Annotated in this window: 47 protein-coding genes (1 of these 47 cut by a window edge); 23 read left to right on the top strand and 24 right to left on the bottom strand. The window is 33.7% G+C overall.

Features of this window, described 5'->3' with window-relative positions:
* Positions 1 to 59 precede the first annotated feature (59 nt).
* From BD847_RS06855 to uvrC, 10 genes are all read right to left on the bottom strand, one after another.
* The gene (locus BD847_RS06855; protein ID WP_115887559.1) at positions 60 to 395 is read right to left on the bottom strand and encodes a hypothetical protein; all 336 of its coding nucleotides are present in this window, start codon (positions 393 to 395) and stop codon (positions 60 to 62) included.
* Between the two features lie 43 nt (positions 396 to 438).
* Entirely contained in the window at positions 439 to 1,059 is a 621-nt protein-coding gene (locus BD847_RS06850) for a hypothetical protein (RefSeq protein WP_115887558.1), read from the bottom strand.
* A gap of 8 nt (positions 1,060 to 1,067) precedes the next feature.
* On the bottom strand, positions 1,068 to 1,676 hold the full coding sequence (locus tag BD847_RS06845; RefSeq protein ID WP_115887557.1) for a hypothetical protein: 609 nt from the start codon (positions 1,674 to 1,676) through the stop codon (positions 1,068 to 1,070).
* Between the two features lie 83 nt (positions 1,677 to 1,759).
* Complete coding sequence (locus BD847_RS06840) at positions 1,760 to 2,980, bottom strand: M23 family metallopeptidase (RefSeq protein ID WP_115887556.1); 1,221 nt, start codon at positions 2,978 to 2,980, stop codon at positions 1,760 to 1,762.
* A gap of 31 nt (positions 2,981 to 3,011) precedes the next feature.
* Positions 3,012 to 3,944, bottom strand: a complete 933-nt coding sequence (locus BD847_RS06835) for a tryptophan 2,3-dioxygenase family protein (RefSeq protein ID WP_115887555.1) — start codon at positions 3,942 to 3,944, stop codon at positions 3,012 to 3,014.
* Positions 3,944 to 4,714, bottom strand: coding sequence for a DUF3108 domain-containing protein (locus BD847_RS06830; RefSeq protein WP_115887554.1), 771 nt, complete (start codon positions 4,712 to 4,714; stop codon positions 3,944 to 3,946). The genes BD847_RS06835 and BD847_RS06830 overlap by 1 nt, the downstream gene beginning before the upstream one ends.
* Positions 4,715 to 5,008: 294 nt before the next feature.
* Positions 5,009 to 6,169, bottom strand: coding sequence for a 4-hydroxyphenylpyruvate dioxygenase (gene hppD, locus BD847_RS06825; RefSeq protein WP_115887553.1), 1,161 nt, complete (start codon positions 6,167 to 6,169; stop codon positions 5,009 to 5,011).
* Between the two features lie 224 nt (positions 6,170 to 6,393).
* Positions 6,394 to 7,551: a homogentisate 1,2-dioxygenase gene (locus BD847_RS06820; protein WP_115887552.1), complete on the bottom strand. Its 1,158-nt coding sequence runs from the start codon at positions 7,549 to 7,551 to the stop codon at positions 6,394 to 6,396.
* A gap of 314 nt (positions 7,552 to 7,865) precedes the next feature.
* Positions 7,866 to 10,145 carry a patatin-like phospholipase family protein gene (locus BD847_RS06815; RefSeq protein ID WP_115887551.1) on the bottom strand — a complete coding sequence of 760 codons (2,280 nt, stop codon included), beginning with the start codon at positions 10,143 to 10,145 and terminating at the stop codon, positions 7,866 to 7,868.
* Between the two features lie 8 nt (positions 10,146 to 10,153).
* Complete coding sequence (gene uvrC / locus BD847_RS06810; protein WP_115887550.1) at positions 10,154 to 11,947, bottom strand: excinuclease ABC subunit UvrC; 1,794 nt, start codon at positions 11,945 to 11,947, stop codon at positions 10,154 to 10,156.
* A gap of 138 nt (positions 11,948 to 12,085) precedes the next feature.
* On the opposite strand from uvrC, the gene BD847_RS06805 reads away from it, so the two are divergent.
* Both BD847_RS06805 and BD847_RS06800 read left to right on the top strand, forming a co-directional pair.
* Complete coding sequence (locus BD847_RS06805) at positions 12,086 to 13,066, top strand: succinylglutamate desuccinylase/aspartoacylase family protein (protein ID WP_115887549.1); 981 nt, start codon at positions 12,086 to 12,088, stop codon at positions 13,064 to 13,066.
* Positions 13,053 to 13,622 (top strand): 5-formyltetrahydrofolate cyclo-ligase, encoded by a 570-nt coding sequence (locus tag BD847_RS06800; RefSeq protein WP_115887548.1) that lies wholly within the window; start codon positions 13,053 to 13,055, stop codon positions 13,620 to 13,622. Before BD847_RS06805 ends, BD847_RS06800 begins: the two co-directional genes overlap by 14 nt.
* Before the next feature lie 244 nt (positions 13,623 to 13,866).
* Here the strand turns inward: BD847_RS06800 and BD847_RS06795 are convergent, their stop codons facing one another.
* The 8 genes from BD847_RS06795 to BD847_RS06760 all read right to left on the bottom strand — a co-directional run bounded on the left by BD847_RS06795 (position 13,867) and on the right by BD847_RS06760 (position 23,302).
* Complete coding sequence (locus tag BD847_RS06795; protein ID WP_115887547.1) at positions 13,867 to 14,610, bottom strand: tetratricopeptide repeat protein; 744 nt, start codon at positions 14,608 to 14,610, stop codon at positions 13,867 to 13,869.
* Positions 14,611 to 14,665: 55 nt separating this feature from the next.
* Positions 14,666 to 16,417: a BatD family protein gene (locus BD847_RS06790; protein WP_115887546.1), complete on the bottom strand. Its 1,752-nt coding sequence runs from the start codon at positions 16,415 to 16,417 to the stop codon at positions 14,666 to 14,668.
* A gap of 123 nt (positions 16,418 to 16,540) precedes the next feature.
* Positions 16,541 to 17,308, bottom strand: coding sequence for a tetratricopeptide repeat protein (locus BD847_RS06785; protein ID WP_115888323.1), 768 nt, complete (start codon positions 17,306 to 17,308; stop codon positions 16,541 to 16,543).
* A gap of 141 nt (positions 17,309 to 17,449) precedes the next feature.
* Entirely contained in the window at positions 17,450 to 18,484 is a 1,035-nt protein-coding gene (locus BD847_RS06780) for a vWA domain-containing protein (RefSeq protein WP_115887545.1), read from the bottom strand.
* A gap of 144 nt (positions 18,485 to 18,628) precedes the next feature.
* Entirely contained in the window at positions 18,629 to 19,630 is a 1,002-nt protein-coding gene (locus BD847_RS06775) for a vWA domain-containing protein (RefSeq protein WP_115887544.1), read from the bottom strand.
* Positions 19,630 to 21,264 carry a hypothetical protein gene (locus tag BD847_RS06770; RefSeq protein WP_115887543.1) on the bottom strand — a complete coding sequence of 545 codons (1,635 nt, stop codon included), beginning with the start codon at positions 21,262 to 21,264 and terminating at the stop codon, positions 19,630 to 19,632. Before BD847_RS06770 ends, BD847_RS06775 begins: the two co-directional genes overlap by 1 nt.
* A gap of 91 nt (positions 21,265 to 21,355) precedes the next feature.
* Positions 21,356 to 22,219, bottom strand: a complete 864-nt coding sequence (locus tag BD847_RS06765; protein ID WP_115887542.1) for a DUF58 domain-containing protein — start codon at positions 22,217 to 22,219, stop codon at positions 21,356 to 21,358.
* Between the two features lie 78 nt (positions 22,220 to 22,297).
* Positions 22,298 to 23,302: an AAA family ATPase gene (locus BD847_RS06760; protein ID WP_115887541.1), complete on the bottom strand. Its 1,005-nt coding sequence runs from the start codon at positions 23,300 to 23,302 to the stop codon at positions 22,298 to 22,300.
* Between the two features lie 212 nt (positions 23,303 to 23,514).
* On the opposite strand from BD847_RS06760, the gene BD847_RS06755 reads away from it, so the two are divergent.
* From BD847_RS06755 to BD847_RS06740, 4 genes are all read left to right on the top strand, one after another.
* A complete protein-coding gene (locus tag BD847_RS06755; protein WP_115887540.1) occupies positions 23,515 to 24,390 on the top strand; it encodes an aldo/keto reductase in 876 nt (291 codons plus the stop codon).
* Between the two features lie 15 nt (positions 24,391 to 24,405).
* Complete coding sequence (locus tag BD847_RS06750) at positions 24,406 to 24,906, top strand: GNAT family N-acetyltransferase (protein ID WP_115887539.1); 501 nt, start codon at positions 24,406 to 24,408, stop codon at positions 24,904 to 24,906.
* An 89-nt stretch (positions 24,907 to 24,995) separates the two neighbouring features.
* Positions 24,996 to 25,751: an SDR family NAD(P)-dependent oxidoreductase gene (locus tag BD847_RS06745; RefSeq protein WP_115887538.1), complete on the top strand. Its 756-nt coding sequence runs from the start codon at positions 24,996 to 24,998 to the stop codon at positions 25,749 to 25,751.
* Positions 25,752 to 25,874: 123 nt separating this feature from the next.
* Positions 25,875 to 27,032, top strand: a complete 1,158-nt coding sequence (locus BD847_RS06740) for an ATP-binding protein (protein ID WP_115887537.1) — start codon at positions 25,875 to 25,877, stop codon at positions 27,030 to 27,032.
* 82 nt (positions 27,033 to 27,114) lie between these two features.
* Here BD847_RS06740 and BD847_RS06735 read toward each other — a convergent pair whose 3' ends face one another.
* Positions 27,115 to 27,858 carry a DUF3298 and DUF4163 domain-containing protein gene (locus BD847_RS06735; RefSeq protein ID WP_115887536.1) on the bottom strand — a complete coding sequence of 248 codons (744 nt, stop codon included), beginning with the start codon at positions 27,856 to 27,858 and terminating at the stop codon, positions 27,115 to 27,117.
* Positions 27,859 to 27,963: 105 nt separating this feature from the next.
* Between BD847_RS06735 and BD847_RS06730 the strand changes: the two genes are divergently transcribed.
* Positions 27,964 to 29,106, top strand: coding sequence for a cystathionine gamma-synthase (locus tag BD847_RS06730; protein ID WP_115887535.1), 1,143 nt, complete (start codon positions 27,964 to 27,966; stop codon positions 29,104 to 29,106).
* Between the two features lie 80 nt (positions 29,107 to 29,186).
* On the opposite strand, the gene BD847_RS06725 is transcribed toward BD847_RS06730, so the two are convergent.
* Positions 29,187 to 29,978 (bottom strand): THC0290_0291 family protein, encoded by a 792-nt coding sequence (locus BD847_RS06725; protein WP_115887534.1) that lies wholly within the window; start codon positions 29,976 to 29,978, stop codon positions 29,187 to 29,189.
* 325 nt (positions 29,979 to 30,303) lie between these two features.
* Between BD847_RS06725 and gdhA the strand changes: the two genes are divergently transcribed.
* From gdhA to BD847_RS06665, 11 genes are all read left to right on the top strand, one after another.
* Positions 30,304 to 31,647 carry an NADP-specific glutamate dehydrogenase gene (gene gdhA / locus BD847_RS06720; protein ID WP_115887533.1) on the top strand — a complete coding sequence of 448 codons (1,344 nt, stop codon included), beginning with the start codon at positions 30,304 to 30,306 and terminating at the stop codon, positions 31,645 to 31,647.
* A 132-nt stretch (positions 31,648 to 31,779) separates the two neighbouring features.
* Entirely contained in the window at positions 31,780 to 34,062 is a 2,283-nt protein-coding gene (porZ, locus tag BD847_RS06715) for a type IX secretion system anionic LPS delivery protein PorZ (protein ID WP_115887532.1), read from the top strand.
* A gap of 98 nt (positions 34,063 to 34,160) precedes the next feature.
* A complete protein-coding gene (gene recO / locus BD847_RS06710) occupies positions 34,161 to 34,874 on the top strand; it encodes a DNA repair protein RecO (protein WP_115887531.1) in 714 nt (237 codons plus the stop codon).
* A 130-nt stretch (positions 34,875 to 35,004) separates the two neighbouring features.
* Complete coding sequence (gene ileS, locus BD847_RS06705; RefSeq protein ID WP_115887530.1) at positions 35,005 to 38,406, top strand: isoleucine--tRNA ligase; 3,402 nt, start codon at positions 35,005 to 35,007, stop codon at positions 38,404 to 38,406.
* A gap of 6 nt (positions 38,407 to 38,412) precedes the next feature.
* Positions 38,413 to 38,793, top strand: a complete 381-nt coding sequence (locus BD847_RS06700) for a TraR/DksA family transcriptional regulator (protein ID WP_012022792.1) — start codon at positions 38,413 to 38,415, stop codon at positions 38,791 to 38,793.
* 221 nt (positions 38,794 to 39,014) lie between these two features.
* Positions 39,015 to 39,611, top strand: coding sequence for a lipoprotein signal peptidase (locus tag BD847_RS06695; RefSeq protein WP_115887529.1), 597 nt, complete (start codon positions 39,015 to 39,017; stop codon positions 39,609 to 39,611).
* A 143-nt stretch (positions 39,612 to 39,754) separates the two neighbouring features.
* Positions 39,755 to 42,913, top strand: coding sequence for a UvrD-helicase domain-containing protein (locus BD847_RS06690; RefSeq protein ID WP_115887528.1), 3,159 nt, complete (start codon positions 39,755 to 39,757; stop codon positions 42,911 to 42,913).
* Positions 42,914 to 42,994: 81 nt separating this feature from the next.
* Positions 42,995 to 44,188 (top strand): glycine C-acetyltransferase, encoded by a 1,194-nt coding sequence (kbl, locus tag BD847_RS06685; protein ID WP_115887527.1) that lies wholly within the window; start codon positions 42,995 to 42,997, stop codon positions 44,186 to 44,188.
* A 113-nt stretch (positions 44,189 to 44,301) separates the two neighbouring features.
* Positions 44,302 to 45,768, top strand: a complete 1,467-nt coding sequence (locus BD847_RS06680; RefSeq protein WP_115887526.1) for an OmpA family protein — start codon at positions 44,302 to 44,304, stop codon at positions 45,766 to 45,768.
* Between the two features lie 63 nt (positions 45,769 to 45,831).
* On the top strand, positions 45,832 to 48,597 hold the full coding sequence (locus tag BD847_RS06675) for a PD-(D/E)XK nuclease family protein (protein WP_115888322.1): 2,766 nt from the start codon (positions 45,832 to 45,834) through the stop codon (positions 48,595 to 48,597).
* 292 nt (positions 48,598 to 48,889) lie between these two features.
* The gene (locus BD847_RS06665; protein ID WP_115887524.1) at positions 48,890 to 49,537 is read left to right on the top strand and encodes an ATP-binding cassette domain-containing protein; all 648 of its coding nucleotides are present in this window, start codon (positions 48,890 to 48,892) and stop codon (positions 49,535 to 49,537) included.
* Between the two features lie 651 nt (positions 49,538 to 50,188).
* Here BD847_RS06665 and BD847_RS06660 read toward each other — a convergent pair.
* On the bottom strand, positions 50,189 to 50,962 hold the full coding sequence (locus BD847_RS06660) for an alpha/beta fold hydrolase (RefSeq protein ID WP_115887523.1): 774 nt from the start codon (positions 50,960 to 50,962) through the stop codon (positions 50,189 to 50,191).
* Positions 50,963 to 51,126: 164 nt separating this feature from the next.
* A complete protein-coding gene (locus BD847_RS06655; RefSeq protein WP_115887522.1) occupies positions 51,127 to 51,930 on the bottom strand; it encodes a TIGR00266 family protein in 804 nt (267 codons plus the stop codon).
* Positions 51,931 to 52,109: 179 nt separating this feature from the next.
* On the opposite strand from BD847_RS06655, the gene BD847_RS06650 reads away from it, so the two are divergent.
* The gene (locus tag BD847_RS06650; RefSeq protein ID WP_115887521.1) at positions 52,110 to 52,466 is read left to right on the top strand and encodes a hypothetical protein; all 357 of its coding nucleotides are present in this window, start codon (positions 52,110 to 52,112) and stop codon (positions 52,464 to 52,466) included.
* Between the two features lie 89 nt (positions 52,467 to 52,555).
* Positions 52,556 to 53,074, top strand: a complete 519-nt coding sequence (locus tag BD847_RS06645) for a ferritin (protein WP_115887520.1) — start codon at positions 52,556 to 52,558, stop codon at positions 53,072 to 53,074.
* Positions 53,075 to 53,371: 297 nt separating this feature from the next.
* Here BD847_RS06645 and BD847_RS06640 read toward each other — a convergent pair whose 3' ends face one another.
* Both BD847_RS06640 and BD847_RS06635 read right to left on the bottom strand, forming a co-directional pair.
* Positions 53,372 to 54,271, bottom strand: a complete 900-nt coding sequence (locus tag BD847_RS06640; RefSeq protein WP_244201567.1) for an alpha/beta fold hydrolase — start codon at positions 54,269 to 54,271, stop codon at positions 53,372 to 53,374.
* Positions 54,272 to 54,278: 7 nt separating this feature from the next.
* The gene (locus BD847_RS06635) at positions 54,279 to 55,571 is read right to left on the bottom strand and encodes an aminopeptidase P family protein (protein WP_115887518.1); all 1,293 of its coding nucleotides are present in this window, start codon (positions 55,569 to 55,571) and stop codon (positions 54,279 to 54,281) included.
* A 796-nt stretch (positions 55,572 to 56,367) separates the two neighbouring features.
* Here BD847_RS06635 and BD847_RS06630 point away from each other — a divergent pair.
* The 3 genes from BD847_RS06630 to BD847_RS06620 all read left to right on the top strand — a co-directional run.
* Positions 56,368 to 56,667, top strand: coding sequence for a hypothetical protein (locus BD847_RS06630; protein WP_115887517.1), 300 nt, complete (start codon positions 56,368 to 56,370; stop codon positions 56,665 to 56,667).
* Positions 56,668 to 56,703: 36 nt separating this feature from the next.
* Positions 56,704 to 57,141, top strand: coding sequence for a GNAT family N-acetyltransferase (locus BD847_RS06625; RefSeq protein WP_115887516.1), 438 nt, complete (start codon positions 56,704 to 56,706; stop codon positions 57,139 to 57,141).
* Positions 57,142 to 57,309: 168 nt separating this feature from the next.
* Positions 57,310 to 57,671, top strand: partial view of a GNAT family N-acetyltransferase gene (locus BD847_RS06620; RefSeq protein WP_115887515.1) — the 5' portion only. The gene runs 88 nt beyond the window's last position; 362 of the gene's 450 nt are visible here — the first part of the coding sequence; its start codon is at positions 57,310 to 57,312; its stop codon lies off the right edge, out of view.

Raw genomic sequence — 57,671 nt, 5'->3', positions numbered from 1 at the left:
TTAAAAGGGTAGTGGTTCACGATTATATAACAATTAGTTACGAAAACGTTTTATGTGTGTTACTCGTTTTGTGTTCGTGTTGTTATTAAAATTGCACCATCATTTTCTTTATCATTATATATGATACGACTGCTATTTTGGTTTAAAAAATCTAAACTTTGAATGTCTGATTTTTTTAGAGGTAATAAAATTGTGTCTTGATCTTTATTGTATTTAAATGGAATTCCGTTGATCACGATTAGTGGTGCTTTGTTAATTGCATTTTTTTCAAAGGCATTGTTTATAAAATCTAAAACAAAATATTTGTTTTCATTTTTATCATTTAAAACAAAAGCTTTTGGGTGGGAACATCCAAATAATAGTATTGATGAGAATAGTAATAATGTCTGTTTCATTAATTGATATGAATGTAGAAAATTTTATTAGTTAGGAAGGTTTTTACCAAATCTTCCACCAAGGTTTTTTATTTACTTCGATAGTTTTCTTTTCGGTATTAATTTCAATTCTTTTTAAAGGTTCCGCTTTAATCTTAGAATCATCAAAAAAGAATTCACCGTTATCACTCATTCCAATTGGAGATTTGGTTCTTTCTTTCCAGTCTTCGGTTTGTAGTTCAGGAATTAAAGCAATATTAACTTTACCATTAAATTTTTTTCTTGCCTTTTCAATAATTTCTTCTTCCAGATTTGAAGATGAATTTTTAAAAAGAGTCAAAGAATTATCGGGAATGTTCAATAGAAAAATCTGAGTTTTATCTCCAATTTTATAAATATCCAAAACTTTAAAATAAGTAATTGTATCCAAAAGAAAGTGACCAATTTTTGCCGAGTCAGGATTAAATTTTGATAAATCTTTAGGATGCGCACTTGCAATTAAATATCTCAAATTTCCTGAAAATCCTCCGCCAAGAGAAGTCATATCTGTAAAGCCTTTTTCCTGAATGATCTGTCCGATTTTATAATTCGAAATCAAATTTTCCGGAACATTGGTGTCTCTGTAAAATAATTTTAAACCAGAAAAAGTTTCGTGATAAATTGTTTTAAGACGTGAATTTTTCATGACCTATTTTACTTGAATTGTAGTGTAACTAGAAAGTAGTGCGGAATTTTAAAATGTGTTCCGAGGTTTTCAGGTTTGATGTCAGATTGAACAACTTCGCAATAAGAACTTGATCCGTCATCATGTTTAGTTGGAGTTATGATGGCAAATACTGCGGTTTCCTGATTTGCCACTAAATTTAATTCTTTTTTGTTTCCAAAGAAATCTTTTAGCGCATATTGATCAGAGTCATCTTTTAAATTGAAGTATGATTTTTTGCTTCCAAAACCAGAACCCCGAATATAAGTTTTTAACTTTCCGTCAGTCATTTTAAATAAAAATTTTAGAGATTCTTTCTCTGATTTTATTTTGAAATAATCATTTCCTTCTCCGTCAAAAAGCACAGATTTGCTAATTAATTTTCCGTTTTTGAATTCCTGCAGATTGATTGAATATTGTTTTCCAATAAGATCTTTCCCTTCAAAATTTAGCTGTTCAATATAAATGTTTTCAAAATCAATTAAATTCTGAATGTCTTTATTTTCGCTTCCGTAATTACTGGTTACTTTGATGTTGTTTTGAGCAAAAGTAAAATTTGCAACTAAAGTGAGCAGAAATAAAAAGGTTTTAAATTTCATAAGTTAGTTTATTTATAGGTTTCAAATGTTTTCATTTTTAATGACTTAAGAAAGCTTTCGATAACGAATATAAATAATTATTCTTACAAATTGCCAATACTATCCAATTCTCTTTTTAAAGGTTCTATTTGTTTAAAGAAACGCGTTTTGTCATTTCCGGTCAGAGATTCTCCGGTTGGTAAATTTAGTCGAAGCGCATCTACCTGAACTCCATTTTTCCAGAAACGATAACAAACGTGAGGTCCGGAAGCTAAACCTGTGCTACCAACCAAGCCAATAGTTTGTCCTTGCGTAACACGTTGTCCGCGGCGAACCAAAATTCTGGACATGTGTAAATATTGAGTAGAGTAGGTTCCGTTATGTTTTACTTTTACAAAGTTTCCGTTTCCTGCGGTATATCCTGTGGCTTCAACAACTCCAGAGGCAGTTGTAGAAATTGGCGTTCCGGTTGGAGCTGCATAATCAGTTCCTTTATGCGCTTTCCAGGTATGTTGAACCGGATGAAATCTGTTCATTGTAAATCTCGAGGTGATTCGGCTGAATTTGATTGGTGTTTTTAAGAAAAAGTTTTTCAATGTTTTTCCTTCATCATCATAATATTCAACCTTTCCGGAAAGTGTGTCTTTTTCAAAAGGAAAAGCATAAACGATTTTACCTTTGTATTCAAAAAAAGCGGCTTCAAGCTCTTCAACTCCGTCGTATGTTTTACCATTGATAAAACGTTCGGTAAATATTAAACCATAACGATCGCCTTTTTTAAGTTTGAAGAAGTCAATTGACCAAGAAAATACTTTTGTTATTCGGCTAGCCAATGCTGTTTCTACATCTTCTCCTCCTAATGTTTCAGATAATGAAGTTTTTAGGACGCCACCAATAATTTTTCTTTTTAAAGTAACTGGTTTAATTTTTTTATACGCTTTTGCAATACTGTCTCTTAGATCAATAACATAATAAGTCAAAGCATCAGGTTGATAGATAAAAACCTGAAGTTTGTTAGTTTTGTTTTTTGAACGTAGTAATGTAAAAGGTTTGCCGTAACGAATACTTCTTACGTTGAAAGAGTCTTTAACCTGTTCCACAACATCGTGAACTTTGATGTCGCCAATATTTTGACTTTGAAGTATTGATCCAAAAGAATCTCCTTTTGAAATGGTATCATTTACAACATTAAAGTCTGCGTAATTAAAACCGAATTCTACTTTTTTGGTTTTGGGTTTGGTAATTTTGTTTTCTACTATTTCCTCTTTTTTATTGCATGAGAAAATAGAAAACAAGACTATTAAAATTACGACTGCTTTTTTCAAACTTTTTAAATTTTTGGGAGATTAAAGTGGTTTATTCATTTCCCCAATTGGACAATTCTTCTTCGGTCCACAATTTAGGAAAAAAGATGCGTCTTTGGTATTTTGGGTGCATATATTTTTGCCAGTCGCTTCCTCCGGTCGCTTCACCATTGCCTTTACCGCTTTCCAAAATATATTTTCTGGCAGTGTTAAGATGTTGCATTACCCAAGTAATATTTACTGTTTGGTCATAATGACGCATGGCAGCGATTAGTTCTGTATTTTGTTGATCTTCAACTGGAAGCTGTGTGAATTTTTGCCAAATATTTTTCGTTTTAAACGATGACATTTGTCTTAAAAATTGCTCTTTGTATTTTTTTTCGAACTCATTCAATAAGTATGATTTTTCGCCAGTATGATAATCTTTTCCGGCAGCTTGCCAATAAAGATGTTCGAAACTGGTTTCTAAATCGGTATTTTCGTCAAAATTTGCTTTGTATCTTCTGTCTGTTAGGTTAATTACATCAGTCGATGCAAATTCAATCATTCTATATTGTGCACTTTGAAAACCGCTGGCCGGAGTAAGAGTGTTTCTAAATTTCATATACTGATCGACTTCCATTCCGTTTTCCATGATGCTAAACGAATTGGTCAACATGTCAAAATAACGAGTAATTCTTGAAAGTCTTTCGCTGAAAAAATCTACCTGAATATTTTGTGCGTCAGCGATTTGATCAATTTCCCACAAAATCATTTTAAAAATTAATTCATTAACCTGATGATACATGATGAAAACCATTTCGTCAGGAAGCGTAGTACGTTGTATTTGTAAGCCTAAGAGGGCGTCGGTTTGAATATAATCCCAATATGTAATTGGTTTTGACCAAAGTAAACCTTCTAACTGAACTTCAGTTTTTTGATTTATAGCTTGGAATTTTTGATCAATTTCTTTTAAAATTGATTCTGAATGATCAGTAAGGTTCATTATTTTTTAACTTTAAATGGATTTTTTAATCCTTTATATTCATCAAGATCTGCTTTTAGTGATCCAACAGCAAGATCTGCTTTAATTCTAATAGGAACTTTGTTGTCGTCGTCTGTTATCCAGAGTGTTAAACTTTCTTTTTCTTTAAACACTCGACCGGTTTGTACAAGAGGTTTAAAAACCATTGTAGAAACGGTTCCAAATTTAGTCGTAATATCTTGACGGCCTACATATTTTAACTTAAATTTTGTGATTTCGTCATCAAAAAACATGTCAATTGTAATTGCTTCACCCGATTTTAATTTGTCAATATTCGGATGGTTTCTAAGGAAATAAAATGAAGACACGATATCTTGCACATTGTCAGTAATTACAATCGTTTTTTCAGTCTTTCGTTTGTAATCTTTTACCAGAACTTTGTTCTCTGACTGATTAAAAATACCTTCTTGATTTTTAGTATAACCGCCTTCATCAATTTTTCGAATATAACGGTACGGATTTCCATTTTCTTTGTCAAAATAACTTTCGTATAAATCTTCTACTTTAAAGAAAAATTTCGACATACCGGTTGTGTAACCTTTACCCACTGCATGATATACTTTTTTGTTGTTTACAGTGGCATCTTTAACTTCAAGTGTGGCATATCCGGCATTTACGATTCCATAATGAATTCTAAATTTGAAGAACTCTCCCGTGCCGAAAGCGTCTTCTTTTTGTGTGTCAAAACTAAATGCTGTGAGGATAAATATGAGGAGGATAAACTTTTTCATAGTACTGTTTTACAAATATTTAGAAGGATAATTGCAAATTCTATTCCAAATGTACCAAAACAAAAAAACTCAGTCAAGTAATGACTGAGTTTTTATGCTATTAACTAACCAAAAAACTATAAATTATGAAATTTATATCAATTCAGAAGGAAACCACCCCTTCTTGATTTGCGAGTGCAAAGATAGATAGAAAGTTCAAAAAATAAATAGCGAAAGTCAAGTTTAACATAACATTTGCATAAAAATCATCGTTTTACAGAGAATTTTTCTACATAATGCAAAAATATTGCGATTTTACAATGTTCCTCTCAATTCTTGCTCTCTTTCGATTGATTCAAAAAGGGCTTTAAAGTTACCTGCGCCGAATCCTTTTGCACCCATTCTTTGAATAATTTCGAAGAAAAGTGTAGGTCGGTCCTGAACTGGCTTCGTAAATATTTGTAAAAGGTAACCATCTTCATCGGCATCGACCATAATAGCAAGCTTTTCAATTTCATTAATGTCTTCTTTCATCATATCCATATGAACGCCTAGTCTTTCTGGGATTGCTTCATAATAGGTATGAGGAGGAGCTGACAAAAATTCGACACCACGAGCTCTTAATTGTGATACTGTTTTAATAATGTCATCTGTCGCGATGGCAATATGTTGAATTCCAGGTCCGCCGTAGAAATCTAAATATTCTTCAATTTGAGATTTTTTCTTTCCTTCAGCTGGTTCATTGATTGGGAATTTGATTCTTCCGTTTCCGTTTGACATTACTTTACTCATCAATGCAGAATATTCTGTTGTGATTTGTTTGTCATCAAAAGATAAGAAATTCACAAATCCCATTACGTCTTCGTAAAATTTTACCCAAGTATTCATTTCGTTCCAACCCACATTTCCAACCATGTGATCGATATATTTTAATCCCGTTGGTTCTGGATTGTAATCCGATTTCCATTCTTTATAACCTGGCAAGAAAATTCCGTTGTAATTTTTTCTTTCTACGAAAATATGAACCGTTTCTCCGTAAGTGTAAATTCCAGAACGGATCACTTGACCAAATTCATCTTCTTCAACAGTTGGTTCCATGAAAGAACGTGCACCACGTTTCATTGTTTCTTCGTAAGATTTTGTAGCGTCTTCAACCCAAAGTGCTGCAACTTTTACTCCGTCTCCATGTTTTTTCAAATGTTCATTGATTGGAGAATCTGCTGTTAAAGGCGTTGTTAAAACAATTCTGATTTTATCTTGTTTTAAAACATACGATGCTTTGTCTTTTACTCCAGTTTCTAATCCGGCATAAGCCAAAGACTGATATCCGAAAGCAGTTTTATAATAATGTGCAGATTGTTTTGCATTCCCCACATAAAATTCTACATAATCTGTTCCTAATAATGGAAGGAAATCCTGAGCTCCTTCAAATATTTTCTCTAATCCGTATTCTACTGATTTAACTTCTTTACTCATGATGTTTATTTGTTTAATCGGTTAATCGTTTAATTGATTTTTCCGAAATGTTGTGTTTGAAATTTGTTTTTTAACGCAAAGAGAGCAAAGATTTTTTTTAGTTAGATTTTATAAAATCGCTAAGAACGCAAAGCTTTGTGGACTTGGTTTGATAAAACTCTCTTAAAAAACTTTGTGAACTTTGTGTAAAATCCTTTGTGAACTTTGTGGTTAAATTCGACTAGTTATTCCGTCCAAGATTTGTAATACTTCCCGTCATCAAGACCCATAGCTTCTTCCGTTACCATAAGCGGACGGAAAGTATCAACCATAACGGCTAATTCCTGAGTTTCTTTATGACCAATACTGCGTTCCATTGCGCCTGGCGCTGGTCCGTGTGGAATTCCTTTTGGGTGTAAAGTGATGTGACCTTGCTCAATATTATTACGACTCATAAAATCGCCATCTACATAATATAGAACTTCGTCAGAATCTATATTGCTGTGATTGTACGGCGCCGGAATTGCTTTCGGATGATAATCGTAAAGTCTTGGGCAGAAAGAACAAACGACAAAAGTTGCCGTTTCAAAAGTTTGATGTACCGGAGGCGGTTGGTGAACACGTCCCGTTATAGGTTCGAAATTGTGAATTGAAAATCCGTATGGGAAATTATATCCGTCCCAACCCACAACGTCAAAAGGATGTGTTGCATAAACCACTTCGTGAATCATGCCTTCTTTTTTGATTTTAATTAAAAAATCACCTTTTTCGTCGTGCGTTTCCAATTCGCTTGGCAAAATAAAATCACGCTCACAAAACGGAGAATGTTCTAAATGCTGACCTGATTGGTTTTTGTATCGTTTTGGAGTATAAAAAGGAGAATACGATTCTACATAAAATAGTCGGTTTTCTTCTGTTTCAAATTCGATTTGGTAGATAATGCCGCGCGGAATAATCAAATAATCGCCATATTCAAAAGGAATATTCCCTAACATGGTTCTTAGTTTTCCTTTTCCTTTATGGATGAAAAGCATTTCATCGGCATCGGCATTTTTATAGAAATAATTTCGAAGCGATTCTTTCGGCGCAGCCAAACCAATAACGCAGTCTTTGTTGACTAACATGGCTTTTCGGCTGTCTAAAAAGTCGTTTTCGGGCTTTAATTCAAAACCTTTAAAAAGTAATGATTTTATATTTTTTCCGATTGCAATTTTTGGTTCAACCGAATAAGAATTTAATATCTCTTTTACCTGCGTTGGTCTGTGAACATGATAAGATAATGACGAATGTCCGTGAAAACCTTCTGTTCCAAATAATTGTTCGTAATAAAAACCTCCGTTTGGTTTTTCGAACTGGGTGTGTCTTTTTTGAGGAAAATCTCCAAGTTTATGATATAATGGCATGGCTTTTTCAATTAGATAATTTGTGAATTAGATAATTAGAAAATGTGAATTGCAGAGTTAATAATCGAATCAATTTGCATTGACCAATCATTTCAATTCGATAGAGCCATTATTCAGGATTTCTCTTGATTAGGAATTGAAGATACTCTAATAAACCTGTCCAATTTGTTTTCATTATAACAAATGTCGTAAATTTTTGCGAGTAAAAATAGAAATTATATTATTTATAACTAAAAGATATTTTGATTTTTTTGATATAATTTTTTGATAGCAAAAAAAAAGTACGATTTTATTGCACTATTCTAGATTAAATTCTAAAACAAGAATCCAATACTGAACCAGGTAAAGCTTTTAGACATTTCTGGTGACCAAGATTGTTTGATTTCTATTGGCCCAATAATAGTTTCTAAGCCATAACCTACAGCGTAACCTGAATATTTTGGCATCGAAATCCAATCAACTGTGCTAAAGATGTCGTCGCCAAGATTGGCAAAATTTGCAGAGAAATTGATATGGTTTTTCTTAATGATTTCGTAATCAAGTGTAATGTCTGTTTTTATATAGCTATTTCCAGAAATGCTTAGAAAATCATAACCATAGAAGTAATTGAAATTATTGATTTTGCTATAACCGTAACCTCCCAAAATATAGTCGAAATAAGGAACACTATCGCTACCAATATTAAATCCGGCCTCTGCACCAATTTTAAAAGTTGCTCTTTTAAATAATGTTTTAGCAACTGCAATTTCTGCTTTCGCCATCGAAAAAGGTTTGAAGGTATGATTGTAATCGGAAGATGCTAAATAAGTCTGTACGTCGCTGGAGAAATATAGTCCGGAGCGCGGAAAGCTTTTTTTGTCAAAAGAATCATATTTTAAATATCCAAAAACACTGAAATAATTGCTTTTATCAATTATGTTTCCACTATTTGAAAGCGTAGGTGAATCGATTTTTAAATATTTGTATTCCAAACCGCCACCCATTAAAAACTTCTGAACAAAAATAGTTTGAAAATAAGCCTGATTGGTAATATCAAAAAAATCAACATTGATAAGATTTACATTTGGATTTGAAGCTTCAAGCTGACTAATGCTTCTGGTGACATTTCTATTAAACTGATTTAGCCTTGAGCGAAAACCGAAACTAATGTTGAATCCATTTTCGACATAATAATTTAAATCATATCTAAAATTATCACCCAAAATAATGTCGAAAGAAGTAACATCATTTTTTAGAAATGTTTTTTTATGAGTCAGGTTTAGTAAAATCGCACTTTTATATAAGCCGTCATAATGCAAACCCAGTTTTAGATAGGTTTGCGTTGGATTTTCTTTTAAAACGAGATCCAAATCATCATCTGCACCATTTGGTTGCAGACAGTATGAAATCGTACTGAAGTTTTCGGTAGCATTTAAATTATTAATTCCGGTTTTTAAATCATTATATGTAATAGTGCTTCCCGGTTTGAAACGAAGTTTACCGTTGATGTATTCTTTAGTATAATTGTCTAATTTATCGACATTTATTTTTTGTATTTCTAAAGTGTCTGTACTAAGTTTTAGTTTCGGTTTTTTATAAAAAGTTTCTTCGGTTACTAATGATTTGATCTTTTCATAAACAGCAAAAGTAGCTTCTTCACCTTTTCTGATTATTTCTTCACCTCGGTCGAATGAAATTACACCAAAGTCACGAATATCAGGTTTGATATAAATATCAGTGTCTTTTACTTTGCTTTTCATTTTTTCAATCGACTGTAGATTGGTAATCTGAACTAATATTCTTGTTGCGTTTTTCAGTTTTTTACGATTCATCAAATCGTCCTGAACATCAACTCCAATAATAATATCAGCGCCAAGATTACGAACTTCTTTAATTGGATAATTATTTACAACACCACCGTCAACAATTAGATTGCCATCGATTTCAACGGGAGTAAACAACGACGGAAAAGCCGCACTCGCCATCATTGCCTGAACGAGATTTCCTTTGTTGAGCAAAACTTCTTCGCCGGTTTCAATATTTGTTCCGATACATAAAAATGGAGTGGGCAATTGATTGAAATCGCGAACATGACGCACATTTCTGGTCAGGCTGCTCAAAAGATTATAATTATACATTCCTTTTGAAAGTGCTTCAGGAATTCCTATTTTGAAATTACTGAAAGGCAAAGTGATAGCATACAATTCATCATTTTTTTTGCCGTAAAAGTTTTTTGATGAACGCGGAATATAGTCATTAATCAGTTCGTCAAAATTTGTTTTTTTGAAAATAGAATCAATTTGTGAAGCATTATAACCAGATGCATAAAGTCCGCCAATTACAGATCCCATACTTGTTCCGCCAATATAATCAATTTTGATTCCGGCTTCTTCCAGTACTTTCAAAACGCCAATGTGGGCAAAACCTTTGGCGCCACCACCACTTAAAACCAAACCAATTTTTGGTCTTTTCACACTGTCTTGTTTCTGTTCTTGCGAAAATGATTTTTCAGGAAAGAGTAGAAGAATGAATAGTACGAATGCTATGCCCCAAATGGAATTTAAACAAAATCCTTTTGACTTATTGTGTGCAATTAAAAGCTCGTTTGGGCGCATAAAGAATTTTAGTTGGTTTTGTAAAAGTCGACAATTTTTTTGGCTTTTGAAACTCCTATAACGGCGGATATTTCTTTTTCTGATGCCAATTTTAATCTTTTAACACTTTTGAAATGCTGGATTAAAGTTAGCATTGTTTTTTCTCCAATTCCCGGAATACTTTCTACAGAAGAATTAAGTGCTGCTTTGCTTCGTTTATCACGGTGAAAGGTAATCCCGAATCGGTGTGCTTCATTTCGTAATTGCTGAATTACTTTTAAAGTTTCCGATTTTTTGTCCAGATATAACGGAATCGAATCGCCGGGATAAAAAAGTTCTTCAAGTCGTTTTGCGATTCCAATAATGGCAATTTTTCCGCGAAGTCCTAATTCGTCAATACTTTTTAAGGCTGCAGATAATTGTCCTTTTCCACCGTCAATAATAATCAATTGCGGCAAAGGTTCATTCTCTTCTAATAATCTTTTATAACGTCGGCCGACAATTTCAGTCATCGAAGCAAAATCGTCTGGGCCTTCAACAGTTTTTACATTAAAATGGCGGTAGTCTTTTTTACTCGGTTTCCCATCTTTAAAAACAACACAGGCCGCAACCGGATTTGTTCCCTGTATATTCGAGTTGTCAAAACATTCAATATGTCGAGGTTCAACCGGAAGACGCAAATCTTTTTGCATTTGTGCCATAATTCGGTTGGTATGTCGATCCGGATCTACAATTTGTAATTGTTTTAATTGTTCGATTCGGTAGAATTTTGCATTTCGAATCGACAACTCCAAAATCTGTTTTTTATCACCAAGTTGTGGAACGGTAGTTTTTATGTTTTCTCCCAAATCAATTTCAAACGGAACAATAATTTCTTTAGATAATAATTGAAAACGTTCACGAAGTTCTACGATTGCCAATTCTAATAATTCTTCATCAGTTTCGTCCAGTTTTTTCTTCATTTCCAAAGTATGCGAACGAATAATCGAACCGTGAGAAATCTGTAAAAAATTGACAAAAGCGGCACTTTCATCTGATACAATCGAAAATACATCGATGTTGGTAATCTTCGGATTGATAATGGTCGATTTGGATTGGTAATTCTCCAAAACCTCTATTTTTTCTTTGATTTTCTGCGCTTCTTCAAATTGTAAATTTTGCGCATAAGTGTTCATTAATTTTTTAAAATCCTTTAAACTTTCCTTGAAATTTCCTTTTAGAATTTCGCGGATCGCATCGACTTGCCTTTGATACTCTTCCAAAGGCTCCAAACCTTCACAAGGACCTTTACAATTACCAATATGATATTCAAGGCAAACTTTAAATTTTCCTGAATCAATATTGGACTGACTCAAATCGAAATTGCAAGTTCGCAGCGGATACAATTCTTTGATTAAATCCAAAATTGTATGAACGGTTTTGAAACTGGTGTAAGGGCCAAAATATTCAGAACCGTCTTTGACCATTCTTCTTGTAGAAAATATTCTCGAAAAAGGCTCTTTTTTAATGCAAATCCAAGGATAACTTTTGTCATCACGAAGCAGAACATTGTAGCGCGGCTGTAAAGTTTTGATTAAATTGTTTTCTAATAAAAGCGCATCGGTTTCAGTAGGAACGACGATGTGTTTTATTGTAACAATTTTTTTGACTAAAACGTTCGTTTTAGCCGTATCATGAATTTTATTGAAATAAGAGGAAACTCTTTTTTTTAAGTTTTTGGCTTTTCCAACATATAAAATCTTCCCGTCTTTATCATAATATTGATACACGCCAGGATTGTCCGGCAAGGTTAGAATTTGAAGATCTAAGGAGGATTTTTGCATTCTTAATTGTTTCTGAAGATAGAATGCTAAGCGGTTTCAAAAATCATTCCGATTTATCGAAAAAAGCTTAACATCGATTTAGTTTCAAATTTACAAAATCAAAAGAATAATTTCTATATTTAGCTTTTATAATTCTTTATGAAAAATAGTAAGCCTTTGGTTATCTTCGATGAAGCAATTTTGCCGGGAGAGAGCAGAACAATCAATGTTGAAATCGCAAGATTGCATACCACTACAAAACTGAATATTCCGGTAATTGTACGTCGTTCAAAGATTGAAGGTCCTGTTGTTTTATTTTCGGCAGGAATTCATGGCGACGAAATAAACGGGGTTGAAATTGTGCGTCAAATTATCAGCAAGAAAATAAATAAACCTGCGCGTGGCACCATTATCTGTATTCCAATTATCAACATGTATGGTTTTGTAAACAAGTCGCGTGAGTTTCCTGACGGACGCGATCTAAATCGTGTTTTTCCAGGAAGCAAAAAAGGATCTTTGGCGAGCCGCTTTGCCTATCATATCGTAGAGGAAGTTTTGCCGATTTTAGATTATGCAGTAGATTTTCATGCCGGAGGTGCAAGCCGATTTAATGCGCCGCAAATCAGAATTACCGAGAACAATCCAGAGTTGAAAGTTTTGGCGGATGTCTTTAATGCGCCTTTTACATTATATTCAAAAAATATTAGCGGCTCATTTAGAAATACATCGGAAAAAGCAAATGTAAAAATGTTGCTTTTTGAAGGCGGAAAATCTCTTGATATTAATAATGATATTGCCAATGAAGGGATTTTGGGTGTAAAAAGATTGCTGAATTATCTGGAAATGCTCGATTCTAAACAACTGGTTGAAGCGGCACCTGTTCCGTCTATTTATATTAAAGATTCGGTTTGGCTGAGAGCCAAATGTTCAGGACTTTTACACGATTTTAATTTAATTGGGAAATTTGTAACCAAAGGAACTATTCTGGCCATTATTACCGATCCTTTTGGTAAATTTGAACAGAAAGTAAAAGCCCCGCACGACGGATTTGTTATTAATGCAAATCATTCTCCAATTGTGTACGAAGGCGATGCAATTTATCATATCTCAAAAAATAGTCCTGTAAATGGCGACGAGTAAAAAAGAACTTAGAATACAGTATAAAAATTTACGCGCAACACTTTCTGAAGAAGAAATTGAAGAAAAAAGTCTGGCTGTTGCCAATAATTTAATTCAGTTGCCAATTTGGGATAAAACCTATTTTCATGTTTTCCTTCCAATTGTTGAACATAAAGAAGTTGATACAGAATTTGTACTGCATTTGCTTTCCGGAAAAGACAAAGAAATTGTGATTTCGAAAAGTGATTTTGAAACGCGCTCTATGACTCATTTTTTATTGACGGATAATACCAAAATCAAAAAAAACGAATATAATATTCCAGAACCAGTAAACGGACTTCAGGTTCCGAGTTCAAATATTGATGTTGTTTTTGTCCCTCTTTTAGTTTTCGATGTTCACGGAAATCGCATTGGTTACGGAAAAGGATTCTACGATAAATTTTTATCAGAATGTAGACCAGAAACCATAAAAATTGGACTTTCCTTTTTTGAAGCTGTAAGTCAGATTGACGATATTTTTGAATCCGATGTAAAATTGGATTATTGTGTGACGCCTGAAAAGGTTTACGAGTTTTAAATTTTACTCAACTTTTGTCGATATGCTGGACGTAGACGCACTGCCGTGCGCCTCTACGATATATGTTGTATTGATAATTTTAGAGGTAATAAATTTCCGTAATCAAAATCGTAGAGACGCATTTTAATGCGTCTGACAAAGATTGTAGATATTCTGCGTCTGACAAATTTTGTAGATATAGAAAATCCCAAACCTCAATTTTACAATTGAAATTTGGGATTTTTTTATTTGAATTTTTAAAAATTTATTTCACTTCCTTAATAGTTTCGGCATCGAGCCAACCTTCAGTACCATCAGTAAGTTCAACTTTTCTCCATTTCCCTAAGGATTCCGTTACGTAAACTTTTGCACCTTCGTGTAATAGAAAAATTGCGGCTCCACCTTTTTGCGGTTCGCTTCGCACTTCACTTAATTCAGCGAAAACAATTGCTGGGCGATCATTATCAAAATGACTTTTCTCAGACATTCCTGCAGAAATACTTAAAGCCAGTACAACTAACAAAATAAACATTCCAATGAAATAAATTCTTTTTGTGAGCGTAAGCTGTGAAAAGTAATACCCAATAAAGCTCAATAAGAAAAGAAAGCCAATTGCAACAGAAATTTTTGCCCAAGTGTTATAATCAAAAATACCGGTAAAATTCTGAATCAGTTTTGCAAAACCAACTTTTGGAACTTCTTTGATTTCGTCGATTGTCAGTTTTTTGGCAAATTTTAAGTTGTTCAGCACATCCGGATCATGAGGTTTTAACACCAAAGCTTTTTCATAATTGTAAATTGCCGGAGCAACTTTATTCATCTTATAATAGCTGTTGGCCAAATTAAAGTAAAGTTCAGCAGAATGCTGCTTGTTTTCCTTTATAACAGCTTCATAAGCCTGAACAGCTTCTGGATAATTGCCTCTTTGATACATGGCATTACCTTTCTCAAAGCTTTGAGCAAAGAAAAACTGTGTGATTAATAAAAAGAGATATACTATATTTTTCATTTTATTTTCTTTAAACCTAACAGGTTTTAAAAACCTGTTGGTTTGATTTTTTAAACTAAACGATTTGTTTTTCTAATTCTGAAATAATTAAAACAGCTTTATCAAAATCTTGCTGAATCGATGCGCTTGATGCCGGAGCATATCTTGCAAATTCGCAGTTTTCAGTCAAAATAATGAAACTTTGAACAGATTCCGGATTAGCATTTCTAGACAATAAAAGTTCGCGAATATTGTCTTTGCTCATTTCTGAGGTTTCGATATGCAGTTTTGCTTTTAGGAAATTATGCATCGCTTTTTCCAGGGCAATATAAAATGCTTCCTTGTTGTTAAGTTGTTTTTTAGCTTCAGAAAGGTATTTTTTAGCAAGCCTATTGTTCATTTTGATACGGTTTCCGGTAACGTCTCCGTCAATAGCTTCTTTTTTCTTCTTAGCAATAATGATAATTGGCAAGATAATGAAAGGAGCAAGCAATAATGCATAATACAAATCAGAGCCATAAAAATCATCTTTCGCTATAGAAACTAAAGTAGTTTTAGATTTGATGTATTTGAATTGTTCTGTTTTCGAAATTACATTTTTAGCAGCATTTGCTGTACTGTTTGCTTCAGCTTGCATTGGTCCATCTAAAACATCAATAGCAATTTCTTCAGAAGTTATCGTTTTGTAAGAGCCGCTATTCAAATCAAAATAAGAAAACTGCATTGGTTTGATTACATATTTTCCTTTGTATTGTGGTACGATGGTATACTTATCTGAGATTCTTCCTGACATTCCTGCTAATGAAGTAGTGACTTTTTCATCATGAACAGGATCATACATTTCTAATGCATTTGGCACAACCGGTTTAGGCAAAGTAAAAAGTTTCATGTTTCCGGTTCCGGAAGCACTTACTATTAAATCTAAACCTTCTCCGCTTTTTACACTTGTTTTTGAAGGTGTAACAATGAAATTAAACTTACCAACCGCACCACTGAATCCTTCAGGTTTTCCAGTTTCAGGAAGTGGTCGTACGTTTATTGTTTTGGCTCCTGCCGAAACTACTTTATTATCTACAGTCGTAATCATCTGTCCGAACATATTACGGCGATCTGTAGGCAATTCTACACCAATATCCAGTGAAAGCGGTTCGATTGTTAATCTACCCGATTTTTGTGGATATAAAATGGTTTTCTTCAGGATGACAAAATAACATCTTTGGCCCTGATAACTTCCTTCTTCTATTGAAAGTTGTTTGATGTCAATATTCTGATTCCAGAAATCATTGTATTTTGGTTTAGCCAATTCTTTAAAACCAGTTACGCCAATATTGTTGAAATACAATTTGTAAACAACTGTAATTGGTTCGTTCAGATACGGATTTGTTTTAGAAATTTCAGCAACAAGATTTAGTGTTTCGCTGCCTTGACCTTGTTGCGGTCTGTCATTAGGATCCCTTTCCTGAGCGACTGCATTGGTAACTACAATTTTAATAGGCGAGGTTTTGTAAATCTGTCCATTAAATTCAATTGCAGCTTGCTTGATAGTAAGCGTACCTTTTTGGTTGGGTTGTAAAATATAAGAATAGATTTTTTGAAAAGAACTTCTTCCGTTAACCCAGGATTGACTGATTTGCTGACTTGGCCCAGCCACGATTTTAAAACCGTCAAAAGAAGGCTGATCGAAATTGTCTCCGTCAACATTCATAATGAAGTCAATACGAAGTCTTTCGTTTAGTCCAAGCGTGTTTTTGCTTACTCTGGCTTCAAATTGAACCTGAGCCAAAAGTCCTTGAAAAGTGAATAGAAATAAAATTAAATATCTTTTCATTAATTGTTTAATCGGTTTTTTCTTTGTTGTTTAATTGTTTAACTGTGAAATCGTTTAATCGATTTTTTGTCTAACGGATCTTTCCAAATAAACAAATAAACAATTAAACGATTAAACTTTTATTTACCAGTCTTTTTCTGCTTTCTTAGGATTTCCTTTTACTTTTTGGGCATTGACTTTATCCTGAATTTTCTTTTCTTCGTTATTCACTGCATCTAACAAATTCTGAACACGATCTTTTGAGATTCCTCCAGGCTGTGGTTTTGGTTGTCCGTTGTTGTCTGATTTATCATCTTTTTTCGGATCATTTTTGCCATCTTTTTTGTCCTTGTCCGGATCGCCTTTGTCGTCTTTTTTATCCTTGTCTTTATCTTTGTTTTTATCCTTGTCTTTGTCCTTATCTTTATTTTTATCCTTGTCCTTGTCTTTATCTTTGTTTTTGTCCTTGTTGTCGTTCTTAGGCGGATTTTCTTTTAGTTTTTGTTTTGCTAAAGCGTAATTATATCGTGTTTCCTCATCTGTTGGATCATTTCTTAATGCATCTTTGTATGCTGCAACAGCCTGCGTATAATCCTTCTCTTTCATGAAAACATTCCCAAGATTGTGAAAAGCTTTATGTTTTTCAGGTCGGGTTTTGGCATTTTTTATCGCTCTTGCGTAAGAGTATTTCGCTTCAGAAATCTGGTTTTGTTTGTAAACAGTATTTCCTAAGTTGTATGACGCACTGGATTTTTTTGGAAATTTTGATTGCGAAATTCTATAATTAGCTTCTGCATCAACAAATTTATTCTGCTTATATTCTTCATTCCCGTCAGGCAATGCTTTGTCCTTTTCCTGAGCAGAAACTGCCAAAGAAAACGTTAGTAAAATATAAAGAAGTAAATTTTTCATTCTAAATTTTTTTATTTTTTTGGTTGCCACGAATTTCACCAATTATCGCGAATTCGATTTTTATGCATTTTTTGAATTTCACTAAACAGATTATTTAAAATGTGTTTTCGTGTAAATTTGTGTAATTAGTGGCGAACTTTATTATTTCTTTTCATTAAATAAATTCAACTCTTTTATCCAGTTTGTTTTTCTTTCCAAAAGGAAAATGTCAACGAATAGCAATAAAAATGCAAACCCGATAAACCACTGAAATTGCGATTGAAATTCGGCCATTTGTGTGGCTTCGAATTCTGTTTTCTGAATGTTATTTAAAGCATTTTTTACATACTCCAAAACCTCTTTGGTGTTACCACCGTAAACATAACCTCCTTTAGTGGCTTTTGCAATTGTTTTTAAACCTTCCTGATTTAATTTGGTAATTACAATCTGACCGTTTTGATCCTTTTGATGATCTCTCACAACACCATTTTCTTTCAACGGAATTGTGCTTCCTTTTTCAGTACCAATACCAATGGTGATGATTTTCATTCCAATTTTATTCGCTTCTTCTGCAGCCGTACTTGCGCCTTCAGAATGGTCTTCTCCATCAGAAATCAAAATCAGTAATTTGCTTGTTTTGCTTTTTTCATCAAAATAAGTCGATGATAATCGAATAGCTTCATCCAGCGAAGTTCCTTGTGATGAAACCATGTCTGGGCTCATACTTTGAAGAAACATTTTGGCAACACTATAATCAGTAGTGATTGGCAAAACCGGGAAAGCACTTCCCGCATATGCTACAATACCAATTCGGTCGCTTCCTAATTGATTGATGATTTGCGAAACGATTTGCTTGCTTTTCTCCAAACGACTTGGTGCAACATCTTCGGCAAGCATACTTTTAGAAACGTCGACGGCGAAAACAATATCAATACCTTCACGTTTTACAGTTTCCATTTTAGTTCCAATCTTCGGATTTACTAAACCGATAATTAAACACGCAAATGCTAAAAGTATAATCGATAGTTTTAATATTGGCTTAAAAACAGAACTTTCAGGGCTCAGTTTTTTTACCATTTCCAAATCACCAAATTCACGCTGTTTTTTTCTTTTCCAATATAAATTGAAAAGGAAAATGCACACCACAATTGGGAGCAGAAATAAAAGGTATAAATATTTTTTTTCGTCTAATTCCATAAATTTTTTAAAATTCCAAATCCCGAAACGTGGGGATAAATTCCAAATTCCAATTTCTGTTGATTGTCTAAAAAGCTTGTTTTAAAATTCCAATTTCCAATTGTTATTTGGAATTTAAAATTTGGAATTTTTTGATTTGAAAAATCAAATAAAGCTTCTATAAACTGTATTTCTTAAACCAACTTCCAGTAATAATAAAATGACCGCAAGTAATGCAAAAGTTCTGTATTTCTCGTCGTAATCGTAAAATTTCAATTCCTGAATTTCGGTTGTTTCTAACTTATTGATTGCGTTGTATATCTGTGCCAATCGGTCATTACTTGTTGCTCTAAAATAAGTTCCGTCTGTTTTACGAGCAATGCTTTTCATTAATTGTTCGTCGATTTCAACTTTCTGCATCTTAAATAAAAATCCTCCATTTGGAGCATAAGCATAAGGAGACGGCGCCATTCCGTTCGTTCCGATTCCTATAGTATATACTTTTATCCCGTATTGTTTAGCAATATCAGCAGCAGTTTCCGGTTCAATGAAGCCGGCGTTGTTAACACCATCTGTCATTAAAATAATTACGCGACTTTTTGCCTTACTGTCTTTTAGTCTGTTTACAGCTGTTGCCAGTCCCATTCCAATTCCAGTTCCATCCTGTAAAGCGGTATCGTACTTAATATCTTTGATAGCTTCTAAAATAATAGCTTTATCGCTTGTAACAGGTGTTTTTGTGTAAGCTTCTGAAGCATACAAAACCAATCCTATTCTGTCATTTGGTCTTTCTCCAACAAAATCTGCAGCCACTCTTTTTAAAGCTTCCATACGGTTTGGCTTTAAATCTTTCGCCAACATAGATCCAGAAACGTCAATAGCCATTACAATGTCAATTCCTTTTGTTGTTTTGGTTTGGTTGCTGATATCTACTGTTCTTGGTCGAGCCAAAGCAATAATTAAACAAGATAAGGCAAGGATTCTAAAAACATACAAACAAGGTTTTAGTTTCGTTAATAGTGATGCACTATTTTTGAAACCTTGCGTCGAGCTCATTTTTAAAGTAGCCGATTGCTGGTTGCGTTTCCAGAAAAACCAAGCAATGGCAATTGGTATTAATAAAAATAGCCAAAAGAATTCCGGATTTAAAAAAGTGATCTTACTCATTAGTTGCTTGCTCTTTGAAGTTCAACAGAATTTAAAATTCGAGTTGTAATCTCGTTAGCGTATGTATCGCCTTCTTCGTGTAAAATCATGATTTGCTGTAAACCTTGATCTTGTTTGAAAAGTAACAATTCATAATATGCTTTTGTACTCGTTTTCGTCACCGGATTAAGAACAGACATTGTTCCGTAACCTTTAACTCCCTGAATGCCTTCATTTGTTTGAAAATCTTCTTGCTTCACAATAATATTTTGTCCGCCTTGAGCTTCAATAACCTTCAATGATCCTTCAAGGGCTTTACTTAAATCGATATCAGTTGGTTGTTTGAATTTAGTTGTAGAAACGGTAACATAGAAATTGTCAATCATACTTCCGTATACAAAAAGTTGCATTTCTTTAATTAACGCCATTGTTTCCTTTGGAAGTACTTTTTCAGTATCCATTCTTTTTAAAACCTTTGGAGTTTCAATAATAACAGCCGGATTTCCGTAAGCACTTTTTACCCATTCGCCTTCTAATAATTCTTTAGAAGGATGACCAATTAAATTGTCTTTCACGTAAGTGAAACCTTTTGTTACGACAAAGTAAGTTGTAGTTGCCGTTAATAAAAATACCACAGTCGCAATTGCGTAACCAATTCTTGCATTTCGTTTTTTACGAAGTTGTATCTGAATTTGTTTTTGTCTTTGCGCTTCATTCAATAACTGATCTTCAATTTCTTCTGGAACTTCAGTTGGAATTGCGCTGTCAAGTGTTAAAATTACTTTCTGGATTTTATTTCTGTCTTCGGTAATTTCAAAATCCAATGGTTTCGATTTAGCAAATTTTACCAAATCGGCCTGACGTAAAACGCGTTCTAAATTCTCAACGGTTTCTGGCGTCAAGGTCATTTTCTTTTTAGTAGAAGCGGCTTTGATTGCTGCAATTAATTCAGACGTTGTGCTTTCCATCGCCGGAATATGAATTGCCTCTTCAATATAATTTCGGGCAATATCAGTCAATTCACTATAGTATTCTTTTACTTCACCTTTTTGAACAAGTTCTTTTTGCTCTAAATTGTTTAGTAAGCTTGTTGCTTTTTCAATAGGCGTTTTGTAAACCTCTTCTTCAATTTTTTTCTGTTGGCGTTTTTTCACAAACCAATATACGAAAGCGCCAATTCCTAAAATGATAACTAATGCCAAAACATATTTCCACCAGTTTCCAATGCCTTCGTCAGCATTACTGATGGTTTTTATATCATACATCTTTTGCTGTAGAGTGTCAACTTTTACATTTGCAACTTCTACCTTTATAGAATCTGATAAATAAGGCTTTTTGTCAATTAAAATTTTGATTGATGGAATTGTATATTTCCCCGAATCAAATTGAGTTAAGCCATATTTCTTGATAAGCTCATAATTGCCATCTTTCTTAACCGTATCAATAGGATAGGATTGTATAACCTCTAAAGGGCCAATGTTTTTTAGTTTTGGAAAAACAACTTTTGATTTTGAACTTACCACTGTTTTCAGCGTAAGCTTAAACTCGGCACCAATTTTATTTTTAGTGGTATCAACACTTGTTTCTACTTGTTTTTGTTGTGAAAAAACAGTGGAAGTAAGTAAAAATAAAAATATGTAAAACTTTAATTTCATTTGATTTTTGATTCAGATTTTGGCCTAAAACGAATACTTAATTTTTGAAAATTTATTTTTTTGAAAATCTAATAATTATTAAAGTCTTAAATTAACGAGACTTAAAATAACCGAGTAATTTAGTTACGTAATTTTCGTCTACTCTGGTGTTTACTACACCAGCACCAGATTTGCTAAAAGTTTCCTTGAAATAATTTACTCTTTCGTGATAATGTTTCTCATAATTCATACGTACTGATTTTGAGCCCGTATCAACTAGTTGAATTTTTCCCGTTTCAGCATCAAGCATGGTAACCATTCCTAAATTCGGGATTTTTTCTTCACGAATATCATAGACACGAACGCCGGTAAGGTCGTGTTTTTTGGAAGCAATTTTTAAGGTTTGCTCATAATTTTCAGACATGAAATCTGAAATCATAAAAACAATAGCTTTCTTTTTCTGCGTGCCTGATAAAAATTTCAGCGCTTGTGAAATATCAGTTTTTTGACTTTTAGGTTCAAATTCGATTAGCTCACGAATGATTCTCAAAACATGAGAACGACCTTTTTTTGGAGGGATATAAAGCTCAACATTGTCTGAGAATAATATCAAGCCAATTTTGTCATTGTTTTGTGTAGCCGAAAAAGCCATCGTTGCCGCAATTTCGGTGACGATGTCTTTTTTGAATTGATTTTTAGAACCAAAAGATTCCGAACCCGAAATGTCGACCATTAAAACCATAGTCAATTCGCGTTCTTCCTCAAATACTTTAACGTGAGCTTCGTTGTAGCGTGCGGTTACATTCCAATCGATGTTACGAATATCATCTCCGTATTGGTATTGACGCACCTCGCTAAACGTCATTCCTCGTCCTTTAAATGAAGAGTGGTATTCTCCCGAAAAGATATGATTGCTCAGTCTTTTGGTTTTGATTTCTATTTTCCGTACTTTTTTTAAAAGCTCTTTTGTATCCATTTCTTTAGTTTTCAGTCGCAGTTTTCAGTCGCAGTTAAGTGTAATGTGTTTACTGTGACTGAAAACTGAAAACTATTTTTAAGGTACTTCAATCTCGTTTACGATTTTGTTGATAATGTCTACAGAAGTAATGTTTTCAGCCTCAGCTTCATAAGTTATTCCAATTCTGTGACGTAAAACATCATGTACAACTGCACGAACATCTTCTGGGATAACATATCCACGACGTTTGATGAATGCGTAACATTTTGCAGCATTTGCCAAGTTGATACTTCCACGAGGAGAAGCTCCAAAACTGATAAGAGGTTTTAAATCTGCAAGTTTATATTTTTCAGGATAACGTGTAGCAAAGATGATATCCAGAATGTATTTTTCAATTTTCTCATCCATATAAACTTCACGAACAGCTTCTTGCGCGCGCAAAATTTGTTCTACAGAAACTACTGGATTTACTTTCTCGTAACTTCCTTTTAAGTTTTGACGAATTACAAAACGTTCTTCATCAATTTTTGGATAATCAATTACAGTTTTTAGCATAAAACGGTCAACCTGAGCTTCAGGAAGCTGATAAGTTCCTTCTTGTTCTACAGGGTTTTGAGTTGCAAGAACCAAAAACGGACGATCTAATTTGAAAGTAGTGTCACCAATAGTAACTTGTTTTTCCTGCATGGCCTCAAGAAGTGCCGATTGTACCTTTGCAGGAGCACGGTTAATCTCATCGGCAAGTACGAAATTAGCAAAAACAGGTCCTTTCTTGATAGAAAATTCGTTTGCCTTGATGTTGTAAATCATCGTTCCGATAACGTCGGCAGGTAATAAATCGGGTGTAAACTGGATACGGCTGAAAGAACCCTGAACGGCTTGCGACAAAGTATTAATCGCTAAAGTTTTTGCCAGACCAGGAACTCCTTCAAGTAAAATATGCCCTTGCCCTAAAAGACCAATCAGTAAACGTTCGACCATATGTTTCTGACCCACAATAACTTTGTTCATTTCCATTGTAAGAAGGTCTATAAAAGCACTTTCTCTTTCAATTTTTTCATTTATCGCTCTAATGTCTAAAGTCGTTGTATTTTCTTCCATATAAATATTTTTAATACCTTGATTTTTATGCCTTAATTTTGAGAGTGCAAATTGAATATTTTTTGAGAAGTAAGATGTTAAAGAATGGTTAAAACTTCGACCAAACACCTAATTTTAAGGACGAATTGTGAATCTATTTTTATATTTTTAAGAACTTTGATGATTATGCTTTACAAAAGTATTTTTATTACCAAAAATAACGCAATATTACCATGAGCAAAACAACATTATCGCCTATAATTTCGGGCACTATGAATTGGGGGGTTTGGGATAAAAACCTTACAACTAAAGAAATGGAAAACATGATACAAATAAGTATCGAAAACAAAATTACTACTTTTGATCACGCCGACATTTATGGCGATTATACCACCGAAGCTGATTTTGGAAAAGCTTTTAAAGCAAGTAAAATTTCCCGAGAAAAATTGCAATTAATTACCAAGTGTGGTATTCAAATGATTGCCGAAAAACGCCCGGAAAACAAAATCAAACATTACGATTATTCTAAAGATTATATTATATGGTCTGTTGAAGAATCGCTAAAAAAACTAAAAACGGATTATGTTGATGTTTTTTTATTGCATAGACCAAGTCCGTTAATGCAGGCTGATGAAATTGCTGAAGCAGTTGAAAAACTGAAAACAGAAGGTAAAATTATTGATTTTGGACTTTCCAATTTTACAAGTTCGCAAACCGAATTAATTCGCCAAAAAACGGAAGTAAGTTACAATCAGGTACAATTTTCTGCAACACATTATGAACCAATGGTTGACGGAAGTCTGGATTATATGCAAACACACGGAATTCGTCCGTTGTCATGGAATCCGCTTGGAACGGTTTTTAGAGAAGATACCAAGAAAACGCGCCGTTTGAAAAAACTGTTTTCTACTTTGCTTGAAAAATATCATTTGGGAGCTGATACACTTTTACTAGCCTGGATTTTAAAACATCCAGCTGCAGTTATTCCGATTGCGGGAACTGTTAATGTTGCCAGAATTCAATCTTTAGCGAAAGCGGTAGAATTAGAAATGGATAAAGAAGACTGGTTCGCAATCTGGACAGAAAGTATGGGCGATGATGTTGCTTAAAACGCATCTAAAATAATGATACAATTAGAAAAATTTGATAAAACGTTCTATTCTGAATTGATCAATTCAATTAAAAATGCAAAAGATTTGATGCAGTTTGGCGGACCGGAATTTAGTTTTCCCTTAACGGAGAAACAAATTGATAAAACCCTTTCTGATGAAAACCGAATTGCTTTTAGAGTTGCCAATTCTTCCGATGGAAATACTATTGGACATTGCGAAATTTATTTTAATGACAATTCTGCAAAGTTGGGCCGGATTCTAATTATGGATGAAAACCAAAGAGGAAAAGGAATCGGTGAACAAATGGTGATTTTATTGCTTGAGTTTATTCTTAAAAACAGAAAAGAACGAAATATCGAATTGAATGTTTTCGATTTTAATATTGGTGCCATAAAATGCTATGAAAAGGTTGGCTTTACTATTAATCCTGATAAAAAGTTGATTAGGGAAGTAGACGGAGAAACCTGGACAGCTTTTAATATGGTGTTGAATTTAGAAGATTGGAAAAATTAAAATAAAAAATTTTTGCCACAGATTTAAGGATTTTCACAGATTATAAATCATTTTTAATCCTTTAATCTGTGGCAATAAAATAAAAAAAAATGAAAAAAACAACCCTAATTACTGGAGCAACAAGTGGAATTGGAAAAGCAACCGCACAGATTTTAGCAAAAAACAATTACAAAGTTGTTCTTTGCGGAAGACGAAAAGACCGGTTAGAAGAATTAGAAAAAGAACTTTCGGCTTTTACAGAAGTGCATTCACTTTCTTTTGATGTTCGTGATAAAAATGATGTTTTAGAAAAGATTGGAAATTTACCTGCTAATTTTTCAGAAATAGATGTTCTAATAAATAATGCAGGAAATGCTCATGGTTTAGATCCTATTCAAACTGGGGATTTAGACGATTGGGACGCCATGATTGATATCAATGTTAAAGGGCTTTTGTACGTTTCTAAAGCTATAATTCCGCAAATGACCGAAAGACAATCGGGACATATTATTAATATTGGTTCAACAGCTGCGAAAGAAGTGTATCCAAACGGAAATGTATATTGTGGCTCTAAACATGCTGTAGATGCAATTACTGCTGGAATGCGAATTGATTTAAATCCGTTTGGAATTAGAGTCGGCGGAATTCATCCGGGAATGGTTGCTACCGAATTCAGCGAAGTTCGTTTTAAAGGTGATGTCGAAAGAGCTTCAAATGTATATAAAGGTTTTGATCCTTTGCAAGCAGAAGACATTGCAGATATTATTCATTTTGTAGTTTCAAGACCGTATCACGTAAACATCGCCGATTTGGTTGTAATGAGTACGGCACAAGCATCTTCGACAATTGTTAAGAAGAATATTTAGATTTTTAGACTAACTTAGACTTCTTAGATTTTAAGATTTAAATAATCTAAATTTAAGAAGTCTAAAATCTAAAGTTCGGCAGTCTAAGAAGTCTAATGTCTAAAAATCTAAGAAGTCTAAACAATGATTAATAAGCGCCTTTTAATAAAGAATTTACTTGCTCACAACGACGAGAGCAGTTTTTATGATAAAAAAAGGCAGTTGAATTTGCATTCTCGTGAAGGTAAAGGAAAGTTTCTGAAACACATTTGTGCACTTTCAAATTCAAATCCGACCAATAATTCTTATATCGTTGTTGGGGTTGAAGATCAGGACAATGAAATTGTCGGCGACGATTTCTTTGATGACAGCCGAATTCAGAATCTTGTAAATGCTTTTTTAGAAAATCCTCCAAAAATTCAATACGAAAATGTGCCATTTCCTAATCTTCCAAAAGATAAAGTTATCGGATTGGTTACAATTAAACCCAAAAGCAAAATTTCCTATTTCAAAAAAGGGATTCATACCATACTTGCTAATAGCATATTTATAAGGCGCGGAAGTAATTCGATTCCTTTAGAAATTGGTGAAGAAGTCGAGAAAAATTATCAAAATACCGAAACCGTAATTGGTATCGAAAATAGTTCCCGAAACAGTATTCAATATACTTTAGACGGCGTTTTTGATTTTATGAATTTCAGGCATAAAGATATGTCGCCGAAATATCATGTTTTTAAAGAATTATTTGTGATTTGCTGGGCAGGCGTTCCTAAAAAATCGCGAGATAAAACTTTTCTTTCTCGCGTAGATATTGAATTGATAAACGAACAGATTAAGCTTTTTTACTCGGCTCAGGATGTTGTTACGATAGTTTTTGATGACGACAGTTTTACGATAACCGAATATGTTCCGTTGGGATTGAATGATAAAACGAGTTATTATCCGTTAGAAGAACAAACGATTCATTTTTTTGATAATGGTTATTACAAAATTGATCGAAAAATGCTTTTTCAGCCACCAGAATTTAATCGAAAAATGCTCTATCATATTTACAATTCAAATATGGCATTACTTCAAAAATTGCAAAAAGGTTTTGCTTTGTCTGAGCGGGAATTAATTGATCTGGAAAATCTTCCTTCAACTTTTATGATTTGTTATTTGAATGGTTTTGACGAGGCGAAACAAAAATTAATTGATTCAAAATTGTTGTTGAAACCTTTTTCTCAAGTGTATTTGTCTTTTAAAGAAGCACTCCGAATTCTGCGAAAAATGAAATATGATTTTCAGGAAGGTGCAAAGTAACAAAGTGACAAAGTACCAAAGGTTTTCTGTAGAGGCGCACTGCAGTGCGTCTAACTAGTTGTGAATTTCTCTTTCTTGTATTTTACTGATATTTCAAATATTTATTGACTTCATCATACGGAAATAATATTTCTTTCGGACCGTCTGCGTAGGAAGCGGCTTCATATGAATTGTAATATAGAAGAAGACCTTCTTCTGTATAAAAAATATTCTGAGGCAATTGAAATTTGTCGTTTTCAAACATCAAACCTGTTGCGTTGATATTTGCTTTGGCAGGAATTTTATACTTCTCTCTAAATTTTTTTTCGGCGAAAGCCTTAAATTCATTCTCGTTTGTAAATAACTGATCGTTAAAAATTATTTTTCCCGTTTTGGGATTAAACAATAAAGATCGAAAACCCTGATAACCGTGGGCGCCACCTGTAAAGGTATAGTGGTCGATTTTGATGTTTAAAATCTGATCCGAATCAAACTCAACATTTCCTATAATTTTTCCTTCCCAGCCAAAAGTTTCTGTTGGGAATTTCTGATGCATTTCTTCGTACGATTCTATGAAAGAAGCGGCAAGTGTATTGTAGTCGTTCACTTTTGTAGGATCTTCTCCAAAATAAACAATCTCTTTAACGACAGAAAAAATTTTCTTATTTATGCTGTCTGCAGGAACTTTACTATTTTTTGCGATTGGAACATCAATCTTGATTTTTGGACAATCTTTTTTGCAGGGAACTGTAGATTTTTTTTCAAATGTTTCATTCTCAAACGAAAGCTCTTTGTTGCAACTTGTAAAGATCAAAAACAAAAAGACTAAAAAAGTATAATGTTTCATATCAAAAAGTGTTAATTATATACAAAGGTAAGAAGTTGTGTCAGGATTAAAATAAATTAAACGGTAAATTTGTACAACAATTTAGGAATTAAAATTTGTAACTATATGAAATTCAACACAAAAGTAATACATGGTGGTCAACATCATGACCCAAGTACGGGAGCAGTTATGCCTCCGGTTTATCAAACGTCAACTTTTATTCAGACAAGTCCGGGCAAACCATTGGCGGATTATGAATACAGTAGAGCTTCGAATCCAACTCGTAGCGCTTTAGAAAATGCTTTGGCAAGTATTGAAAATGGTACACGCGGTTTAGCGTTTTCATCTGGATTAGCAGCTACAGATTGTATTTTGAGATCGTTTAAAGCCGGTGATGAAATTATCGCAATGGATGATTTATATGGCGGAACATATAGAATGTTCTCCAGAATTTATAAAGATTCGGGAATTAAATTTCATTTTGTTGACATGACCGATCTTGATAAATTGAAGTCGCTAATTAATGAAAATACAAAATTGGTTTGGGTTGAAACGCCAACAAATCCATTAATGAAATTGGCCGATATTGAAGAAGTTGCTAAAATTACGAAAGCGAATAATATCTTATTTGCTGTTGATAATACTTTCGCAACGCCATATTTGCAAAAACCACTTGATTTAGGTGCTGATATCGTGATGCATTCGGCAACAAAATATTTGGGAGGACATTCAGATGTGATTGCCGGCGCTTTAATTGTAAAAGATGAAGCTTTAGGAGAACAATTGCATTTTCAACAATTTGCTACTGGCGCAACTCTTGGACCAATGGATAGTTTTTTGGTTTTAAGAGGAATCAAAACGCTTTCGCTTAGAGTACAAAGACATTGCGAAAACGGAGAGAAAGTAGTAGAATTTTTGAGTAATCATCCTAAGATCAAAACGGTTTATTATCCTGGACTTAAAAATCATCCTTTTCACGAAATTGCAAAAAAGCAAATGAAAGCTTTTGGCGGAATGGTTTCGTTTACTTTTGCTTCTGGAAAAAAAGAAGATTCGATTGCATTTTTAGAAAAACTAAAAGTATTCACTTTAGCTGAGTCTTTAGGTGGCGTTGAATCTTTGGCAAATCATCCGGCTTTAATGACACACGCTTCTATTCCTGCGGATAAAAGAGCTGAAGTCGGAATCACTGATGACTTGGTTCGATTAAGTGTAGGAATCGAAGATGCAGAAGATTTAATTGCTGATCTGGAACAGGCTTTAGCATAAATAATTTCCAAATAAAAAATCCCAAATTCCAATTTTAATTATTTTGGAATTTGGGATTTTTTTTATTTTGGGAAGTTTCTTTAGAATTCCAAATAATAGATGTATCCAAAGTTAAATCCTACTTGCCAGTCGTTTGACTTGTTTTCTTTATAAAGATCTTTATTAGGGTTTAAACCATCAATCCAGTCAGTGCTGAAACTTTGAAAGCGTGTTTCAAACATCAAATCACTCATTTTGGTTAATTTATAATGAACTCCTAAACCGCCAGTTATTGATGCAGCAATTCCGTTTTCGCTGGAAAAACCATGCGGACGTCCGTCAGATGGTGTTAAGTATTTTCCCGGAGTAATGCCTGGAAGCGAAATATCACCCAGATTAGAGTTGATTTTTGCCGAATAATAGTTTACCTGAAAACCAACACTCACATACGGACTAAAGCTACCAACTGTATTTTCAAAATCATGAATTTTTATAATCGAAAATTCTAATTGCGATCCTAAACCAAGTATTGTTGAGCTGGCGCTCATTCCTTTTAGCTGTTTAGAGAATAAATTGGCCGGTTTTCTGTCTGCCCATTTACCAAAATGGGTTAAGTCTGTTCTGGTGAAAGATAGGTCAGATCTTACTTTAAAATGCTCTGTAAAAAAATTCTCATGGTTTCTGGCTGCCGAAAAATTGATGAAGTGCATAATTCCAATTCCGTAACCGGTGTTCCCAACATTAGTATCAAAGTTGTTTCGCTGTCCAAAATCAGACTGCAGTGCTACAGGTCCTGCAAATATTCCTATTTCCTGCGCAAGATTAGATTGAGCAGTTGATGTTGTAGTAATGCCAAATATGGCAAATAGTGTGATAATTACAGGTTTGAGCATATTATGTGGGCTTTCAAATCTTGGCAAATATATAAAAAAGCTACTCTAAACAAAATATTATGTATAGCTATTAAAAAATTGGTAATAAAACACTTAATTTTCTGACTTTAAGTGCGGTAATTTGATGTAAATTCGGAAGTGTAAAATCGTATTTTAATTTTTGTTTAGAAATAACACAATTCTGCTCCAAAACCGAAAAAAAATAACAATTCATGAAGGTTTTCCCTTATCTTTGCGTGTTGTTACGAAAACGTTTTCTTAAAACGTATTTTCTGATTTTAATTGATTAAAATTATAAACTATTATTTGAATAATTTATTTAAAAATGGAACAAAAAATAAATGAATTTATGGCTCTTGTTGAGTCAAAAAATCCAAACGAGCCAGAATTTCTTCAAGCTGTTAGAGAATTTGCGGAAACAGTAATTCCGTTTATCGCTGAACGAAAAAAATACGATGGAAAAAACTTACTTTTAAGAATTGCAGAACCGGAGCGTTCAATAATTTTCAGAGTTCCATGGGTTGATGATAAAGGAGAAATTATTGTAAACAGAGGATTTAGAATCCAAATGAACTCTGCAATTGGGCCTTACAAAGGAGGAATTCGTTTTCACCATACTGTAAATTTATCAGTTTTAAAATTCCTTGCTTTCGAACAAGTATTTAAAAACAGTTTGACAACACTTCCTATGGGTGGTGGAAAAGGAGGTTCTGATTTTGATCCGGAAGGAAAATCTGATGGTGAAATCATGCGTTTCTGTCAATCATTTATGACTGAATTATGCCGTCATATTGGACCAGATCTTGACGTTCCTGCCGGAGATATCGGTGTTGGCGCAAGAGAAATTGGTTATTTGTTTGGACAATACAAAAGAATCAGAAATGAATTTACAGGAGTATTAACCGGAAAAGGTCTTGCTTACGGAGGTTCATTAATCAGACCAGAAGCTACAGGTTATGGTGTTGTATATTTTACAGATCAAATGCTTCGTACTATCGGACATGAAATAAAAGGAAAAAGAGTTGCGATTTCTGGATTTGGAAATGTAGCTTGGGGAGTGGCGCTAAAAGTAAACGAACTTGGAGGAAAAGTAGTTACGCTTTCTGGCCCTGACGGTTACATTTACGATGAAGATGGAATCTCAGGAGAAAAAATCGACCACATGGTTGAAATGAGAGCAACTGGAGATAACAGAGCAGAACGTTACTTAGAGAAATATCCAAATGCTGTTTTCCATAAAGGAAAAAGCCCTTGGGAAGTAAAAGTTGATATTGCTATTCCATGTGCAACTCAAAACGAATTGAATGGTGAGGATGCAAAAAAATTAATCGAAAATGGTGTTTTATGTGTTACTGAAGCCGCAAATATGCCTTCTACATTAGATGCAATAAAACTTTTCTTAGATAGTAAAGTTCTTTTTGCTCCAGGAAAAGCTGCAAATGCCGGTGGTGTTGCTGCGTCTGGATTAGAGATGACACAAAACTCTATTCGTCTTAACTGGACAAGCGAGGAAGTTGATTTGAGATTAAAAGATATTATGGTTGGAATTCACAACCAATGTAAAAAATACGGTGCTGAAGAAGATGGTTATGTAAACTACGTAAAAGGAGCTAACATTGCCGGATTTGTAAAAGTTGCTGACGCTATGCTTGCTCAGGGTGTAGTGTAATTTTTTAATTACAATTTTTTTTAAATGCCTTCATTTGCCTTTGTGCAATTGAAGGCATTTTTTTATTTGTGAAAGAACAAAAAACAAATACTTCCGTTTGTAGTATATTTGTTCATCTGAATACATAAAATAATGAAGGAAAAATTTCTGTACATTTTGTTTTTATTCCTGTTTCAATTTAGTTTTTCGCAGAATAAATTGTCATGGGAAGGGTATTTTTCGTTTAACGAAATAAAAGATATTTCAGAATCTTCTGTTTCGGTTTATGCTGCTTCAGAGAATGCGTTGTTTGTTAAGAATGCTGCGGCAAATACAAACAAAACAATTACTACAGTTGATGGTCTTTCAGGACAGACGATTTCGGCAGTATATTATAGTGAGACTTTCAAAAAAACAATCGTTGGGTATGAAAATGGTTTGATGATTGTGATTAATGAAACAGACGGTAGTATGCTAAAGGTTGTTGATATTATTAATAAGCAATTGGCTCCAAATCTAAAAAAGATCAATCATTTTATGGAACATAACGGACTGGTTTATGTTTCTTGCGATTTCGGAATAGTGCAATTTAATTTGACAACCCTAAAATTTGGTGATACCTATTTTATAGGAGATAATGGAGCTGAAATTAGTGTAAAACAAACTGCTTTTTTTAACGGATTTATTTATGCCGCAACTTCAAGCGGAATTAGAAAAGCCGATATTACAAACCCTAATTTAAATGATTTTAGCCAATGGTCTATGGTGAATTCGGGAGATTGGTCAAGTATTGAAAATATCGATACTGAACTTATTGCGATCAATTCTACGGGTTATATCCATAGGTTTAATTCAAATAATTTTGTTGCATTTTTTCAGCTGCCACAAGTTGCGGTAGACATGCGAGCAAAGAATCATAATTTGTTTATTACAACTCCCGGTTTTGTGTATGTTTATAATAATCAAATGGTTTTAAATCGACAGATTGCAAATACTCAGGTTTTAGATAATACAATAAATTTTACCTGTGCCACTGCTGTTGATAATCTGATTTATATTGGAACAAAAGAAAAAGGTCTTTTTTCGTCTACACTTACTGCTGGAGGAACTTTTACAAATACAACTCCGAAAGGACCGGAACGAAATAATATTTTCTCATTAGATGTGTCTGCAAATGCGCTTTGGGCAGTTTATGGCGATTACGATACAAATTATAATCCGTATGATTTAGATAGTTATGGAGTTAGTAAATATACTACTTCAGGCTGGCTGAATATTCCATATTCTGAAGTTTATGATGCCAAATCTATGACTCGTATTATAATTAATCCCGCAAATGAAAAACTGGTTTATGCAAGTTCATTTTTTTCTGGCTTGTTAAGAATAGAAGATGACGTGCCTAATTTTTTATATAATGAAAAAAACAGCGGCTTGGAGTCTTTAACTTCTGGAGGGCCTAATTATATTGATGTGCGTATTAATGCAACAACTTTTGATAAATCGGGAAATCTTTGGGTGACCAACAGTCGTATTAAAAACGGATTGAAAGTTTTGAGAACTAACGGGGAATGGGGGAGTTATGCAATGACTTCAGTTTTGGATAATGCTGAAGAGAGCAATTATGCCGCGATTGTTAGTGATAAAAGTAATGTAAAATGGATTGCAACTAACAGAGATGGTGTTATTGGTTTTGATGAGGTTTCAAAAACTTTCAAAAAAATGACTTTTGGATCAGATTTGGGGAATCTACCTTCCGCAGATGTCAGATCTTTGGTAATTGATACTAAGAATCAACTTTGGATTGGGACGACAAAAGGGTTACGCGTTTTGTCAAATGTTGGAAATTTTCAAAACAGCGGTCAGTTAAAATCTAATGCAATCATTATAATGGAAGATAATCTGGCGCAGGAACTTTTATACGAGCAGTTTATAACTTCGATTGCTGTCGACGGAAGCAATAATAAATGGATTGGAACTAGTGATTCTGGCGTTTTTATGGTTTCACCAAATGGTCAGGAAACTAAATATCATTTTACAATAAATAATTCGCCTTTACCAAGTAATGGAATTAATGATATAAAAATTAACAATGTTACTGGTGAAGTTTTTATTGCGACAAACAAAGGAATGGTTTCTTTTAAAGGAATTGCAACAGGCGTCAATGAAGATTTGAATAATGTTTATGTGTATCCAAATCCAGTTCGTCCAACGTATTCAGGAACTGTAAAAGTTGCTGGATTGTTAGATAAAGCCAATATTAAAATCACAGATATTGAGGGGAATTTGGTTTACGAAACAACTTCAGAAGGTGGAACAATCGAATGGGATACAACTGCTTTTGGAAGATACAAAGTTTCTTCTGGAGTTTACATGATTTTTATTTCTGCTCAAGATGGAGGAGAAACTAAAGTTAAAAAAGTGATGATTATTCGTTAATAGATAAGTATTCAGTGTTCAGTTTTTTTGTGTTCAGTTTTTTTGTGAATTTGCTCTAATCTGAAACTTGAAACCTGAAACAAAAAAAAACAAAAATTTTGCTCGTTAAAACAAAAGCCATAGTAATCTCCTCTTTAAAATTTCAGGAAAAAAGTTTGATCGTAAAATGTTTTACACTTTCAAGCGGACTGAAATCGTATTTCGTGCGCGATGCTTTTTCGAGTCGGAAAGCGAGTCAGAAGATTGCTTATTTTCAGCCATTGTCGATTTTAGAAATTGAGGCGGTTCATAAGAACAAAGGGACTTTAGAGAATTTTAAAGAGTTAAAAACCGCTGTTCCTTTTCAGACGATCCATACTGATATTTTTAAAAGTACGATGGTGATGTTTTTATCTGAAGTACTTCATTATTCGATTCAGGAAGAAGAAAAAAACGAATCACTTTTTTTGTTTCTGGAAACCGCTTTGACCTGGTTGGATCATCATGATGAAATTTCTAATTTTCATTTGATTTTACTTTTAGAAATAACAAAATATTTAGGTTTTTATCCGGATGTTTCCGAAATCGACTTGCCTTTTTTTGAAGTAAACGACGGCGTTTTTACACATTTTCAAAAAGGAAATGTACTAACGGAACACGAAACTAATTTGTTTAAAAAGCTAATCGATTTAAAGTTTGATAATGATCAAAAAGTCTTTCATGTTTTAGAAAGACAAATTCTGCTGAAAATTTTAATTGATTATTACAGTTTTCATCTGGACGGATTCAAAAAACCTAAATCTTTAGAGATTTTAAAAGAAGTTTTCTCTTAAATCAACAAAAACGGCAATGTTTTTTGCGGAATCTACCTGAAATTACCTCAAAGTGGTCTTTTTTACGTTATCTTTTATCTATTTTCCTCAAAATTCCTTACTTTCGCACCTCGTTTAAGAAAAGGATAAAATGAGCACAAAATTTACTGAATACAAAGGACTTGACTTGCCAACGGTAGCGTCTGAAGTTCTTGATTTTTGGAAGAAAGAAAATATATTTGAAAAGAGTGTAACTACTCGCGAAGGTGCTGAGCCTTTCGTATTTTTTGAAGGTCCACCTTCAGCAAACGGATTACCAGGAATTCACCACGTGATGGCGCGTGCGATTAAAGATATTTTTTGCAGATATAAAACTCAAAAAGGTTTTCAGGTAAAAAGAAAAGCCGGATGGGATACTCACGGTTTGCCTGTAGAATTGGGTACTGAAAAAGAATTAGGAATTACAAAAGAAGATATTGGCAAAACGATTTCGATCGAAGAATATAACGAAGCGTGTAAAAAAACCGTTATGCGTTATACCGACGTATGGAATGATTTGACCGAAAAAATGGGATATTGGGTAGATATGGATGATCCGTATGTGACTTATAAACCAAAATATATGGAATCGGTTTGGTGGCTTTTGAAACAAATCTACGATAAAGGTTTGTTGTACAAAGGATACACGATTCAGCCGTATTCTCCAAAAGCAGGAACTGGATTATCTTCTCACGAAGTAAATCAACCTGGAGCTTATCGTGATGTTACAGATACTACAATCGTAGCGCAATTCAAAACTTTGCCGGAAACGCTTCCAAGCTTTTTACAAGGTTTTGGAGATATTCACATTTTAGCTTGGACGACAACGCCTTGGACACTTCCGTCGAATACAGCTTTGACAGTTGGACCAAAAATCGATTATGTTTTAGTTAAAACATTCAATCAATATACTTTTGAGCCAATTAATGTTGTTTTGGCTAAAAACTTAGTTGGAAAACAATTCGGAAAAGGATTTTTCTTAAGTGAAGATGATACTGATTTTGACAATGTTAAAAATGGAGATAAAAAACTTCCATACAAAATCTTAACTGAAGCAAAAGGAGCCGATTTAGTAGAAATCCGTTACGAACAATTATTGCCTTACGTATTGCCATATCAAAATGCTGAAAATGCATTTAGAGTAATTTCTGGAGATTTCGTTACAACAGAAGATGGAACCGGAGTTGTGCATACAGCGCCGACTTTTGGAGCAGATGATGCTAAAGTAGCAAAAGAAGCAAAGCCTGAAGTTCCACCAATGTTGGTTTTGGATGAAGAAGGAAATGCAGTTCCGTTAGTAGATTTACAAGGAAAATTCACTTCTCATGTTGGTGAACTTGCTGGTAAATATGTTAAAAACGAATATTATGATGCAGGACAAGCTCCGGAGAAATCTGTAGATGTTGAAATCGCAATTCGTTTAAAAGAAGAAAACAAAGCATTTAAAGTTGAAAAATACGTGCACAGTTATCCACACAGTTGGAGAACTGACGAGCCGTTATTATATTATCCCCTAGATTCATGGTTCATCAAAGTAACCGATGTAAAAGATAGAATGTTCGATCTGAACGAAACTATCAATTGGAAACCTAAATCTACTGGTGAAGGACGTTTTGGAAACTGGCTTAAAAATGCCAACGACTGGAACTTATCTCGTTCTAGATATTGGGGAATTCCGTTGCCAATTTGGAGAACTGAAGATAAAAAAGAAGAAGTTCTTATTGGTTCTGTTGAAGAATTATACAATGCGATCGAGAAATCTATCGAAGCAGGTTTTCAAAAAGAAAATCCGTTTAAAGGTTTCGAAATCGGAAATATGTCTGAATCAAATTATGATTTAATTGATTTGCACAAAAATGTAGTGGATCAAATTACGTTGGTTTCGGCTTCAGGCCAGCCAATGAAACGCGAAAGCGATTTGATCGACGTTTGGTTTGATTCTGGAGCAATGCCTTATGCACAATGGCATTACCCTTTTGAAAATCAAGATAAAATCGATGGAAATAAAGATTTTCCTGCGAATTTCATCGCAGAAGGAGTAGATCAAACACGTGGATGGTTTTATACATTACACGCAATCGGAACTTTGGTTTTTGATAAAGTAGCGTATAAAAACGTTGTTTCAAACGGTTTGGTTTTAGATAAGAATGGAATTAAAATGTCTAAGAGTAAAGGAAATACGATAGACCCGTTTAAAACCATTGAAGAATACGGTCCTGATGCCACACGTTGGTACATGATTATGAATGCAAATCCGTGGGATAACTTGAAGTTTGACCTTGAAGGAATTGCTGAGGTTCGCCGTAAATTCTTCGGAACTTTATATAACACATACTCTTTCTTTTCGTTATATGCTAACATCGACGGATTTAAATATGCTGAAGCAGAAATTCCGTTAAACGAAAGACCAGAAATCGACCAATGGATTATTTCTGAGTTGAATACTTTAGTGAAATTTGTTGACGAATGTTATGAAGATTATGAGCCAACAAAAGCGACAAGAGCTATTTCTGAATTCGTTCAGGAAAACTTAAGTAACTGGTATGTTCGTTTATGCCGTCGTCGTTTCTGGAAAGGTGAATATGCTCATGATAAAATTGCAGCTTACCAAACGCTTTATACTTGTTTATTAACGATAAGCAAATTAAGCGCTCCGGTCGCTCCTTTTTTCATGGATAAATTGTACAGAGATTTGACCGCTTCGACGGGAACCGAGGATTTTGCTAGTGTTCACTTGGCTGAATTCCCAAAATTTGTCGAAAACTTTGTTAATAAAACGTTAGAAAGCAAAATGCAGAAGGCGCAAACCATCTCATCTTTGGTTTTATCACTTAGAAAAAAGGAAATGATCAAAGTGCGTCAACCTCTGCAAAAGGTAATGATTCCGGTACTTGACGAGAGTCAGAGAGCTGAAATTGAGGCAATTTCTGACCTAGTAAAAGCTGAAGTAAACGTAAAAGAAATCGAGCTTTTAGACGATGCTTCAGGTATTTTGGTGAAACAAATTAAACCTAATTTTAAAGCACTTGGGCCACGTTTCGGAAAAGATATGGGTTTGATTTCTAAGGAAATACAAGCTTTTACGGCAGAGCAAATCAATCAGCTGGACAAGCAAGGAACGCTAGATATTGTTATTTCTGGAAATAATGTAACTTTATCATTAGAAGACGTCGAAATAACATCTCAGGATATTGAAGGTTGGCTGGTTGCAAATTCAAATGGAATTACAGTTGCGCTTGACATTACAATTTCTGAGGAATTAAAAAATGAAGGTATCGCGAGAGAATTGGTGAACAGAATTCAGAATATCCGTAAAGATTCTGGATTTGAAGTAACAGATAAGATTAAGGTACAAATTAAAAGAGATGGTATTTTAGAAAATGCTGTTTCAAAAAATGAAGACTATATTAAGTCTGAGACACTAACAGATGATTTGGTTTTTGTGGATGTTTTAGAAAACGGCACAGAAATTGAATTTGATGATATTAAAACAATGATATTAATTTCAAAATAATATAAAATGATAGATGAAATTACAAGATACTCTGACGCAGATTTAGCAGAGTTCAAAGAAATAATCCAGGCAAAAATTAAAAAAGCACAGGAAGATCTTGATTTGATCAAAAGTGCCTATATGAACGATTTGAATAACGGAACAGACGATACTTCTCCAACTTTTAAAGCTTTTGAAGAAGGAAGTGAAACAATGTCTAAAGAGGCGAACTCTCAGTTGGCCATCAGACAAGAGAAGTTTATTCGTGATTTGAAAAACGCGCTTTTCCGTGTTGAAAACAAAACATATGGTATTTGCAAAGTAACAGGTAAATTAATCAGCAAAGAAAGGCTTAAAATTGTTCCTCATGCAACAATGAGTATCGAGGCTAAAAACTTGCAGAGATAATACATAATTATCATAAAAAAAACGCTCCATTTTTGGAGCGTTTTTTTGTTTAAATAGGATCTCAAGTTTTAATTTGGGTAAATCGCATTGCGGAAAAAGCATTTCCGACACTCGCAAAAAAGGAATCAGTTTGATTTCGATTTATTACGAAACAATTAACGTTATTTAAAAAGTGCTTTTTTGATTTAATTAGTTATTTTTGCGCATCAAAATTTTATAAAATGTCATTACGAAAAGCGTATTTCCTTATATTTTTAGTTTTAATTGTCGATCAGCTGTCAAAAATTTATGTGAAAACAAATTTCATTCTTGGTGAAGAAGTTGTTTTTTTTGATTGGTTTCGAATTCATTTTATAGAGAATGAAGGAATGGCTTGGGGAACTAAAATTCCTGGGGAATACGGGAAATTAATTCTGACAGTTTTTAGAATATTTGCTGTTTTCGGAATTGGCTGGTGGCTTTCAGACGCTATTAAAAAACGTCATTCTACTTATTTGGTCGTTGCAATTGCTTTAATCTTTGCAGGAGCTGCCGGTAATATTATAGATTCTGTTTTTTACGGAGTTATTTTTGATGACAGTACGCATAACTTAGCAACACTATTTTCGCCGGAACCTTACGGAACATGGTTTCATGGTTTAGTAGTTGATATGTTTTATTTTCCAATATGGGAAGGTAATTTACCAACTTGGTTGCCTATTTTTGGAGGTAAACATTTTGCCTTCTTTAATGCTATCTTCAATGTTGCTGATGTAGCAATTTCTACCGGAGTTGGAATTTTACTTGTTTTCAATAAGAGAGCTTTCCCGAAACATTAAAATTTTAATTTTTTTAAAAAAAACATGAAATTCCAAATTCCAAAAGCTGTATGAGATTAAGTATCAGATGTTGGAATTTGGAATTTTTCATTATTGGGATTTAATATTTTATATCCTATTTTTACAAGACCAAAACTAAACTTATGCAAAGTCCGTCTTTCTCTATTTATGATGCTTCAGCAGGCTCTGGAAAGACTTATACTTTGGTTAAAGAATATCTTAAAATTATTCTCTCTTCGCCTAAAAACGATGCATATCGAAATATTCTTGCGATAACTTTTACAAATAAGGCAGTTCATGAAATGAAAGGCCGTATTGTTGGAAGTCTTTCTGAATTTGCGAAAGATGAACCTTCTGCAAAAGCAATTGCTTTAATGGAAGATTTGTCTAGGGATACCGGGCTTTCAATCATTAAAATAAAATTCAAATCGCAAAGTATTATTAAGCATTTAATTCATAATTATGCTGCTTTTGATATTTCGACAATTGATAAATTTACGCACAAAGTAATCAGGGCATTTGCACACGATTTAAATCTTCCGATGACTTTTGAAGTCACTTTGGATACTGAGAATTTATTGATTGAAGCTGTTGATGCGATAATTGCACAAGCGGGTCAGGATGAGACTTTGACCAATCTCTTGATTGATTTCACGATGGAAAAAACTGACGATGATAAAAGTTGGGATGTTTCTCGTGAAATTTTGGAAACCGGACGGTTAGTTCTAAATGAAAATAATAGAAACGAGATTTCGCATTTTCATGATAAATCTATTGCAGAATTTATCGAGATTAAAAAGAAAATGCTGGTGCTTTGCAAGGAATTGGAAAGTCAAAATGCGGCATGGGCAAATGAAGCGCTTTTGTTGATTGATAAAAACGGGATCGATTTAAAATCGTTTTCCCGAGGTACTTTTCCAAATCATTTAGAAAGTATTCGCGATGGTAAATTCAATCCAAGAAATAAAACTTTTCATGAGTTTGATGATATTGCGATTAATAAAACGGCTAAAGACAGAGCTGTAATCGAAAATATAATTCCGGAATTACTTCAAATTTTGGAAAAGGTTTATAAGAATTTCGAAAAAAGAGATTTCTACAATGCTTTTCTTAAAAATATAACGCCACTTTCATTGCTAAATACGATTAGTAATGAGTTGGACAAAATTCAGTCTGAGCAAAATATTTTGTCCATATCTGAATTCAATGCTATAATTCATCGCGAAATTCAAAATCAGCCTGCGCCTTTTATTTATGAACGTTTAGGTGAACGATATCGTCATTTCTTTATTGATGAATTTCAGGATACTTCTGAGATGCAATGGCAAAATCTTATTCCGCTGATAGATAATTCTCTTTCAGGTTTAGATGATTTAGGGAATAAAGGGACATTGATGATTGTTGGCGATCCAAAACAGTCTATTTATCGCTGGCGCGGAGGAAAAGCAGAACAATTTATCGAGCTAAGTAAAGATGTTAATCCGTTTAATAATCCGGATAAAAAGCTGGAACATTTAAATACAAATTATCGAAGTTATAGTGAGGTAATTGATTTTAATAATGCTTTTTTTAAGTTGATTTCCTGTGAGTTTTCAAACGAGGATTATAAAGATTTGTATGAAAATCATAGTTTTCAAAATACAAATTCAAAAAAAGGAGGTTATGTAAATCTTAGTTTTCTGCCAATAATTGAAAAAAATGATTTTGCCGATGAAGAAGATGCGGCTGAAAAATCAGATTTGTATGTATTGGCAACGTTAAAAACAATTCAGGATGTAGTTCGTCAGGGTTTTGAATATAAAGACATTGTTGTGCTGACACGCAAAAGAGATCAGGGAATTGTAATTGCAAATTATTTGACGGAGCAAAATATTCCGCTTTTGTCATCAGAAACGCTGATGATTCAAAATGCGACAGAAGTTCGTTTGATTATTCATTTGCTTAAGTATTTAAATAATAGCGCCGACTTAGAGTCGAAAGCTAACTTTCTGCATTTTTTAGCTAAAAATTTGGAAATAGAAGTTCCGATTCATGATTTCACTGCTTTAGGAATGTCGGAGAAAAATGAGCGTGATTTCGAAAAATGGCTTTTAACTTTTGATGTTTCGCTTTCTTTTGAAGATGTCAGAAAAAAATCTTTATATGAGGCGGTAGAAATAATCATTTCAAAATTTATTCCTTTAGCGGAAGGGAATGCGTATGTTCAGTTTTTTCTTGATATTGTTCTAGAAAGAGATATTCGTTATCAGGCCGGTATAGCTGATTTTTTAGTTTATTGGGATAAGAATGGTGAAAAATTCAGTATTCCGTCTCCGGAAGGAAATAATGCAGTTCGGATTATGACGATTCATAAGTCAAAAGGTTTGGAGTTTCCGGTTGTGATAATGCCTTTTGCCGAAGAAGATTATATCAGGAAACCAAAAGATAAATTATGGCTCGATGCTGAAGATATTGACTTAGGTGTTCCCAAAGTTTTGGTAGATAATAGTAGTGCCGTTGAAGGTTTTGGAGAAAGTGCTTCGGCTGTTTTTAGTTTAAAAAAGCAAGAAGAATTGTTGGATAATATAAATGTTTTATATGTCGCACTAACCCGTGCCGAAGAGCAGTTGTATGTGATTTCTCAATCCTTAAACGAGAGAAAAGATGGAACGTTTCCGCATAATATGGCTTCTTTTTTTATTAAATATTTGATTCATTTAGGAATTTATGATTCAGAAAAACTGGAGTATGAATTTGGGAATAAAATAAAATTATCAGAATCGGTCAAATCTGTTGATTTGGTAAAAGTAATTCCACTAGTTTCGGATGTTTTAGATCCTAAAAATATAAAAATTGCGCAACGTGAAGCTTTGATGTGGGGTACGCACCAACAAGAAGCAATTTCATATGGGAATATAGTGCACGAGATTTTGGCTTTTGTGAAAGATAAATCAGATGTCGATCTGGCAATAACGAAAGCTCTTGAAGAAGGTTTGATTAAAAGTGATCAGGTTAGTCAGGTTTTAAAAACGCTTCAGGAAATTGTAAGTCATCCCGAATTGTATGTTTGTTTTGAAGGAAAAAACAGGATTTTGAATGAGCAGACCATTATTCAAAAAGATGGTAAGATCTTAAAACCGGACAGAATTGTGTTGACTGAAGATAAAAAAGCATATCTGTTGGACTATAAAACTGGAGCGGTTAATTCAAAGTATGCGAATCAGGTTAGGGAATATCAAATGGCAATTGAAGAGTTAGGTTACGAAGTGTTAAAAAAAGCTTTGGTATACATTGGAACCGAAATCGATGTAGTAAATTTGTGAAAAAATTAATCAGATGTTAAAGGTTTATATGGCTTAATTGGTGGTTAAGTTGTTAATTTTTAACGTTTTAAATAGATAGAAATGTACGGTAAAATTAAAGAGCATCTGCAAAGTGAATTGCAGACAATTGAAGAAAATGGAATTTTTAAGAAGGAACGTATTATTACTTCTCCTCAAGGTGCTGAAATTACAATTTCAACAGGAGAGAGCGTTTTGAACTTTTGTGCAAACAATTATTTAGGTTTATCTTCTCATCCGGAAGTTGTACAGGCGGCTAAAGACACTATGGATACACATGGTTTCGGAATGTCGTCAGTGCGTTTCATTTGCGGAACACAAGATATTCACAAAACTTTAGAAAAAAAGATTGCAGATTTTTACGGAACTGAAGATACTATTTTATATGCAGCAGCATTTGATGCAAATGGAGGTGTTTTTGAGCCTTTACTTGGAGAAAATGATGCAATTATTTCGGATAGTTTAAATCATGCTTCAATTATTGATGGAGTTCGTTTGTGTAAAGCGGCTCGTTATCGTTACGAAAATAATAACATGGCCGATTTGGAACAACAATTAATTAAGGCGAATGAAGCAGGAGCTCGTTTTAAATTGATTGTAACAGATGGTGTTTTCTCTATGGACGGATTGGTTGCTCCTTTAGATAAAATATGTGATTTAGCTGATAAGTATGACGCAATGGTTATGGTGGACGAATGTCATGCTGCAGGATTTATCGGTGCAACAGGAAAAGGTACGCTTGAAGCAAAAGGCGTAATGGGACGTGTTGATATTATTACAGGTACATTGGGTAAGGCTCTAGGTGGAGCAATGGGAGGCTATACTACTGCAAAAAAAGAAATAATTGAATTACTTCGTCAGCGTTCAAGACCATATTTGTTTTCAAACTCATTGGCGCCGGCTATTGTTGGTGCTTCAATTAAGGTTTTTGAGCTTTTAGAAAAAGATACTTCATTACGTGATAAATTGGAATGGAATACCAATTATTTTAAAGAAGGAATGAAAAAAGCCGGATTTGATATTATTGATGGTGATTCGGCTATAGTACCGGTTATGTTGTATGATGCAAAGTTGTCTCAAACAATGGCAAATGAGCTTTTGAAACAAGGAATTTATGTTATAGGTTTCTTTTTCCCTGTTGTTCCAAAAGAGAAAGCAAGAATTAGAGTTCAGCTCTCTGCTGCTCACACTCAAGAGCATTTGGACAAGGCTATAAATGCTTTCACAGTTGTCGGTAAAATGTTAAAAGTTATATAATTACCACAAACAGCGAATTTTTGTAGGTTTTTTTTAACATTTCATTTTGTATTTAAAAAATTTGGTGTTACTTTTGCTTGTAATTAACTAAATTGTAATTAAAAAAATTAAGTATGAAACATCTTAACAAACTTTTAGTTGCTGTATTGATGGCGATGGGTTTAACTTCTCACGCGCAAGACAGTAACAATCCATGGGCGATCTCTTTTGGGGTTAATGCTGTGGATACAAGAACTAGTGCAAGTCCAGATCACGTTGACTTTTTTCCGGCGCATTTTTCTCAGCCATTTGATGTAAAAGATAACTGGAACATTCTTCCTTCTTTATCTTACATCGGTGTGTCTAGATATGTAGGTTCTGGATTTTCTGTTGGATTACAGGGATCTGTGAATAAAATTGACAAATATGTTAAATTTGATCCAACTGCTCCTGGTCACGATGGTAGAGGGATGATAGTTGAAAATCCTGGTGATTTGATGTACTACGGAATCGATGCTACTGTTAAGTACAGCTTCCAAGAATTAATCAAATCTAAAGTGATTGATCCTTCGTTATCTGTTGGTGGAGGTTACACTTTCTTTGGAGATAGTAGCTACGGAACAGTTAACCCAGGTGCTGGTGTTACTTTCTGGTTTACTGATGCTATTGGTCTTGAGCTTGCTACTAGATACAAATGGTCAGTAAGTGGAGATAGAGAAGATGCTTCTGGTACTCCAGATGCTCCATCTCACTTCCAACACACTGCAGGTCTAGTTTTCAAATTCGGAGGTAAAGATACTGACGGAGACGGAATCTATGACAAAGACGATGCTTGTCCAGATGTTGCTGGTTTAAAACAATTCAACGGATGTCCTGATACTGACGGTGACGGAATCGTTGATGCTTCTGATGCTTGTCCAGATGTATTTGGTTTAGCTGCATTAAACGGATGTCCTGATACTGACGGAGACGGAATTGCTGATAAAGATGATGCTTGTCCAGATGTTGCTGGTTTAGCTGCTTTAAAAGGTTGTCCTGATACTGACGGAGACGGAATCGCTGATAAAGACGATAAATGTCCTACAGTTGCAGGTCCTAAAGAAAATGGTGGTTGTCCTTTCTTAGACGCTGACAAAGACGGTGTTGCTGATAAAGATGACGATTGTCCTACAGTTGCTGGTCCAGCTAGTAACAGAGGATGTCCTGAAGTAACAACTCAAGCTTTAGAAGATCTTAAAGTTCAAGCAAGAGCGGTTTACTTTAACTCAGGAAAAGCTACTTTCAAAACTGGTGACAAAGAAACTCCAGCTAGATTAGATGCTATTAAAGAAATCCTTAAAAACTATCCAAACGCGAAATTCTCTATCGAAGGACACACAGATAGTACAGGTTCTGCTAAAATCAACGATAAACTTTCTCAAGACAGAGCAAACGCTGTAATGAACGCGTTGATCGAAAGAGGAGTTAATCCAGAGAACTTAGAAGCTAAAGGATTTGGATCTTCTAAACCAGTTGCAAGTAACAAAACTGCTGCAGGTAAAGCACAAAACAGAAGAACTGAAATTAGACATATTGGTTCTAAATACCAAGGTAAACTATAATTTACTTTGTAAATAAAATAGAAAAGCCATTCTTAATTGAATGGCTTTTTTTATTTTTATAAAATGATAAATACTTCTTTTTTAGAAAAAATTGCAGCTGTTGTAATACGAGATTATTTGGATAAACTGGGCGATGCAACGATTGTTTTGCCAAATAAGAGAGCCAAGGTTTTTTTAATTGAGGCACTCAAAAAAGAAACTTCACAAACAATACTTTCTCCAACTATTTTAAGTATTGAAGATTTTGTGCAAAATGTTGCCTCAGTTCGGTCAGTAGATTCAATTGAACTTTTATTTGAATTTTATGAAGTTTATTTGTCGATAACAGATAAGCAAAATCAGCAATCATTTGAGTTGTTTGCTAATTGGGCAAAAACACTCTTGCAAGATTTTAATGAAATCGACCGTTACCTTTTAGATCCGTTACACGTTTTGTCTTATCTAAAAGATATTGAAGATATTAAAAAGTGGGGGATAGAAGTAGAGAACAAAACTAAGCTTCTGGAGAATTATATTGATTTCTGGAAGCTTCTTCCTGTTTATTATGATTCACTATATAATCATTTGCTTAATAAGTCTATCGGTTATCAAGGGCTGATTTATAGAGAAGCGGTAAATAATCTAAATCATTTTTCAAATACAATTCAGAATCATCATTTTATTTTTGCAGGTTTTAATGCACTAAATGCTGCTGAAGAAAAGATTGTACAACATCTTTTAGCATTGGATCAAGCTAGGATTTATTGGGATGCTGATCAAACCTTTTTAAATGATCCTTATCATGATGCAGGTTTATTTGTACGTCGTTTTAAAGAAAGTTGGAAATATTATAAATCTCATCCATTCGAATGGATTGTGGACGATTTCTCGCAATCCAAAAACATACAAGTTATTGGTACCCCGAAAACGATCGGACAGGCAAAATTGACTGGAAGTATTATTGAAAATCTACTAAACCAAAACCCAAATGCATCTCTTGATAAAGTAGCAGTTGTTTTGGGAGAAGAAAATTTATTAATGCCGGTTCTGTATTCTTTGCCCTCTACAGTTGGAGCTTTGAATATTACAATGGGTTACTCTAGTAAGAACAATCCGTCTCAGATTTTGATTGCGCAATTATTTAAAATGCATACAAATGCAATTTCCCGTAAAGGCGAAAGTTATGTTTTTTATTATAAAGATGTATTGAATGTTTTGACGCATCCTTTAGTTGCTCCTTATGCAAACGCAAATAATTTGGTAAGAATAATTAAGGAAAACAATTATACTTTTATAACCCATAATAAAATATGTGAGTTAAGTAATGCTCCTTCAAAATTATTTGAATTATTGTTTGTTAAATGGGAAAATGGTGCTCTAGCGGTATTGGAAAACATAGTAGCGCTCTTACTTCTGATTAAGGAGAATTTTAGTAATGACAATGAAGAAGAGAAGATTGCGAAATCTTTTGTATACTCCGTTTTTAAGGTAATTAATAAGCTTATCAATTATTATTCTCAGCACAAGCACATTGACAGTATAGAAACACTGCATGTTATTTATAAGCAAATTATCGATATTGCGGAAGTTTCTTTTGAGGGTGAGCCCCTAAATGGCTTACAGATTATGGGAGTATTAGAGAGCAGGGTTCTCGATTTTGAAACCTTAATTATAACTTCGATGAACGAAGGAAAATTTCCTGCAGGTAAGTCACAGAACTCTTTTATTCCTTACGATGTCAAGAAAGAATTAGGCTTGCCAACTTTTAAGGAAAAAGACGCTATTTATACGTATCATTTTTATCATCTTTTACAAAGAGCAAAAAATATTTACCTGATTTATAATACAGAGAATGACGGACTCGATGCGGGAGAACGTAGTCGTTTTATTACGCAGCTGGAAGTTGAGAAACAGCCGAATCATGAGTTGACTTTTGATATTTATAATCCGTCTTTGCCGGCTACCGCTTATGAACCAATGATAATTCCGAAATCTGAAGCTGTAATGGACAGGTTGAAGGAAATTGCTTTACAGGGTTTTTCTCCTTCGGCATTGACAAGTTATATTCGAAATCCAATTGATTTTTATTTTCAAAAAATTCTTAGAATTCGTGAGGTTGAGGAAGTTGAAGAAAATATTGCATTGAACACTTTGGGGACAATTATTCATGGAACTTTAGAAGCGCTATATAAGCCTTTTTTAGAGAAGTTTATTTCTGAAGCCGATCTTTTAAACTGTTTTAAACTTTTAGACGATGAAGTTCTAAAACAGTTCAAATTGGTTTATAAAGAAGGTGAAATTAAAAAGGGAAGAAATTTGTTGGCTTTTGAAGTAGCAAAACGAAATGTCTCTAATTTTCTGAAAATGGAACTGGAAGAAGTTCGCAATGGAGATGCGATCAAAATTATTGCTCTCGAACAGACATTTGAACGAACTCTCACGCACCCAGACTTGCCTTGTCCTGTTTTAATAAAAGGAAATGTCGATCGTATTGAACTTCGTAACGGACGAATAAGAATTATCGATTATAAGACCGGAAAAGTTGAAAAGAACAATGTTGTCCTTAAATCGTGGAATGGTTTGACTCATGAGCTTAAAAACGATAAAATTATTCAGGTTTTGGCTTATGCTTATATGTTTGAAGAAAAAGCTGGAAGCACTCCTATTGAAGTTGGTATAATTTCGTTTAAAAATTTAAAATCTGGATTCTTGCCTTTTGGCTTTAAAGAAGAGAAAGATATTGATACGACTGTTTCCAATCAGATTTTGAAAAATTATTTAGAGGAAATTGTTTTGCTATTAAAGGAAATTTTTGGTGTAACTATTCCTTTTGAAGAAAAGATAAATTAGCAATGAGAAAACTACTGAATGTATTTGATTTTTTTAAAACGACCTTATTGATCAATTTGGCGGTAAGTAGCTGTTCGATTGTTTTTGGAGGTTTTGATGTTTTTTACGTGGCATTTGTGAGTTTTGGTTTTTTGTTAAGTATTCTTTTTAAAGAAGTGTATCGAAAACAAGATTATTTATTCTATGCTAATAATGGGGTTTCAAAAGTTAAACTTATAATGTTTAGTTATTTTTTGAATATTTCCTTAATTGTCTTAATAGCTGCAGTTATTATCCTAATAAAGAAAATAGTTTGAATAAGCACGTTTTAGAAGTAGACGGAATCCGCAAGGAATTTAATGGCAAAACGATTCTTTCGGATGTTTATTTGAAATGTGAAACTTCGGAAGTTGTTGGGTTAATTGGTAGAAACGGTTCCGGGAAATCAACCTTATTGAAAATTATTTCGAATCTTTTACCTTCTGCTGATAAATGTGTTCGTATCGATTTTGTTTCTATTAAAAAGAAAAATGCGCTACAGAATGAAATCTGTTATTTAAGTCAGGAACATTTTATTCCAAATCATTTAACGGTTCGCAGGACAATTGAATTAAGTATCGATAAACAAAACAGAAGTTTTTTTAATAATGACGAACTAATTACTTCAGTTCTAAATAAGAAAATAAAGCATTTGTCAGGTGGAGAACTGCGATATCTTGAAGTGAAATTAGTGCTTTACAATTCTGCGAAATTTGTTTTGTTAGATGAGCCTTTCAGCAGATTATCACCTTTGTCTTGCGAGAAGATAATTTTATTGATACAGGAAAATGCATTGAAAAAGGGAATTATCATTACTGATCATAATCACGAAAATGTAATCCGTTTAGCAACTCGTTTGATTTCTCTTGAGGATGGTAGAGTTTCTAAAGTAATTGATAAAGATGTTTTTAGTGTTGTTTGAATTGTTTTTTTTGTAAGTAATTTTTAGCTGAATATCTCTTTAAAAAAAAACTTTTTGATTGCTATTATTTATTGGCGCGTTTTTCAAATGAAATCTTCTAAACTTCATTAGTTTAACATTCATCTCAAATGTATTTCTTCTAAAGTTTGCATAGGATTAATTTTTGTCAAATCTTTGAAAATGACATTTCAATTTAAGTTCTGCTGAAATCTTTAAAAATAGATATATCAATTTTGAAGCAAAATGTTGTTTTTATAGATGAATCTACTTTTTCTGTGGTTTCTTTTTATCGTTTTTGTTTAAAAAATCAGCATTAATTATATGATAAATAAAGCGATGTCTAATGATTGGGTATGTCTTTATTTTAACAAGTGTTTATCGGGAAAATCTATTAATTCAAATATCTTTGGCACTTCTTAAAAATATAAAATAATTATTTTGGACGTTTCTGAAGAAGGATATTATTTTATCTATTTGGTAGTTGATGCTAAAAAAGTAAACCTAGGATTGATATGAGCGACTTTATCTAAATTTAAGAAAGACATTATCGCTAAATTATAATTTTTTGCCCCCACAAAAAAAGGAAGAAAAGGCTGTTTCGATGTTTATTCGAAATGGCCTTTCCTGATTTTTGAATCTTTTGTTTTTAAATTAAAAAAAATCTGCTAGAATTATTTTTAGTTCCTCTTTGTTTTCTATGTGACTCATATGTCCGTCTTCGAATGAAATAAGTTCGGCAGTTGTATCTTCAATTTGAGCCAGACTATCTTCGTAATTCAAAACAGGATCTTTTTTGCCTAAAATCAATAAAACCGGAAAACGGTTTTCATGCAAAAGCCATTCTCTGTCTTTTCGTATTTTCATTCCTTCAAGCGAAGCTATAATTCCTTGTAAAGGTGTTTTTAGAGCCTGTTCCTTTACTTTTTCAATTTCATCAACCAATCGAATTCTATTGTTTTCGCTGAATAAATTTGCAATAGCTAAACTTACAAAACTCACATAATTTTGTTTCACTGCTTTGATCGCTCGTGTTCTGTTCAGTTTTTTCTCGGCGCTGTCTTCTTTAGAAGTAGAATTCAGTAAAACTAATTTCTGTATTTTCTGCGGATATAATTCGGCGAAAGCCAAACCAACATAACCACCCATTGAATGTCCAAGAATTGTTGCTTTTTCGATTTTTAAATGTTCTAAAACTTCATTCACAGCATTGGCATTATCTTCCATTTCGTGAACATAACCTAATGGCTCAGATTCGCCATGACCTAATAAATCGATTGTAACGACGCGATATTTTGCTGAGAAAAAATCAACATAGTCTTTCCACATTTTTTTGTTTTCCAAGAAGCCGTGAAGTAAAACTATTGTGTTTCCAGTTCCAGAATCCAAGTATGATATTTTGGTATTTTTATATAAAAGCGTTTTCAAACTGAAGATTTTTTGTTGTGAAGCGCAAAGTTAAGAAAGCTAAAGTGAAATATCTTGATGTCTTGATTTAATTGGGAAATCTTTAAAACAGCTATAAATTTATTTATATCAAATTGGCATGTGGAATAATAAAAAATGGCTTTCAGAAACGAAAGCCATTTAAATTAAAATCGGTTATCGCCATCCAGAAGATTTCCTAATCCGCCAAGCAGGCTTCCTTCCTCGCGGCTGTTTCCGCCGGATCTTGGTGCCGATGCAATAATTCGGTCAGCCAATCTTGAGAACGGCAGCGACTGTATGTAAACCGTTCCCGGACCTTTTAAAGTAGCATAAAATAATCCTTCACCTCCAAAAATAGAATTCTTGATTCCGCCAATAAATTCAATATCATAATCTACATCTTTGGTAAAACCAATAATACATCCTGTGTCCACTTTAATGACTTCGCCGTGACCCAATACTTTTTTAGCCATTGTTCCGCCAGAATGTACAAATGCCATTCCGTCTCCTTCAATTTTTTGCATGATAAAACCTTCACCGCCAAATAATCCGCGTCCTAATTTCTGCGAAAATTCAATCCCAACAGAAACGCCTTTGGCAGCGCATAAAAATGAACTTTTTTGACAGATAAATTTACCTTGAAATTCGGTTAAATCAATTGGAAGGATTTTTCCAGGATACGGCGATGCAAATGAAACTTTACTTTTAGTATTGCCTTGGTTTAAAAATGCTGTCATAAACAAGCTTTCGCCCGTAAGAACTCTTTTACCTGCATTTAAAAGTTTGCCAAACAAACCAGAACCTTGTTGCTGAGAACCGTCTCCAAAAATGGTTTCCATCTGGATATTGTTCTCCATCATCATAAAACTGCCAGCTTCGGCAATTACAATTTCCTGTGGGTCTAGTTCTATTTCTACATACTGCATTTCTTCCCCAAAAATTTGGTAATCTATTTCGTGCGCTTGCATAATTTCTAAATTTTTTGTTTTTAAAATTAGACACAAAATCCTGTAGAATGTTACAACATTTCGTGTACTTCAACTGTTTTTAAGAGCATTATATGATTTTGTTATTTTAAATTAGTCTTAATTACGTGTTTAATTACTTTAAATTCTATATTTTTGCACCGTTATTATATTTTATCAGAATGGCATTAGTTAGTGATTTGACCACCAAAGTATTATTTGAAACCGAAAAAGGATACAGTTATCAATGTGATTTGACCAATAGCATTATCATCAATTTTGTTGATACAGTGTCAAGTTATAAAATTCAGGATTTTTTGATTTTTCAAAGAAAGGTTAATAGCGTTGATATTCTTAACATGTTATATGACTTGTCTGATCACTCAGATGCACAGTTGATTGAAACTACCAAAAGAAATTTTTCCAGAAATCTTACCATCTGCGAAATAGTGCAGTTGAGAGATTTATTAAACGGAACAAAATTTACCCTTACATTACATTCTATGCTTTGCAATATTGTCAATGTAGAGCTTATTTAGATTCTTACTTAGATTAAATCCAAATTTTCAGGGGGTTACGGTTGCCGTCTTTAATTTTTGTAATTTTACACGTATAAAAATTAAAGGTTATGAAAGATTTACTAAGAACAAGTACTTCATTAGTTGAAGGAATCGAAAATATATTGAACTTACAGGCAAAATTAGAAAGCGATGCTTCTAACAAATATTTAGCTATGGCTGCATGGTTAGATAGAAATGGTTATGCAAATACAGCATCTTATATGTACAAGCAAGCCGAAGAAGAAAGAGAGCATTTCCTAAAAGTTTTCAAATATATTACAGACATGGGAGGGATTGCAGTTACGCCATCTGTTCCAGAAGTGCAGCAAGAATTTGCTTCTTTTAAAGAAGTATTCGAAATTGCTTTGCAAAACGAAATTGCAGTTACTCAGGCAGTCAATAAGGTAATTGCAAAATGTAGAGCTGAAAATGACTATGCTACAGAAGATTTTATGATGTGGTACGTAGCTGAGCAAAGAGAAGAAGAGAAAAACGCAAGAAGAGCTTTAGAGCTTTTTGAATTAATCAACGGAAACGAAGCTGACGGAAAATTTCAATTGGATGTTCAGATTTCAAAAATCGGATAATAAACGATTATAAAATTTATAAGGAGCTGTCTCAAAAGGACAGCTCTTTTTATTTGTAAGCTTCAGAGAAGCGAAATATTTATAGCAAAGGATAAATGTTTACAACATAAAGCTCCAGAGGAGCGACATATTTTTTCTGCAGTTTTAATATATGTCACTCCTCTGGAGCTTTTTTATTGGTCTTATTGAAATGCAATAAATATTTTACCCCGCTGGGGTTTGCTGATGAAATAATTTTGTAAACTCTCCATCCGGCAACAAAAAAGCTGTCCTTTTGAGACAGCTTTTTTTAAATTTTTATGATTTTAAAAATGAATTAATATCCGAGAAATACTTTTCTCTCGCATCAAGCCATCCGTAATGTTTGGAATGTTCTAACAAAATTAGTTTTGAATTTGGAAAAGTCTGATGCCCTAATTCTCCAATTTCATTGCTAATAATATCTTCTTTTCCCTGAATAATCAAAACAGGATTTTTGAAGTTTTTCAATTTGGCTTTACAGTCAAAATTCATTTTCTGCATATCGGCCCATAACAAACCATTGATTTTTGAATTTCCTTGAGTCAGTCTTTCAGCAATTATCGGAATGTATTTTCGATCATACACATATGCCGGCGCCATTGCTCGTCCGCGTGCTAATCGTGCAGCGTGAGAAGTGTCCCCTTTTTCAATTTTATCATTCCAGTAATCCATTGAATCTTTTTCGATTTTAGTCAAATTTCGTTCAATCAAATTCGGACTTTTTAATAAAGTCAGATCAACTCCGCCAGAAGAGGAGAGAATCAATTTGTCAATGCTGTTTGGATAAATCGTAGCGTAATAAGAACCCAGCATTCCGCCAAAAGAATGACCTAAAACATTCCATTTTTTGATTTTAAGATGTTTTCGAAGTGACTCGATATCGTCGGCCATTAATTTCATCGAAATTGTCTTAGAATCTGTTTTTGAAAGCTTTGATTTTCCGGTTCCTCTTTGATCGTAAATAATCGTTTGCTGGCTTTCGCCGAGAACTTTCGCCATATCTTCAAAACCATTACTGTTCATTCCCGGGCCGCCATTTATAATTAAGAGCGGTTCACCTTTTCCGAATGTTTTGTAATAGGTTTTGCTTCCGTCATTATTGACCGAATAACCTTCGCTTTGAGCGAAAGTTGTTCCGGCAATGATTAAAAAAGCGAATAGAAAAATCTTTTTCATCCTGAAATTATTCATTCATCAAAGTTTCGATTTCATCAACTTCAAGCGGAATATTGCGCATCAAGTTAAAAGGCTCTCCTTTTTCCTGAACCACAAGGTTATCCTCCAAACGGATTCCGAATTTTTCTGCCGGAATATAAATTCCTGGTTCAACCGTAAAAACCATATTCGCTTTCATTGGTTCATGAAGCAAACCGTAATCGTGCGTGTCAAGTCCCATGTGGTGAGAAGTTCCGTGCATAAAGTATTTTTTGTAAGCTGGCCATTCCGGATTTTCATTCTGAACATCTGCTTTGTCAAGTAAACCTAAACCAAGCAATTCAGAAGTCATCACTTTACCTACTTCAATATGATATTGTTTCCAAAGCGTTCCTGGAGTCAGCATTTTAGTTGCTTCGTTTTTAACTTTTAGAACCGCATTGTAAACCGCTTTCTGACGATCTGTAAAACGTCCTGAAACCGGAATTGTTCTTGTCATATCGCTTGAATAATTTGCATATTCGGCAGCAACGTCTAACAAAATCAAATCGCCATCTTTACATTGCTGGTTGTTTTCGATATAATGCAAAACATTCGCATTGTTTCCAGAAGCGATAATTGGTGTGTAAGCAAAACCTTTAGAGCGGTTACGAATGAATTCGTGCGCCAATTCGGCTTCGATTTCATATTCCGTAACATTTGGTTTTACGAATCCTAATAATCTACGGAAACCTTTCTCTGTAATATCACAAGCGTGCTGAATCAAATCGATTTCTTCGCTTTCTTTTACAGAACGTAGTCTTTGTAAAATTGGGTTGCTTTTTGCAACATTATGCGCTGGATAACGTTCTTTCCACCATTTTACAAAACGAGCTTCGCGCGTTTCAGTTTCAACAGTTGCACGGTAATGCTCGTTGGTATTGATGTACATTGTATCAGCGTATGTCATCATTTCGTTCAAAACTTTATGAAAATCCTGTAACCAATAAACCGTTCTAATTCCAGAAACCTGAAAAGCACGTTCTTTAGTCAGTTTTTCTCCTTCCCAAACTGCAATATGATCGTTGGTTTCTCTCAAGAAAAGAATTTCTTTTTGGTGCTCATAAGGCGCATCCGGAAACAAAAGCAAAACACTTTCTTCCTGATCTACACCACTCAGATAAAAAATGTCGCGGTGTTGTGCAAACGGCAAAGTACTGTCGGCACTAACTGGGTAAATGTCATTTGAATTGAAAACGGCAACCGAATTAGGTTTCATTTCTGCCGTGAATTTTCTGCGGTTTTTTACAAAAAGAGCGCTGTTTATTTGATGATATTTCATAATTATTTCGTTTTTGAACTTCGAATTTCAAAATTAATGAATTTTGAAGAAGTGGCGCACAGTTGATTTATTAAAGTTTTCTTATTTGTTTTGGTTCTAATTGTTGCGTGTTTTTTTAACCGCAAAGAACGCTAAGATTTTGCGCAAAGTTCGCAAAGCTTTTAGGCAATATTGTCATTTCGACGAAGGAGAAATCTTCGCAAGCAACTCTATAAAGATTGGCTATTTTGTCTCCCGCAGATTTGACAGATTTCAGAGATTTTTAATCTTAGCAACTTAGAGTCTTAGTATCTCAGGATCTTAATAATGAATCGCATCTCCGGTTTTTTAGGTTCTATCATGAAGTGTTTCGGTTCTTTGGTGAAAATTTTAGGTTTCGGACGTCAAATTTTACCCCCACCAACGCCAAAGTTTAGATTGTGAGGCTAAAATTTTACGTCCGAAATCTAAAGTTTTACCCCAACACACCTGAATTTTTAGGTCCACAACCTAAAAATTGGATGAAACAACCTAAACGCTTCGGTAAAATGATAATGAGCAATACCTGAATTGATGTAATTAAGAGTTTTTTTGAAATAGTTGGGCGTGTCCCTCCGGGTCGTCCCGAGGCTTCGGGATCGGCTATATCTTTTATTCCGTCCCGATAGCTATCGGGACAAATAAAAGGATACCGCCTCTATCCCTCACGCTGATGGTTTCAGAAGAAAATACATTTTGGAAGAAATTTTGATTGTTCAGAATAGTGTTGTTTTAATTCTTATTTTCGGTTTAAGAAAAATCAATAAAACAAAAATGAATGTCAAATTATAAGTGGACAATTAATTTAAGTATTGCTACACCAATGATTTTAATTTCATCAATAATTATTTCAGGTGGCGGGCACGGATTTACTGATCATCTTGTCATTTTATTTCCTTGGGCATCTTTTTTTTTATCAGTTGAAGTTGAGTTTCTTTTTTACTTTTTCGCTTTTATACAATTTCCTGTTTATGGATTTTTGTATGATAAAGCTTTTAATAAAATAAAAACGGCATCAGTAATTGCTATTATTCATTTATTAATAACGACTGGAGTTTTATTTTTAAAATACAGGTAGCGAAAATTTTGCAATCCTTGCTAAAAACAAGAGTTTATGAATCCAAATATCAAAATCAGAAAAATAAAAAAACAAGACCTAGACTTCGTTTACAAGTCAATCTGCGAACTCGAAAACGAAGAATTAGATTTCGAAATTTTCGAAACAATATTCCATGAAAACATTTCAAACCCAAAAAATCTTTATCTAATTGCCGAAAACGATAATGAAGGTTTAGGATTTATTAGTTTTCATACTCAAAACCTTCTTCATCATTGCGGATTGGTGGGCGAAATTCAGGAGTTTTTCATTCATCAAAAATATCGTGGTCAAGGCGTTGGAAGAGTATTGATAAAGGAGATTTTGGATTATGCAGAAGAGAATAATTTAAAAAGCATCGAAGTAACCACAAATAAAAAAAGAGTTGAAAACGTAGCGATTTATGAGAATCTTGGTTTTACTTTGAGTCATAATAAGTTTACGATTTATAGGTAATCACACTGTATTTCCACATGACTTGTCATTTCGACGAAGGAGAAATCTTCGCAAGTAACTCGACAAAGATTGGAGCCAATCTAAATGGAGCTTCTCGTGAAGATTTCTCCTTCGTCGAAATGACAAGATTGTGCTGAGAAATTCTAGTAACTTTTTATTTCAAACCAAATGACAATAGAAAAAGCCAACATAACCGACAACGAAATCCTAACTTCAATAACCAAAAAATCAAAAGCTTATTGGGGATATTCGGCAGAACAAATTCAAAAATGGGATAAAAATTTAACCATTTCGCAAGATTATATTAGAAACAATGCTACATTCAAATTGATAGACAACGATTTGATTATAGGCTATTATTCGTATGTTTTTGAAAATGAAAAAGAGGTAGAATTGGATAATTTATTTATCTTACCAGAACATATTGGAAAAGGACTAGGAAAATATTTGCTTCTAGATTTCTTAAACAGAATGAAAGAAGAAAAAATAGAAAGAATCACACTCAATTCAGAGCCAAACGCTGAAAGTTT

This window comes from Flavobacterium cutihirudinis (assembly GCF_003385895.1).
Taxonomy (GTDB): Bacteria; Bacteroidota; Bacteroidia; order Flavobacteriales; family Flavobacteriaceae; genus Flavobacterium; species Flavobacterium cutihirudinis.
The sequence above is the reverse complement of the archived record's forward strand: the minus strand, read 5'-3'. Positions and strand labels throughout refer to the sequence as shown.

What these genes read in the sequence shown, in the direction of transcription:
- BD847_RS06740 (WP_115887537.1), top strand. Translation starts at nt 25,875, where the DNA reads ATGATTAATAAGCGCCTTTTAATAAAGAATTTACTTGCTCACAACGAC.
- ileS (WP_115887530.1), top strand. Translation starts at nt 35,005, where the DNA reads ATGAGCACAAAATTTACTGAATACAAAGGACTTGACTTGCCAACGGTA.
- BD847_RS06760 (WP_115887541.1), bottom strand. Translation starts at nt 23,302, where the DNA reads ATGGAAGAAAATACAACGACTTTAGACATTAGAGCGATAAATGAAAAA.
- BD847_RS06725 (WP_115887534.1), bottom strand. Translation starts at nt 29,978, where the DNA reads ATGCTCAAACCTGTAATTATCACACTATTTGCCATATTTGGCATTACT.
- BD847_RS06820 (WP_115887552.1), bottom strand. Translation starts at nt 7,551, where the DNA reads ATGCCATTATATCATAAACTTGGAGATTTTCCTCAAAAAAGACACACC.
- BD847_RS06645 (WP_115887520.1), top strand. Translation starts at nt 52,556, where the DNA reads ATGAAAGATTTACTAAGAACAAGTACTTCATTAGTTGAAGGAATCGAA.
- BD847_RS06695 (WP_115887529.1), top strand. Translation starts at nt 39,015, where the DNA reads ATGTCATTACGAAAAGCGTATTTCCTTATATTTTTAGTTTTAATTGTC.
- BD847_RS06630 (WP_115887517.1), top strand. Translation starts at nt 56,368, where the DNA reads ATGTCAAATTATAAGTGGACAATTAATTTAAGTATTGCTACACCAATG.
- BD847_RS06775 (WP_115887544.1), bottom strand. Translation starts at nt 19,630, where the DNA reads ATGAGTAAGATCACTTTTTTAAATCCGGAATTCTTTTGGCTATTTTTA.
- BD847_RS06795 (WP_115887547.1), bottom strand. Translation starts at nt 14,610, where the DNA reads ATGAAAAATATAGTATATCTCTTTTTATTAATCACACAGTTTTTCTTT.
- BD847_RS06625 (WP_115887516.1), top strand. Translation starts at nt 56,704, where the DNA reads ATGAATCCAAATATCAAAATCAGAAAAATAAAAAAACAAGACCTAGAC.
- BD847_RS06690 (WP_115887528.1), top strand. Translation starts at nt 39,755, where the DNA reads ATGCAAAGTCCGTCTTTCTCTATTTATGATGCTTCAGCAGGCTCTGGA.
- BD847_RS06800 (WP_115887548.1), top strand. Translation starts at nt 13,053, where the DNA reads ATGGCGACGAGTAAAAAAGAACTTAGAATACAGTATAAAAATTTACGC.
- BD847_RS06815 (WP_115887551.1), bottom strand. Translation starts at nt 10,145, where the DNA reads ATGCGCCCAAACGAGCTTTTAATTGCACACAATAAGTCAAAAGGATTT.
- BD847_RS06850 (WP_115887558.1), bottom strand. Translation starts at nt 1,059, where the DNA reads ATGAAAAATTCACGTCTTAAAACAATTTATCACGAAACTTTTTCTGGT.
- BD847_RS06635 (WP_115887518.1), bottom strand. Translation starts at nt 55,571, where the DNA reads ATGAAATATCATCAAATAAACAGCGCTCTTTTTGTAAAAAACCGCAGA.
- BD847_RS06830 (WP_115887554.1), bottom strand. Translation starts at nt 4,714, where the DNA reads ATGAAAAAGTTTATCCTCCTCATATTTATCCTCACAGCATTTAGTTTT.
- BD847_RS06650 (WP_115887521.1), top strand. Translation starts at nt 52,110, where the DNA reads ATGGCATTAGTTAGTGATTTGACCACCAAAGTATTATTTGAAACCGAA.
- BD847_RS06735 (WP_115887536.1), bottom strand. Translation starts at nt 27,858, where the DNA reads ATGAAACATTATACTTTTTTAGTCTTTTTGTTTTTGATCTTTACAAGT.
- BD847_RS06805 (WP_115887549.1), top strand. Translation starts at nt 12,086, where the DNA reads ATGAAAAATAGTAAGCCTTTGGTTATCTTCGATGAAGCAATTTTGCCG.
- BD847_RS06675 (WP_115888322.1), top strand. Translation starts at nt 45,832, where the DNA reads ATGATAAATACTTCTTTTTTAGAAAAAATTGCAGCTGTTGTAATACGA.
- uvrC (WP_115887550.1), bottom strand. Translation starts at nt 11,947, where the DNA reads ATGCAAAAATCCTCCTTAGATCTTCAAATTCTAACCTTGCCGGACAAT.
- BD847_RS06855 (WP_115887559.1), bottom strand. Translation starts at nt 395, where the DNA reads ATGAAACAGACATTATTACTATTCTCATCAATACTATTATTTGGATGT.
- BD847_RS06755 (WP_115887540.1), top strand. Translation starts at nt 23,515, where the DNA reads ATGAGCAAAACAACATTATCGCCTATAATTTCGGGCACTATGAATTGG.
- BD847_RS06770 (WP_115887543.1), bottom strand. Translation starts at nt 21,264, where the DNA reads ATGAAATTAAAGTTTTACATATTTTTATTTTTACTTACTTCCACTGTT.
- BD847_RS06655 (WP_115887522.1), bottom strand. Translation starts at nt 51,930, where the DNA reads ATGCAAGCGCACGAAATAGATTACCAAATTTTTGGGGAAGAAATGCAG.
- BD847_RS06745 (WP_115887538.1), top strand. Translation starts at nt 24,996, where the DNA reads ATGAAAAAAACAACCCTAATTACTGGAGCAACAAGTGGAATTGGAAAA.
- BD847_RS06640 (WP_244201567.1), bottom strand. Translation starts at nt 54,271, where the DNA reads ATGAAAAAGATTTTTCTATTCGCTTTTTTAATCATTGCCGGAACAACT.
- kbl (WP_115887527.1), top strand. Translation starts at nt 42,995, where the DNA reads ATGTACGGTAAAATTAAAGAGCATCTGCAAAGTGAATTGCAGACAATT.
- BD847_RS06765 (WP_115887542.1), bottom strand. Translation starts at nt 22,219, where the DNA reads ATGGATACAAAAGAGCTTTTAAAAAAAGTACGGAAAATAGAAATCAAA.
- BD847_RS06790 (WP_115887546.1), bottom strand. Translation starts at nt 16,417, where the DNA reads ATGAAAAGATATTTAATTTTATTTCTATTCACTTTTCAAGGACTTTTG.
- gdhA (WP_115887533.1), top strand. Translation starts at nt 30,304, where the DNA reads ATGGAACAAAAAATAAATGAATTTATGGCTCTTGTTGAGTCAAAAAAT.
- BD847_RS06680 (WP_115887526.1), top strand. Translation starts at nt 44,302, where the DNA reads ATGAAACATCTTAACAAACTTTTAGTTGCTGTATTGATGGCGATGGGT.
- BD847_RS06835 (WP_115887555.1), bottom strand. Translation starts at nt 3,944, where the DNA reads ATGAACCTTACTGATCATTCAGAATCAATTTTAAAAGAAATTGATCAA.
- BD847_RS06845 (WP_115887557.1), bottom strand. Translation starts at nt 1,676, where the DNA reads ATGAAATTTAAAACCTTTTTATTTCTGCTCACTTTAGTTGCAAATTTT.
- hppD (WP_115887553.1), bottom strand. Translation starts at nt 6,169, where the DNA reads ATGAGTAAAGAAGTTAAATCAGTAGAATACGGATTAGAGAAAATATTT.
- porZ (WP_115887532.1), top strand. Translation starts at nt 31,780, where the DNA reads ATGAAGGAAAAATTTCTGTACATTTTGTTTTTATTCCTGTTTCAATTT.
- BD847_RS06700 (WP_012022792.1), top strand. Translation starts at nt 38,413, where the DNA reads ATGATAGATGAAATTACAAGATACTCTGACGCAGATTTAGCAGAGTTC.
- BD847_RS06785 (WP_115888323.1), bottom strand. Translation starts at nt 17,308, where the DNA reads ATGAAAAATTTACTTCTTTATATTTTACTAACGTTTTCTTTGGCAGTT.
- BD847_RS06730 (WP_115887535.1), top strand. Translation starts at nt 27,964, where the DNA reads ATGAAATTCAACACAAAAGTAATACATGGTGGTCAACATCATGACCCA.
- BD847_RS06750 (WP_115887539.1), top strand. Translation starts at nt 24,406, where the DNA reads ATGATACAATTAGAAAAATTTGATAAAACGTTCTATTCTGAATTGATC.
- BD847_RS06780 (WP_115887545.1), bottom strand. Translation starts at nt 18,484, where the DNA reads ATGGAATTAGACGAAAAAAAATATTTATACCTTTTATTTCTGCTCCCA.